Origin of the sequence: Streptomyces spinoverrucosus (genome assembly GCF_006539505.1) — a bacterium.
Classification (GTDB): Bacteria; Actinomycetota; Actinomycetes; order Streptomycetales; family Streptomycetaceae; genus Streptomyces; species Streptomyces spinoverrucosus.
The window spans coordinates 1-48248 of record NZ_BJND01000068.1 but is presented as its reverse complement, the minus strand read 5'-3'; the positions used below and the strand labels follow the sequence as shown (position 1 = coordinate 48248).

The 48248-nt window shown below is 70.1% G+C and carries 39 protein-coding genes and 1 pseudogene; 15 read left to right on the top strand and 25 right to left on the bottom strand.

The window, feature by feature from the left end:
• Nucleotides 1-195 precede the first annotated feature (195 nt).
• From SSP24_RS34770 to SSP24_RS34745, 6 genes are all read right to left on the bottom strand, one after another.
• Nucleotides 196-543, bottom strand: a complete 348-nt coding sequence (locus tag SSP24_RS34770; RefSeq protein ID WP_141313971.1) for a hypothetical protein — start codon at nt 541-543, stop codon at nt 196-198.
• Between the two features lie 27 nt (nt 544-570).
• Complete coding sequence (locus SSP24_RS34765; protein WP_141313970.1) at nt 571-1854, bottom strand: hypothetical protein; 1284 nt, start codon at nt 1852-1854, stop codon at nt 571-573.
• A 30-nt stretch (nt 1855-1884) separates the two neighbouring features.
• Nucleotides 1885-3369: a PepSY domain-containing protein gene (locus tag SSP24_RS34760; RefSeq protein ID WP_141313969.1), complete on the bottom strand. Its 1485-nt coding sequence runs from the start codon at nt 3367-3369 to the stop codon at nt 1885-1887.
• 141 nt (nt 3370-3510) lie between these two features.
• A complete protein-coding gene (locus SSP24_RS34755) occupies nt 3511-4632 on the bottom strand; it encodes an RNA polymerase sigma factor (RefSeq protein WP_141313968.1) in 1122 nt (373 codons plus the stop codon).
• Nucleotides 4633-4821: 189 nt separating this feature from the next.
• A complete protein-coding gene (locus SSP24_RS34750; RefSeq protein WP_141313967.1) occupies nt 4822-5271 on the bottom strand; it encodes a VOC family protein in 450 nt (149 codons plus the stop codon).
• The gene (locus SSP24_RS34745) at nt 5271-5795 is read right to left on the bottom strand and encodes a pyridoxamine 5'-phosphate oxidase family protein (RefSeq protein WP_141313966.1); all 525 of its coding nucleotides are present in this window, start codon (nt 5793-5795) and stop codon (nt 5271-5273) included. The genes SSP24_RS34750 and SSP24_RS34745 overlap by 1 nt, the downstream gene beginning before the upstream one ends.
• A 134-nt stretch (nt 5796-5929) precedes the next feature.
• Between SSP24_RS34745 and SSP24_RS34740 the strand changes: the two genes are divergently transcribed.
• On the top strand, nt 5930-8923 hold the full coding sequence (locus tag SSP24_RS34740; RefSeq protein ID WP_141313965.1) for a bifunctional [glutamine synthetase] adenylyltransferase/[glutamine synthetase]-adenylyl-L-tyrosine phosphorylase: 2994 nt from the start codon (nt 5930-5932) through the stop codon (nt 8921-8923).
• A 296-nt stretch (nt 8924-9219) separates the two neighbouring features.
• Here SSP24_RS34740 and SSP24_RS34735 read toward each other — a convergent pair whose 3' ends face one another.
• Nucleotides 9220-10278 carry a helix-turn-helix transcriptional regulator gene (locus SSP24_RS34735; protein ID WP_141313964.1) on the bottom strand — a complete coding sequence of 353 codons (1059 nt, stop codon included), beginning with the start codon at nt 10276-10278 and terminating at the stop codon, nt 9220-9222.
• A 235-nt stretch (nt 10279-10513) separates the two neighbouring features.
• Here SSP24_RS34735 and SSP24_RS34730 point away from each other — a divergent pair, with 235 nt between their 5' ends.
• Entirely contained in the window at nt 10514-14287 is a 3774-nt protein-coding gene (locus tag SSP24_RS34730) for a S8 family serine peptidase (protein ID WP_141313963.1), read from the top strand.
• Between the two features lie 63 nt (nt 14288-14350).
• Here SSP24_RS34730 and SSP24_RS34725 read toward each other — a convergent pair whose 3' ends face one another.
• Nucleotides 14351-15202: a phosphatase PAP2 family protein gene (locus SSP24_RS34725; RefSeq protein ID WP_141313962.1), complete on the bottom strand. Its 852-nt coding sequence runs from the start codon at nt 15200-15202 to the stop codon at nt 14351-14353.
• A gap of 142 nt (nt 15203-15344) precedes the next feature.
• On the bottom strand, nt 15345-16379 hold the full coding sequence (locus tag SSP24_RS34720) for a LacI family DNA-binding transcriptional regulator (RefSeq protein ID WP_268255071.1): 1035 nt from the start codon (nt 16377-16379) through the stop codon (nt 15345-15347).
• A 381-nt stretch (nt 16380-16760) separates the two neighbouring features.
• Here SSP24_RS34720 and SSP24_RS34715 point away from each other — a divergent pair, with 381 nt between their 5' ends.
• From SSP24_RS34715 to SSP24_RS34680, 8 genes are all read left to right on the top strand, one after another.
• Nucleotides 16761-18029, top strand: coding sequence for an extracellular solute-binding protein (locus SSP24_RS34715; protein ID WP_141313960.1), 1269 nt, complete (start codon nt 16761-16763; stop codon nt 18027-18029).
• 109 nt (nt 18030-18138) lie between these two features.
• On the top strand, nt 18139-19143 hold the full coding sequence (locus SSP24_RS34710; RefSeq protein ID WP_141313959.1) for a carbohydrate ABC transporter permease: 1005 nt from the start codon (nt 18139-18141) through the stop codon (nt 19141-19143).
• A 13-nt stretch (nt 19144-19156) separates the two neighbouring features.
• Nucleotides 19157-20065, top strand: a complete 909-nt coding sequence (locus SSP24_RS34705; protein WP_141313958.1) for a sugar ABC transporter permease — start codon at nt 19157-19159, stop codon at nt 20063-20065.
• 118 nt (nt 20066-20183) lie between these two features.
• Nucleotides 20184-21884, top strand: coding sequence for a glycoside hydrolase family 13 protein (locus SSP24_RS34700; RefSeq protein WP_373306651.1), 1701 nt, complete (start codon nt 20184-20186; stop codon nt 21882-21884).
• 134 nt (nt 21885-22018) lie between these two features.
• Nucleotides 22019-23389: an alpha-amylase gene (locus SSP24_RS34695; protein WP_141313957.1), complete on the top strand. Its 1371-nt coding sequence runs from the start codon at nt 22019-22021 to the stop codon at nt 23387-23389.
• Between the two features lie 80 nt (nt 23390-23469).
• On the top strand, nt 23470-24042 hold the full coding sequence (locus tag SSP24_RS34690) for a GNAT family N-acetyltransferase (protein ID WP_141313956.1): 573 nt from the start codon (nt 23470-23472) through the stop codon (nt 24040-24042).
• A gap of 202 nt (nt 24043-24244) precedes the next feature.
• Nucleotides 24245-29656: a pullulanase-type alpha-1,6-glucosidase gene (pulA, locus tag SSP24_RS34685; protein ID WP_141313955.1), complete on the top strand. Its 5412-nt coding sequence runs from the start codon at nt 24245-24247 to the stop codon at nt 29654-29656.
• Between the two features lie 119 nt (nt 29657-29775).
• Nucleotides 29776-30132 (top strand): 5-carboxymethyl-2-hydroxymuconate Delta-isomerase, encoded by a 357-nt coding sequence (locus SSP24_RS34680; protein ID WP_141313954.1) that lies wholly within the window; start codon nt 29776-29778, stop codon nt 30130-30132.
• Nucleotides 30133-30141: 9 nt separating this feature from the next.
• Here SSP24_RS34680 and SSP24_RS34675 read toward each other — a convergent pair whose 3' ends face one another.
• The 4 genes from SSP24_RS34675 to SSP24_RS34660 all read right to left on the bottom strand — a co-directional run bounded on the left by SSP24_RS34675 (nt 30142) and on the right by SSP24_RS34660 (nt 34854).
• Complete coding sequence (locus tag SSP24_RS34675) at nt 30142-30831, bottom strand: TetR/AcrR family transcriptional regulator (RefSeq protein ID WP_141313953.1); 690 nt, start codon at nt 30829-30831, stop codon at nt 30142-30144.
• Between the two features lie 69 nt (nt 30832-30900).
• Nucleotides 30901-31941, bottom strand: coding sequence for a PDR/VanB family oxidoreductase (locus tag SSP24_RS34670; protein ID WP_141313952.1), 1041 nt, complete (start codon nt 31939-31941; stop codon nt 30901-30903).
• Complete coding sequence (locus tag SSP24_RS34665) at nt 31941-32846, bottom strand: metal-dependent hydrolase (RefSeq protein ID WP_141313951.1); 906 nt, start codon at nt 32844-32846, stop codon at nt 31941-31943. The genes SSP24_RS34670 and SSP24_RS34665 overlap by 1 nt, the downstream gene beginning before the upstream one ends.
• 88 nt (nt 32847-32934) lie before the next feature.
• Nucleotides 32935-34854: a hypothetical protein gene (locus SSP24_RS34660; protein ID WP_141313950.1), complete on the bottom strand. Its 1920-nt coding sequence runs from the start codon at nt 34852-34854 to the stop codon at nt 32935-32937.
• 115 nt (nt 34855-34969) lie between these two features.
• Between SSP24_RS34660 and SSP24_RS34655 the strand changes: the two genes are divergently transcribed.
• A complete protein-coding gene (locus SSP24_RS34655) occupies nt 34970-35362 on the top strand; it encodes a hypothetical protein (protein ID WP_141313949.1) in 393 nt (130 codons plus the stop codon).
• Nucleotides 35363-35437: 75 nt separating this feature from the next.
• Here SSP24_RS34655 and SSP24_RS34650 read toward each other — a convergent pair whose 3' ends face one another.
• From SSP24_RS34650 to SSP24_RS34625, 7 genes and pseudogenes are all read right to left on the bottom strand, one after another.
• On the bottom strand, nt 35438-36976 hold the full coding sequence (locus SSP24_RS34650) for a DUF1996 domain-containing protein (RefSeq protein ID WP_141313948.1): 1539 nt from the start codon (nt 36974-36976) through the stop codon (nt 35438-35440).
• A gap of 223 nt (nt 36977-37199) precedes the next feature.
• Nucleotides 37200-37340 (bottom strand): annotated as a pseudogene (locus SSP24_RS34645) (DNA-binding response regulator); the annotation flags it as partial.
• On the bottom strand, nt 37319-37489 hold the full coding sequence (locus tag SSP24_RS43160) for a hypothetical protein (RefSeq protein ID WP_167529793.1): 171 nt from the start codon (nt 37487-37489) through the stop codon (nt 37319-37321). The gene SSP24_RS43160 and the pseudogene SSP24_RS34645, both read right to left, overlap by 22 nt.
• A 52-nt stretch (nt 37490-37541) precedes the next feature.
• Nucleotides 37542-38567, bottom strand: a complete 1026-nt coding sequence (locus SSP24_RS34640) for an SDR family oxidoreductase (protein ID WP_141313947.1) — start codon at nt 38565-38567, stop codon at nt 37542-37544.
• A gap of 135 nt (nt 38568-38702) precedes the next feature.
• Nucleotides 38703-39731, bottom strand: coding sequence for a glutamine synthetase (gene glnII / locus SSP24_RS34635; RefSeq protein ID WP_141313946.1), 1029 nt, complete (start codon nt 39729-39731; stop codon nt 38703-38705).
• 286 nt (nt 39732-40017) lie between these two features.
• Nucleotides 40018-40710 carry an SCO2207 family protein gene (locus SSP24_RS34630; protein ID WP_141313945.1) on the bottom strand — a complete coding sequence of 231 codons (693 nt, stop codon included), beginning with the start codon at nt 40708-40710 and terminating at the stop codon, nt 40018-40020.
• A 111-nt stretch (nt 40711-40821) separates the two neighbouring features.
• Nucleotides 40822-41181, bottom strand: a complete 360-nt coding sequence (locus SSP24_RS34625; protein ID WP_141313944.1) for an arsenate reductase family protein — start codon at nt 41179-41181, stop codon at nt 40822-40824.
• A gap of 178 nt (nt 41182-41359) precedes the next feature.
• On the opposite strand from SSP24_RS34625, the gene SSP24_RS34620 reads away from it, so the two are divergent.
• Entirely contained in the window at nt 41360-41674 is a 315-nt protein-coding gene (locus tag SSP24_RS34620) for a hypothetical protein (protein WP_141313943.1), read from the top strand.
• Nucleotides 41675-42026: 352 nt separating this feature from the next.
• Here SSP24_RS34620 and SSP24_RS34615 read toward each other — a convergent pair whose 3' ends face one another.
• Entirely contained in the window at nt 42027-43217 is a 1191-nt protein-coding gene (locus tag SSP24_RS34615) for a winged helix DNA-binding domain-containing protein (RefSeq protein WP_141313972.1), read from the bottom strand.
• A gap of 103 nt (nt 43218-43320) precedes the next feature.
• Between SSP24_RS34615 and SSP24_RS34610 the strand changes: the two genes are divergently transcribed.
• Nucleotides 43321-43602: a hypothetical protein gene (locus tag SSP24_RS34610; RefSeq protein ID WP_141313942.1), complete on the top strand. Its 282-nt coding sequence runs from the start codon at nt 43321-43323 to the stop codon at nt 43600-43602.
• A 33-nt stretch (nt 43603-43635) separates the two neighbouring features.
• Here the strand turns inward: SSP24_RS34610 and pspAB are convergent, their stop codons facing one another.
• From pspAB to SSP24_RS34595, 3 genes are all read right to left on the bottom strand, one after another.
• Nucleotides 43636-44220 (bottom strand): PspA-associated protein PspAB, encoded by a 585-nt coding sequence (pspAB, locus tag SSP24_RS34605; protein WP_141313941.1) that lies wholly within the window; start codon nt 44218-44220, stop codon nt 43636-43638.
• Between the two features lie 2 nt (nt 44221-44222).
• On the bottom strand, nt 44223-45137 hold the full coding sequence (gene htpX, locus SSP24_RS34600; RefSeq protein WP_141313940.1) for a zinc metalloprotease HtpX: 915 nt from the start codon (nt 45135-45137) through the stop codon (nt 44223-44225).
• Nucleotides 45138-45235: 98 nt separating this feature from the next.
• Nucleotides 45236-45496 carry an SCO2583/SCO2584 N-terminal domain-containing protein gene (locus tag SSP24_RS34595; protein WP_141313939.1) on the bottom strand — a complete coding sequence of 87 codons (261 nt, stop codon included), beginning with the start codon at nt 45494-45496 and terminating at the stop codon, nt 45236-45238.
• A 181-nt stretch (nt 45497-45677) separates the two neighbouring features.
• Here SSP24_RS34595 and SSP24_RS34590 point away from each other — a divergent pair, with 181 nt between their 5' ends.
• Entirely contained in the window at nt 45678-45935 is a 258-nt protein-coding gene (locus tag SSP24_RS34590) for a hypothetical protein (RefSeq protein WP_141313938.1), read from the top strand.
• A gap of 93 nt (nt 45936-46028) precedes the next feature.
• Here the strand turns inward: SSP24_RS34590 and glnA are convergent, their stop codons facing one another.
• Entirely contained in the window at nt 46029-47438 is a 1410-nt protein-coding gene (gene glnA / locus SSP24_RS34585) for a type I glutamate--ammonia ligase (RefSeq protein ID WP_141313937.1), read from the bottom strand.
• A gap of 208 nt (nt 47439-47646) precedes the next feature.
• Between glnA and SSP24_RS34580 the strand changes: the two genes are divergently transcribed.
• A complete protein-coding gene (locus SSP24_RS34580) occupies nt 47647-48114 on the top strand; it encodes an RDD family protein (protein ID WP_141313936.1) in 468 nt (155 codons plus the stop codon).
• The last annotated feature ends 134 nt before the right edge of the window (nt 48115-48248 follow it).

Below are 48248 nucleotides of genomic sequence, written 5' to 3'. Positions count from 1 at the left end.
ATGGTACGAGTACCGGTCCGAGGTGACGGCGTTCGAGCTGCGGAAGAATCTGCCGGTGCTGTAACGCGTTTCCAGGAGGAGGCGCAAGGTCGCGTGGCCACTGCGGGCCGGTGGGGGTTGTCGCGCCCACCGGCCCGGACGGGGCCCCGGGACGGGTGGCAAATCTCTTGCACCCGGGAAGACAGGGCCGGCGCGTCAGCGCGGACGTCGGGTCGCCAGCCAGAGGCAGATGCTGGGCGGTACGGCACCGGCGAGTCCCGCGATCAGTGCCGCGCCCGCGACCGGCTCGCTGAGCGTGGGCAGCAGGCCGGTGACCCGGCCCGCGGTGGTCGGAACCGTGACCTCGCAGCCCCGCTCGGTCATGGACGTGCCGCCGCCTTCGACAAGCAGCCCATGGCCGTCCTCCCTGCACTGCTTGGACCCGATGGCGTTGGCCCCGAGCCACAGCACCGCGGCCAGTACGGCGAGCAGAAGCGCACCCGCCAGGCCCGCTCTGCGAAGGAGGCGGCTGCGATCGGCGCCCGGGTGTTCGTGTGCGTTCATGCGCGCATCATCCTCGAAGGCCGGACGTCAGCGGTTGGCGGGGCAGTCGTAGGTGCCGTTCGCCTTGTAGGTGGGCGAGCCGCCCCGCACCCAGTCCGCGCAACTCGGCACGCGCCAGCCGCGGGACTTGCCCACCAGTGGCTCGGTGCCGGAACCCGGCCGGTCGTAGTTCAGGCCCGTGCAGGAGCTGCCCGGCTCCATGCCGAGGTCGTTGCAGTCGTTGCTGATCTTCTGGGCGCCCAGGTCGTACGGGGAGCTGGACTTGGTGCCCTTCTCGGCGGCGATCCAGAAGTTGTACGCCACCCCTGCGGTGAGCTTCTTCGGGTAGCCGATGCCGACGGAGAAGTCGAGCTTCTCGCAGGAGTCGGTGGTGTCGTCCCAGTCCCAGTAGGCCGCGGCGGCGCTCGGGAAGTTCCAGCCGTACTTCACGGCGTTCCACTTGAACCCGGTCGACCAGCCGGCCCAGAACTCCGTGTAGGCGCTGTCCGCGCAGTACGGACGGGTGAGGTCCCACAGATCGGTGTTGTAGAGCGACATGTTGTGCTCGTACGCGAAGTCGTCACCGAAGGCGGCGATGTTGCTTGCGGAGTACCAGCGGAGGTAGTGCCGGAACTTGCGCGGCATGTCCGTGGGGGACTCGTACGGATTGTTGTACGCCCGCATCGTCCCGTACCACGGAGCCCAGGCGTTCGAGATGTTCGCCGCAGTCGTCGGCTGCTCGGCGGAGGACGATGACGACGAGGGCGCGTCCTCGCGGCTTTCCTCGGCGGCCGCCTTCATGGCGTCGCTGCGGCCCAGCAGGGCCTCCCTGGCCCGGGTGGCGTCGGCTGCCTGTTCGAGGGTGCCGAGGGGCAGGCGGTCCACGGACTCCGAGTCCGAGTCGAAGGTCCTGGCCTCGGCGAGCACCGGGTCGAGCGCCGTGAGCTGGGCGGCGGGCACTTCGCCGTCCACGACGACCAGGAAGACGAGCGGCTCCACGCCGTACTGGCCGACGACGCTCTCGCGCATGCTTTCGATGGCCTGGTCGGCGGGGACGCCGGGCCCCGGCTGGTCGCCGCCGCCGATCTCGCCGGTGTAGCGCAGCAGGAGCGGCTGGAGCCCGGCGAGAGAGACCTTGAGCTCGTCGAGCGTCTGAGGTACGGCGAACAGCAGCCGGGTCACCTTCGGCTGGACCTGGGGGGCGGTCATCGTGACGGACGTCGGGGACGGTTCGTCGGTGGTCTGGGCGGTCGCCGCGGCGGAGGGCAGCAGGGTGAGGGTGAGGCAGCCGGCCGTGGCTGCGGCCCACATGGTCAGGGAACGAAGTCTCATGTGAGTGTCTGCTCCGGTGTGTCGGTGTCGTCAGCTCTTGGTGCGGGACAGCACGTCGCCGGTGCGGGCGTCGATCTCTAGACGCTCCACGTCCGGCATTTCGGCCCCGGGACGGCCGGCGAGGCCGCGGTCGACGGTGACCGTCCAGCGGTCGGCGTTCCAGGTGTCGGCCACGGCGGTGGCGGTGCCCCGGTCGTCGCCGATCGCGGCACGGGCCACGCGGATCGCCTCGTCGCGGTCGACCGGGAAGGCCGACGCCTTCCCGGCCGCCGCGCCCTGAGTGGTCGACAGGTAGGTGACGGCTCCGGTACGGCGGTCGATCTCGACCGTCACCTGGCGCGCGTCCGCGTGCCCGTCGTCCACGGGGCGCCACGTCAGGAGCGTCAGGGCGTCACCCTCCAGGTGACTGACCGGCTCTTCGGCCACCAGCTGCCAGCCGCCGTCCCATCCGGTGACATTGCGCTGGACGAACTCTTGCGCGGCAGCGCGGGTTTCGTCCGCGCCAAGCCGTACGTCACCGCTGGTCGTCGGGGTGCCCACGAGGTCGATCAGCGAGCCGTCGGCGGCCGATCGGTACTCGACTCCCTCTGCGGTTTCAACGGTCGTGAGGGGCTCCCCCGCCGGACCCTGCGTAGTGGTCGTACTGACCGGTGTCAGGGCGGCGGCGGTGGTGAACTTCGGGGTGGCGACGGGCCGGCTGTTCAACGGCTCGCCCTCGCCCGCCGGCTTGAGTTTGACCGAGCCGGGGGCGGCCGCGGCACCCCGGATCACATAACGGTCCCAGCCGTCCGCCGAACCTTCCTTGGCGAGGAGGTCGGTACGAGCCCGGGCGAGCGCGGTGGACACGGTGACGCCCGTGGTGGCGTGGTACGAGAACCGGCTCCAGAAGTAGTTGCCGGAGTAGTTCGTCGTGCTGGCCGCCGTGCCGTACGCGGTCGCCGGATACATGACCAGGCCGGAGAAGCTGATGGCCGAGTCGATACCGCGGGAGACCGCGACCTCGTTGAAGTTCCCGAGCTGCCCGGACTGGGCGGTGTAGCAGCCCGCGAGGATCAACAGCCGCATGTCGTCGACTTCGGCGTACGGCAGGTACTCGGTGAAGAACCGCAGGTTCGCGTAGAGAGGCACGAGATCCTGCGTCCTGCCGGCAGCCAGGATCGGGTCCTGGTCGTCCGACGGCCCCTCATCGGTCTGGAAGATGCCGCCGTTCGAGTGCCCGAACAGCGCGAAGACGCCCGAGTCCAGCCCGTCCATCCACGCGTCGTCCGCACTACGCCCGGCGGTGTGGCTGGTGCCCGTGTAGCCGGCGGAGCGGGCCGCGTCGCGAAACGCCGTAGCACTGAGTCGCGTGTCCAGACCGTCGTTGAACCGCATGCCGATGCTCGTCTCCACGACCGCCGCCGCATGGGCCGGCGGGGTGCCGACCGTCGCGGCACTCAGAGCGCAGACAAGCGCGACCGGTATCGCGAGCAGCCCACGGCGGCGCTGCCGCCGACCATGGCTTGTGTGTCCCATCAACTCTCCGCTTCTTCTGCCGCACCAGATGGTGCACTGGTGCTGTCACCTGCTCTACGGAGTCGGGTGGCAGCTCCCTCGCGAAGAAGCCGAAGTTCTTTCCACGCTTCGCGCACGTGGGCGCGAAGGGGACCGCCGGGATCAGTCCAGCGGCAGGAGTGGCGGATTCACCGACGACAGCGGGCCGGGCAGACCCGGTACGTCGACGTTCGGCCGTACGACCTGATCCGGCTCGACCGCCGGTACGGGAAGGGTCGGTACCGAGGGCAGGGACGGCACAGGGGGTACGACCGGTACCGCCGGTACGGGTGGCAGCGCCGGTACGGTCGGCAGCGTCGGCAGTTCGGCGGCGGGCATGCCGGGCACGCCGGGCAGCGGCCCCTGATCGGATGCGGAGCCGCCGCCTTCAACGGGCCCGTCGTCCCGGCCCGAGCCACCGGCCGGCCGGCTTGTTCTCTCTGCAACAGCACGCACACCAAGGCGCTCCTGGCCGGTGACCGCAGCCGGAGTGACTGAGGGCCGAGCGCCCGGCTCTTGCGGCGACGACACGAACACGACGTCCGACCGCCCGTCCCGATCGGGCCTGGAAGCGGGCTCTGCGTCGGCTCCCGGAGACAACATCAGGACGAGCCCCGCGAGCATCAGCGTCCCTGCGGACGCCAGGACGGCAGGAGACGCAGCCGTCGGCGTACCCCCGTTGATGCGTGGACGGCCCCGCCACAGCCCCACGGCGACGGCGGCAATCGTCGCCGCAAGTGCGGCCCGCAGCGTCCGCCGCGCCCGGCCCAGCAGCGACTCGGCGGCCTTGTAGGTCAGCCCCATCCGCTGCGCGACCTGCGCCACGTCCAGGTCCTGCGCCTTCAGCTGCAGCGCCACGCGCTGGCTCTCCGGCAGCGCGGTGCCCTGACGGGCGAGCCACCGCGCCTCCGCTTGGTCGCACACGATTTCCTCATGCGGTACGACGCTGGGCGCGCTCAGCATCGAGCCGGCACGCCGGCGTATCCCCGTGTCCCGACTCAGCTGCCGGTGCTGATCGACGCACAGCCGTACGGTCACCGCGGTCAGCCAAGCGCCGAGCCGGTTGCCGTCCAGGTGCGGGCGCTCCGCAGCCCTGGCCATGGCCTCGTGCACCGCGTCCTCGGCGTCCTGCGGGCTCATCGACCGGCGCCGCGCGACCCTCAACAGCTGCTCGCGGTGGCTCCAGATCTGCTGCCATCGGTCGACACGCGTATCGGGCAGCGCGGATTCAGGAATCTGACGCATACGACACCCTCGGCTCTCAACCCGGACCAGCTTGGGCGGCAATCTAACCCGGGACCGGTGCGACCTGACGTCCAGGGGCTCGGCCCCCGCCCGCTGACGAGGCCGCCTGGGTCAACGTCGATTGTGTGAGGCAACCTTTGGGCCGCACCGCTTCCTGCGGAAGAATCTGCCCCCGCGCCCCTGGGTTGGCTACCGCTGGCGGTCCGCCACATCCCTCAGCGCCTGGTGCAGCGGTTCCGTCGCCCGTCGTCGGTACTCCTGGATCGACCAGCCGTTGCCGTCCGGGTCCTTGAAGTACATGAACGTGGCGCCGTCGTCGGGGGCGTACTGGACGGGCTCCGAGATCTCCAGGCCCCGCTCGACCAGTTCCGCCCGGGCCGCCTTGATGTCGGCGACGCAGAGCTGGAGGCCCTGGTAGGAGCCGGGCTCCGGCTTGGTCTCGCCCTGGGCCATGTCCCAGATGCTGTCGCCCAGCGCGATCGAGCAGCCCGAGCCGGGAGGGGTCAGCTGGACGATGCGCATGCCCGGCATGACCTCCTGGTCGATGTCGACGTGGAAGCCGACCTTGTCCCGGTAGAAGTCGCGGGCCCGGTCGATGTCGCTCACCGGCAGTGGGATCACTTCGAGCGTGAAGTCCATCAGTGCTCCTCCAGATTGAAACGCCAACGGGTCTGGCTGAACGGCTCACCCTTACCGAAGCCGAAAACCGTGTGCGGCGCCACCGAAAACACAAACGCGCTTCCCGCGCCGTGGTGGAAGCAGCCGTTCCGCACCTCGAAGCGCCAGACGTCGCCGTACTTCGCCTCCCACGCCGCCGCCAGCTCGCGCAGCCGGTCGTCGTCGGTCACGCGGACTGCCTCGCCCTCCACCACCAGGTCGTATCCCTTGGTCCAGGAGTTGGTGCCGGTGGTCAGGGTGACGTGCGGGTTCCCGGCGAGGTTGCGGGCCTTGCGCTCCTCCGGGCCGGTGCAGAAATGCAGCGCGCCCGCCGACCAGACGGCGAGCAGCGGCGTCACATGCGGCCGCCCGTCCGGACGTACCGTCGAGATCCAGAACAGCTCGGCCTCGCTCAGCAGCGCCTCCGCCTCGGGCCAGGCCGTCGCCGTGGCCGTCTCGTCGCTGTAGCGCGGGTCGAGCAGGGTCTGGGGTCCTGTGCCGGTCATGAGTGCCTCCTCCTGCCACAGGTCTGCTCCCTCTCAGTACTGACCCCGTACGACGGCGGAAGTCATCGGCGCTTCCCACCGGCGGGCCGGTTAGGCTCGGCTCGTACCACGTTGATCCGGACGGGAGGGCGAGGATGACGCCGGGGCGCAGAAGCAGTACCTTCACGCGGCTGCTGCGGCACGGCTTCACCGACCCGTCCGCCGCCGAGCGGCTGCTGGAGAGCGCCGGGCTCGGCGCCGTCCGCGACGACCCGGTGCTGCTGGACGCGCTGGGCGCCACCGCCGACCCCGATCTCGCGCTGCACGGCCTGGTACGGCTGCTTGAGGCGCAGCCCGAACCGACCGCGCGCCGCGAGCTGCTCGACACCCTGACCGGCTCCAAGCCCCTGCGCGACCGGCTCCTCGGTGTGCTCGGCGCCTCCGCCGCCCTCGCCGACCACCTCGCCCGGCACTGCGGCGACTGGCGGGCGCTGGTCACGTACGAGCCGCAGGACCTGCATCCGGGGGTCGCGGAGTTCGAGCGGGGCCTCGCCGAGGCGACCGACCCCGTCTCGCTGCGCGTCGCCTACCGGCGCTGTCTGCTGTCCATCGCCGCCCGTGACGTGTGCGCCACGATCGACGTCGCCGAGACCGCCGCCGAGCTCGCCGACCTGGCCACCGCGACCCTGCGCCGCGCCCTCGCCCTGGCATCCGCCGCCGCCCCCGACGACGCCGCGCTGTGCCGGCTGGCGGTGATCGCGATGGGCAAGTGCGGGGGAAACGAGCTGAACTACGTGTCCGACGTGGATGTGATCTTCGTCGGGGAGGCCGCCGAGGGCGCCGACGAGGGCAAGGCGCTGCGGGCCGCCACCCGGCTCGCCTCGCACATGATGCGGATCTGCTCCGAGACCACCGTCGAGGGCTCCATCTGGCCCGTGGACGCCAACCTCCGCCCCGAGGGCAGAAACGGTCCTCTGGTGCGCACCCTCAGCAGCCACCTCGCCTACTACCAGCGCTGGGCGAAGACCTGGGAGTTCCAGGCCCTGCTCAAGGCCCGGCCGGTCGCCGGTGACCTCGAACTCGGCGCGGAGTACGTCGCCGCCGTCGGACCCCTGGTGTGGCAGGCCGCCGAACGCGAGAACTTCGTCGCCGATGTGCAGAAGATGCGGCGCCGGGTGGTCGAGAACATTCCGGTCGCCGAGATCGAGCGCGAACTGAAGCTGGGGCCGGGCGGTCTGCGGGACGTCGAATTCGCGGTGCAGTTGCTGCAGTTGGTGCATGGGCGGGCGGACGCCGCGCTGCGCAGCGGTTCCACCCTGGAGGCCCTGCGGGCGCTGGCCGCGGGCGGGTACGTCGGCCGGGCCGACGCCGCGCAACTGGAGGACGCGTACCGTTTCCTGCGCTCCATGGAACACCGCATCCAGCTCTACCGGCTGCGCCGCACCCACCTCGTGCCCGAGGGCGAGGCCGACCAGCGGCGCCTCGGCCGCTCGCTGGGCCTGCGCGCCGATCCGGTCGCCGAGCTGAACCGCGAGTGGAAGCGGCACGCCGCCGTCGTACGGCGCCTGCACGAGAAGCTCTTCTACCGGCCACTGCTCGACGCCGTCGCCCAACTCGCGCCGGGCGAGGCCCGGTTGAGCCCCGAGGCGGCACGCGAGCGGCTCGTCGCGCTCGGGTACGGCGATCCGGCGGCGGCGCTGCGGCATCTGGAGGCGCTGGCGTCCGGGATCACGCGCAAGGCGGCGATCCAGCGGACGCTGCTGCCGGTGCTGCTGGGCTGGTTCGCGGACTCCGCCGACCCGGACGCCGGGCTGCTCAACTTCCGCAAGGTGTCGGACGCGCTGGGCAAGACGCCCTGGTATCTGCGGCTGCTGCGGGACGAGGGCGCGGCGGCGGAGAACCTCGCCCGCGTGCTGTCCGCCGGGCGGCTCGCCCCCGACCTGCTGATGCGCGCCCCGGAGGCCGTGGCCCTGCTGGGCGACGGGGACGGCGGGGGACTGGAGCCACGCCCGCGGGTCCAGCTGGAGCAGGAGATCCTCGCGGCGGTCGGCCGCGCCGAGGGCGGCGAGCAGGCGGTCGCCGCGGCCCGTGGCGTACGCCGCCGGGAGCTGTTCCGTACGGCCGCCGCGGACATCGTCGGCTCCTACGGCACCGAGGCCCAGCCCGCCGAGGCGGACCAGGGCGCGCTGGTGGACCTGGTCGGCGGGGCCGTGTCCGACCTGACGGCGGCGACGCTGGCGGGGACCCTGCGGGCCGTGGTGCGGGACAGCTGGGGGGACACCCTGCCGACACGGTTCGCCGTGATCGCGATGGGGCGGTTCGGCGGGCACGAGCTGGGTTACGGCTCCGACGCGGACGTGCTGTTCGTGCACGAGCCGCAGGACGGGGCCGACGAGCGGGAGGCGGCCGACGCCGCGAACCGGGTCGTCGCCGAGATGCGCCGGCTGCTGCAACTGCCGAGCGCCGATCCGCCGCTGCTGATCGACGCCGATCTGCGGCCGGAGGGCAAGTCCGGACCGCTGGTGCGCACCCTCAAGTCGTACGAGGCGTACTACCGCCGCTGGTCCCTGGTCTGGGAGTCGCAGGCCCTGCTCCGGGCCGAACCGGTGGCCGGTGACGAGGGCCTGGGACGGCGTTTCGTCGAGCTGATCGATCCGCTGCGCTACCCGGAGCGGGGGCTCGGCGACGAGGCCGTACGGGAGATCCGGCGGCTGAAGGCCCGCATGGAGTCGGAGCGGCTGCCGCGGGGCGCCGACCCCAAGCTGCACACCAAGATCGGGCCGGGCGGCCTGTCCGACGTCGAGTGGACCGTGCAGCTGCTGCAACTGCGGCACGGCTGGGAGGTACCCGGGCTGCGCACCACCCGGACCCGCCAGGCCCTGGCGGCGGCCCGGGACGCCGGGCTGATCTCCACCGAGGACGCCGGGACCCTGGACGAGGCGTGGGTGCTCGCGACGCGCGTCCGCAACGCCGTGATGCTGGTGCGCGGCCGGGCCGGGGACACCTTCCCGTCACACGCGCGCGAGCTGGCGGCGGTGGGCCGCTACCTGGGGCACGGGCCCGGTCACGTCGGCGACATGCTCGACGCCTACCGACGCACGGCTCGGCGGGCCCGTGGTGTGGTGGAGTCCCTGTTCTACCAGGGCTGACACCGACTGAGCCGACCTCTTAGGGCCTGTCCGGCGGATCATGCCGGCGTCGCGGGGTCCGGCACGCCCTCCCCCAGAGGGGGTACCCCAGCCGCGTTTTCGTCGGTCGCCGACTCTCCCACGCTCGAATGCGCTCGCGCGGGGGGACCCCCATCGCGTCGACTCCCTTCTCCGCCTTGCAGCTGGACGCTCCCCCACGCTCGAACTTGCTCGCGCGGGGGCACCCCCATCGCCCCCGCTCACCTGCGCTGATGAAGCGCCGTTCCTTGCAGCCGACCTGATCCGCCGGACAGGCCCTAGTCGTTCGGGTTCGGTGCCTCCAGTGGAAGCCAGCCTCGTTCGGCTGCGCGGAGGGCGATCTGGAAGCGTGTTCTGGCGCCCAGCGCGGTGCCGGCCTCGCTCACGTGCTTCTGCACGGTGCGGCGGCTGACGTTGAGGACCCGGGCGATCGCGTCGTCCTTCATCCCGGTCGCCATGAGGTCGAGGATCGCCTGGGTTCGTTCGTCTATCCGCGTCGTCTGCCGGGTCCGGCGAGGGGCGGGCCAGTCCTGCCGGCTTTCCAGCGACACCGGCACCGCCTGCTTCCAGATGGCCTCGAACAGCGCGGCGAGCGCGGCGACGAGGCCAGGTGAGTGGACCACGAGTGATCCTGCCGAGGGACGGTCGTGGTGCAGGGGCAGGAGGGCGGCGGTGCGGTCGAACAGGGCCAGTTTGACGGGAAGTCGGGAACTGAGCCGGAACTCGCCGCCGCCGGCGCTGCCCCGCAGTGCCGTCTCCAGTGACACCGTGTCCGTGAAGCCCTCGGTGTCGTAGACCGACCGCAGCCGCAGTCCCTCGCGGAACTCCGGCGGTGCGACATCCCCTTGACCGGAGTCATCCCCCTCACTGGAGGCATCCGCGGGCCCGGTCACATAGGGCGGCTTGGCCAGGTGCAGTACTTCATGGGTGCTGCCCTTGAGGAGATGCGCATAGCGTGCGGTGACCTCCTCGTTGTCTTCCAGGACCTCCACCAGGTGCGGAGCCTGCGGGCGGGCCGCCACGTCGTAGATCTCGTGGAGTTGCTCCATGTACAGCTCGGCCTGGGCCAGTTCGGCGCGCCTGCGGGCCAGCAGGGAGCCCAGGGACGAGCGCGGCGGGCCGGCCTTCCACCGCGGGGGCGTGCCGGCGATGGGGATGACCAGGAGTACGTCCTCCAGAGACCGCAGTGCTGTCTCGACCTCTGCGCGCGACGCGCCGACCGCGGCCGCCACAGTGAGGGAAGAGGCGGAGGCGTGACCCACCAGGTACTCCAGGACTCGGCCGCTGAGCGCGTCCAGCCCGATGCCGGCCCAAGGGCCGTCCGACGTCACATCCATGCAGCCTGACGCTCCCGCTGTAGTGCGCATCGGTGTTGAACGTGTCGCTGCCGCATCTCCGCGCCACCGCTCGCGGGACCCAAGCGCATGTGGGCAATTGCGCGAAGCCGCGACAGCCGGATCTTGTCGCGCATGACGCGACACCGTCAAGGTGGGCACGCTCCCACCAGTCCCGAAGGCGCGACTGGCCCTGCGCATCAACTGCCAGTACATCCACTCAAGTCGAGGGAGTCCTTTGACACGCCACCCCTCCGGAAGACGGCGCCGCCTGCTTGTGGTCGCGGCTGCCCTCCTGGTCACCGCGGCGACCCCGCACGTGGCCTCCTCCGCAGACACCTCACCGGTGGACCGCTCGGCCGACGCCACCGCCGCTGACAACGTTGCCGCATCCGTCGTCACCCTGGTCACCGGCGACAAGGTCACCGTCGCCCCCGGTGCCGGCGACAGCCCCGGCACGCTCACCGTTCAGGGTCCCGACGGCGAGCCCACCGGCGCCCGCGTGCTGACCGTGGGCGGCGACACCTACGTCTATCCCGACTCCGCCCGCCCCTACCTGGCATCCGGCGCCCTGGACGACCAACTCTTCAACGTCTCCCGCCTCGTGGCCGACGGCTACGACGACGCGGCGCTCGAGCACCTGCCCCTCATCGTCACCTACGGCGGCAAGGAGGCGTCCGCCTCCACTCTGCGCCGCCGCGCCGACGCCATGCCGGGCGACGTCACGGACGTACGCCCCCTCACCAGCATCAACGGGGTGGCCCTCGCAGCGGACCGCGAGGACAGCGACGCCGTGTGGAGCGCGCTCACCGGCACCGAGTCCGGCTCCGGCTCCGGGTCCGGCTCCGCGAAGGCACCGGACACCGACGCGGCCTTCCACGGCGGCGTCGCCAAGGTCTGGCTCGACGGCAAGGCCGAGGCCACCCTCAGCGACTCGGTCGCCCAGATCGGCGCCCCCGAGGTCTGGGCGGGCGGCAACACCGGCGACGGTGTCGACGTGGCCGTCCTCGACACCGGCTACGACCCGGGCCACCCCGATCTGTTGGACGCGGTCGAGGACAGTGCCAGCTTCGTCCCCGACCAGGACGTCACCGACCGCAACGGCCACGGTACGCACGTCGCCTCCACCATCGCCGGCAGCGGCGCCGCCTCCGCCGGCAAGGAGAAGGGTGTCGCACCCGGCGTCGACCTGCATGTCGGCAAGGTCCTGGCCAACGAGGGCTACGGCTACGACTCCTGGATCCTGGCGGGCATGGAGTGGGCCGCCCGCGACGTCCACGCCCGGGTCATCAGCATGAGCCTGGGCAGCAGCGAGAACGCCGACGGCGACACCGTGCTCGCCCGGGCCGTGAACGAGCTGAGCGCCGAGACCGGCGCCCTGTTCACCATCGCCGCCGGCAACGACGGTCCCGGTGCCCAGACGGTCCGGTCGCCGGGCACCGCCGACGCGGCCCTGACCGTCGGCGCGGTCGACGCCTCCGACGCCCTCGCCGACTTCTCCAGCCGTGGCCCCCGCTACGGCGACGACGCCCTCAAGCCCGAGATCACCGCGCCCGGTGTCGGCATCCTGGCCGCCCGCTCGCAGTACACGGCCACCGGCAGCGGCTCGTACATGACCGCCAGCGGCACCTCCATGGCGACCCCGCACGTGGCCGGCGTGGCCGCGCTGGTCGCCGCCGCGCACCCCGACTGGACCGGCAGCCGCATCAAGGATGCCCTGGTCAGCACCGTCAAGCCCACGCCCGACATCAGTGCGGACGACGGCGGCAACGGCCGGGCGGACGCCGCCGCGGCGGCCACGGCGACGCTCACCGCCACCGGCAAGATCGACGCCGGCATTCACTCGCCCGGCACGGACAACGGCACGGTCCAGTCCACGGCGACCTGGACCAACACCGGTGACAAGGCCGTCACCGTGGACCTCGCCGTGGACGCCCCCGGCGTGCCCGACGGTGTCTTCACCGTCACCCCCAGCCGCGTCGAGGTGCCCGCGCACGGCACCGCGACCGCCACGGTCACCACCGACCTGGACAAGGCGGGCGACCTCCAGCGCCGGACCGGCCGGCTGACGGCGTCCGCCCAGGGCACCGCGCTGACCCGCACGCTGCTCGGCGTCAGCACCCGCCAGCAGCTGTTCCACGTCCGCACCAAGGTCACCGGCCGTTCCGGCGAGGCCACGGACGGCGTCCTCACCTTCTACCGCAAGGGCGACGAGTACGCGGGCACCTATCTCTACGGCGCCGGCCAGTCGGACGAACTGCTGCCGCCCGGCATCTACACCGTCTACGCCGACTTCCGGGTGGAGGGCACGCACGGCGCCGCCTCGGCCGGATACGCCCGCATGGTCATTCCCGAGGTGAAGGTGACCGGCACCACCGACCTCGTGCTGGACGGCGCGAAGCTCAAGGAGGTCAAGGCAGTCACGCCGAAGAAGGCCGAGAACTTCTCCCGGCGCCTGGACTACTACCGGGAGTTCAAGGACGGCTCCTCGGTCACCGACATGTCGCTGATCGGCGACGGCTACGACAGCGTCTGGACCGCGCCCACGGCCGCGCCCAGGGACGGCGAGCAGTACCTCACCGCCCGCTGGCGCAACCAGGAACCGCTGCTGTCGGTGACCGCCGGCGGGCAGGAGTTCGACGACCTGTGGATCATGCCCGGCTCGGCGAAGCTGCCCGAGGACGACTACACCCTCGATCTGATCCACCCGGGCGACGGTCTCGCGGAGGACTACGAGGGCGTCGACGCCGCCGGCAAGGCCGCCGTGGTGCGCTGGGACTCCCGCGATGAGGACACGGCGGACGACCGGATCAGGGCCGCGCAGGGCGCGGGAGTGAAGCTGCTGCTGTTCGTCAACGACCTCGACGGGCGACTGCGTGAGCCCATCATCAAGTCCTCCATCGAGGTGGTGGGCCTGTCCCGTACGAACGGCGACAGGCTCATAGCGAGCGTGGACGCGAGCGCGACGGGCAGCGTGCCTGTGCGGGCCGTCTCCCGCCCCGACACGGACTACCTGTACGACCTGGTCCGCACCTGGAAGGGCCGCATCCCCGCCAACCTCGTCTACGCGCCCACGACCGGGCAACTGGCCCGGGTCGAGACCTCCTTCCACAACCCCACCGGCCGCGAGGTGTACGAGAACCGCTACGACGTCCACCCCTGGACCATGTACCAGGTCGCCACCAACCGGCTGAGCACGGCCGGCGCGCACCGCACCGACTACGTCAGCACCGACGACACGTTCTCGTGGAGCGAGGAGGGCGAGCTTCAGTCCCTGTCCTACAGCGCGTCCGGAGCGGTCACCTATCCGGCGGGCCGTACCACGGACGTGGAGTGGTTCGGGCCCGTGGTGCGGCCCCGCATCAACGACAGCATCCAGCTGCCCGTGCGCACCGGCGATGAGGTGGACGTCCTCATCCCGTCCTGGGGCGACTCCGGCGGCGGCCACGCCAACTACGCCGCCTTCGGCAGCTCCGACACCACCCAGGAGACCTCGCTGTACCGGGGCGACACCCTCCTCGCCGAGGGCGGCGCCGGGGTGAGCGCGACCGTACCGGCCGCGAAGGGCACCTACCGTCTGGTGCACACGGCGACCCGTACCGCCACGGCCGCCTTCCCCTACTCCACCGACACGCGCACCGAGTGGACATTCACCTCCGCGGCGCCCAAGAACGCCGACGACAGCGAGCAACTCCCGCTCGTCCAGGTCGACTACACCCTGCCGACGTCCGACGCCGGCAGGGCAGCGGCCGACGCGACCCTGCTGGTCACTCCGCTGCACCTGCCAGGCGGCTCGAAGGCGGCGCTCAACACCCGCAAGGTGGAGCTGTCCTACGACGACGGCGCCACCTGGACGACGGCACGCCTCAGCGGCAGGGGCAACGGCAAGGTGAGCCTGTCGCTGCACGCGCCCGCCTCCGCGCAGTACCTCTCGCTGCGCGTCCAGGCCGGTGACAGCCGCGGCAACACCGTGACGCAGACCGTCGTACGCGCCGCGGGAATCGTCGGCTGACCTCGGCGCGACCGAAGCCGCCCGGCGCTCCCCGCACGACCGCCGGGCGGCACCTGTCCATGCCTACGCCTGTCTCGGCACCAGCGGCTTGCGCTTCGGGACCAGGCGCGGCAGTGCGTACGGCAGCGTTCCGTACCACACGCGTGCCACCCCGTAACCGAAGGAGAGGCACAGCATGCCGCCGAGCGCGTCCAGCCAGAAGTGGTTGGCCGTGGCGACGATCACGACGAGGGTGAGCGTCGGGTAGAGCAGGCCCAGCACCCGGACCCAGGGGACGGTCGCCAGCGCGAAGATCGTCAGGCCGCACCACAGGGACCAGCCGATGTGCATGGACGGCATCGCGGCGTACTGGTTGGACATGTTCTTCAGGTCGCCGGAGGCCATCGAACCCCAGGTCTGGTGGACCATGACCGTGTCGATGAAGTGGCCGCCGTTCATCAACCGGGGCGGGGCGAGCGGATACAGGTAGTAACCGACCAGCGCCACGCCCGTCGTCGCGAACAGCACCATGCGGGTCGCCGCGTAGCGGCCGGGATGGCCACGGTAGAGCCACACCAGGACACCGAGCGTGACCACGAAGTGCAGTGTCGCGTAGTAGTAGTTCATGCCGACGATGAGCCAAGTCACCGAGTTCACGGCATGGTTGACGGTCTGCTCGACGGCGATGCCGAGCTGTTGCTCGGCCTTCCAGATCCAGTCCGCGTTGCGCAGCGCCTCGGCCTTCTGCTCCGGAACCGCGTTGCGGATCAGTGAGTACGTCCAGTAACTCACCGCGATCAGCAGGATCTCGAACCACAGCCGCGGCCGACTCGGAGTACGCAGCCGATCCAGGAAATCCGCCCCCGTGTCGTCCGCGACGGGGTGTGGAACGGCCTCTTCCCGGCCTTCCAGTGTCGTCACGGTCGTGTCACCCATGGGCACAGAGTCTGCCAGAAAAGAATTCCCGCTCCGATCATCCCCTGGTGGCATTCAGCACGCACGTTCTACGGCAGCGGGAGGGCCCCGGGAGGCGTTCGCCTCGTACCCGCGTATCAGGGCGAAGCGACGATTCTCCGCCCTAGGGACGATGCCGGTCCCCAGGGGCCGAAGCGGTCGAACCGCGCACCACCAGCTCCGGCATGAACACGAACTCGCTGTGCGGCGCGGGCGTCCCGCCGATCTCCTCCAGCAGCGTGCGCACCGCCGCCTGACCCATCGCCGGGACCGGCTTGCGGACGGTGGTGAGCGGCGGGTCGGTGAAGGCGATCAGCGGGGAGTCGTCGAAGCCCACGACCGAGACGTCCGTCGGGACCTTCAGGCCCAGCTGCCGGGCCGCCCGTATCGCACCGAGGGCCATCATGTCGCTGGCGCACACCACCGCGGTGCAGTCCCGGCCGATGAGGGCCGTGGCGGCGGCCTGGCCGCCCTCCAGGGTGTACAGCGAGTGCTGGACGAGCTCCGACTCGACGGACTCCTGGCTCAGACCCAGCTGGTCCTGCATCGCCCGTACGAAACCCTCGATCTTGCGCTGCACGGGGACGAACCGTTTCGGGCCGAGGGCGAGGCCGATCCGGGTGTGGCCCAGCGAGACGAGGTGGGTGACCGCCAGCGTCATCGCCGCCCGGTCGTCGGGGGAGATGAAGGGCGCCTGCACCTTCGGGGAGAAACCGTCGACCAGCACGAACGGCACGCCCTGCGCGCGCAGCTGCTCGTAGCGCTGCATGTCGGCGGTGGTGTCGGCGTGCAGTCCGGAGACATAGATGATGCCGGCGACCCCGCGGTCGACCAGCATCTCGGTCAGCTCGTCCTCGGTGGAGCCGCCGGGGGTCTGGGTGGCGAGGACCGGGGTGTAGCCCTGCCGGGTCAGCGCCTGGCCGATGACCTGGGCCAGGGCCGGGAATATCGGGTTCTCCAGCTCCGGGGTGATCAGGCCGACCAGGCCCGCGCTGCGCTGCCGCAGCCGCACCGGACGCTCGTAGCCGAGGACGTCGAGCGCGGCCAGTACGGACTGGCGGGTGGTGGCGGCGACGCCCGGCTTCCCGTTGAGGACGCGGCTGACGGTCGCTTCGCTCACCCCCGCCTGAGCAGCGATGTCGGCAAGCCGTGTGGTCACGGCACTGGACTGTACCGGCCGTATGTCGCCTTGCACACCAATCGGACGCCGGGTGCGGGCGGTTGACCGGCGCGCTGCGGGTTGCTGCGGCATGGCGTCCCTTCGTGAAACGGATGGCAAGAGCTTGCAGAGTCTTGCACAACACGGTCCGTGCCCGCTCAACCCCGCAGAACAACGGTCTCACAGCGATCGACGACAGGTCACGTGCGGATAACTTCGGTGATGCCTTGCACTTTTTTTCTGCAAGGTCTTTCGCAACGCTTACATCGCTGTTACGTTCACGGTCGCCCGGCCGCCGCAACGGCGCAGTCGGCAAGTCGACAGGGGCGGTAGACGGGACCACCCCCTGCTAACTCGGGCTTTCACCCTCAAGGAGAACTCATGCGGCGTGGCATAGCGGCCACCGCGCTGGTGGCGTCCCTCGCCCTCACGGCGACGGCCTGCGGCGGAGACGACAGCGGCGACTCGGCCGGCGGTCCGGTCACGATCACCTGGTGGGACACCTCCAACGCCACCAACGAGGCGCCGACGTACCAGGCCTTGGTCAAGGAGTTCGAGGCCGCCAACAAGGACATCAAGGTCAAGTACGTCAACGTGCCCTTCGACCAGGCGCAGAACAAGTTCGACACGGCCGCCGGCTCCAAGGGCGCCCCTGACGTGCTGCGCTCCGAGGTCGGCTGGACCCCCGCCTTCGCCAAGAAGGGCTACTTCCTGCCGCTGGACGGCACCGAGGCCCTCACCGACGAGAGCAAGTTCCAGCCCAGCCTGATCGAGCAGGCCAAGTACGAGGGCAAGACGTACGGCGTGCCCTTCGTCACGGACACCCTGGCCCTCGTCTACAACAAGGACCTCTTCGAGAAGGCCGGCGTCGAGGCTCCCAAGACCTGGGACGACCTGAAGAAGGCCGCCGCCACGATCAAGGACAAGACCGGCGTCGACGGCTACTGGGGCTCCACCCAGGCCTACTACGCCCAGTCCTTCCTCTACGGCGAGGGCACCGACACCGTCGACGCCGACGCCAAGAAGATCACCGTCAAGTCGCCCGAGGCCAAGAAGGCCTACGAGACCTGGCTGAGCCTCTTCGACGGCAAGGGCCTGCACAAGGCCGACACCACCGCCGACGCCTACGCCCACATCCAGGACGCGTTCGTCAACGGCAAGGTCGCCGCGATCATCCAGGGCCCCTGGGAGATCACCAACTTCTACAAGGGCTCCGCGTTCAAGGACAAGGAGAACCTGGGCATCGCCACCGTCCCGGCCGGCTCCACCGGCAAGGCGGGCGCCCCGACCGGCGGCCACAACCTCTCCGTGTACGCCGGCTCCGACGAGGCCCACCAGCAGGCCGCGCTGAAGTTCGTCAACTTCATGACCTCGGCGAAGGCCCAGGAGACCATCGCCCTGAAGAACTCGACGCTGCCCACCCGCGACGACGCCTACACCGCCGAGGTCAAGGCCGACCCGGGCATCGCCGGCTACCAGGGCGTCCTCGCCGCCGCCCAGCCGCGCCCCGCGCTGCCCGAGTACAGCTCGCTGTGGGGTCCGCTCGACGACGAGCTGCTCGCTGTCGCCGGCGGCAAGAAGTCCCTGGACGAGGGGCTCGACAGCGCCGAGACCTCGATCACCAAGCTGGTCCCGGACTTCAGCAAGTGACCCCGACCGGCCGTCGGATCCTCCTGACTCATGGGGGGAAGGATCCGGCGGCCGTCGGCCTGTGCGCCGTACCCCCTGATCTGTAGATCCTCACAAAGGTTGTCGAACCATGACAGTCGCCATCGATCGAGCGACCGGAAAGCGACTCGGTGACCGCGGGCCCCGGCCCGGGCCACTCCAGCGCCTGAGGCGCAGCTACCAGAAGTACTGGTACGCCTACGCGATGATCGCCCCGGTGGTCCTCGTGCTCGGCGTCCTGGTGCTGTATCCGCTGGCGTACGGCTTCTACCTGACGCTCACCGACGCCAACAGCCTCAACACGGCCCGCACGATCGGCGTCAACGAGATCGAGGCCACCTACAAGTTCATCGGCTTCGACAACTACGCCGACATCCTGTGGGGCGAGACCGCCTACGACCGCTTCTGGTCGCACTTCATCTGGACGATCGTGTGGACGGCCGCCTGTGTCGCCCTGCACTACTCCATCGGTCTGGGCCTCGCTCTGCTGCTCAACCAGAAGCTGCGCGGCCGCACGTTCTACCGGCTGATCATGGTCCTGCCGTGGGCCGTGCCCACCTTCGTCACCGTCTTCGGCTGGCGTTTCATGCTCGCCGACGGTGGCATCATCAACTCCGCCCTGGAAACCCTGCACCTGCCGGCGCCGCAGTGGCTGGAGGACACCTTCTGGCAGCGGTTCGCCGCGATCATGGTCAACACCTGGTGCGGGGTGCCGTTCATGATGGTCTCGCTGCTCGGCGGTCTCCAGTCGATCGACCGCACGCTGTACGAGGCCGCCGAGATGGACGGCGCGAACGCCTGGCAGCGCTTCCGGTACGTCACCCTGCCGGGCCTGAGGTCGGTCAGCTCCACCGTCGTCCTGCTCGGCGTGATCTGGACCTTCAACCAGTTCGCGGTGATCTTCCTGCTGTTCGGCACCACTGCGCCGGATGCCCAGATCCTCGTCACCTGGGCGTACTACCTCGGCTTCGGGCAGCAGCCGCGCGACTTCGCACAGTCCGCCGCCTACGGCATCCTGCTGCTGGCCATCCTGATCGTCTTCACCTCCGTCTACCGCCGCTGGCTGAACCGCAATGACCAGCAGCTCGCGATCTGAGGCAGGAGTCCCCATGAGCACCACGACCGTTCAGAAGTCCGCCACCGCGGACCAGGCCCCCGCCCCCGCCCCGCCGCGCAGGACGCGCCGCCGCGGCGAGCAGGGCCTCGTCGGGACCCTCGCCGCGCACGGCACCCTGACCCTCGCCAGCCTGATCGCGCTGTTCCCGATCGCCTGGCTGGTCTACCTGTCCCTCGGCCCGGACAAGGACGACTACCTGCACCCCGGGCGCATCTGGGGGAAGATGACGTTCGACAACTACTCGTTCGTCCTGACGGAGACGAACTTCTTCGACTGGCTGAAGAGTTCGCTGGTCGTCTCGCTGGGCACCACGGCCATCGGCGTGATCATCGCCGCCACCACCGGCTACGCGGTGTCCCGGATGCGCTTCCCCGGCTACAAGAAGTTCATGTGGGTGCTGCTGGTCACCCAGATGTTCCCGATCGCCGTACTGATCGTGCCGATGTACCAGATCCTGTCGGAGCTCCAGCTCATCGACACCTACCTCGGCCTGATCCTCGTCTACTGCTCGACGGCCGTGCCGTACTGCGCCTGGCTGCTCAAGGGGTACTTCGACACCATCCCCTTCGAGATCGACGAGGCGGGACGCGTCGACGGACTCTCCCCGTTCGGCACCTTCCTGCGGCTGATCCTGCCGCTCGCCCGGCCGGGCCTCGCGGTGGCGGCGTTCTACAGCTTCATCACCGCGTTCGGCGAGGTCGCCTTCGCCACCACGTTCCTGCTGGACGACGAGAAGTACACGTTCGCGGTCGGTCTGCAGAGCTTCGTCAGCGAGCACGACGCCCAGCGCAACCTGATGGCCGCCACCGCCGTACTGATCGCGATACCGGTGTCCGCGTTCTTCTACCTCGTGCAGAAGAACCTGGTGACCGGCCTGACGGCGGGTGGCACCAAGGGCTGACCGCCCTTTCCGCCACGACTCCCGCGCGCTGTGCCGCGCGGGCGGCGGCCGCGGTGCCGATCCGACCCCGCTGTCACCGCGGCCGCCTCACCACCCGCCGCCGTACCCAGTAAGCCCCATGACCTCACCCCTGTTACGCATCAAGGACGCCATGAGCCAGTACTCCACCGACCCGGCCCCGACCTCCGCCGTCGCCACCGTCGCCCGCCGCCGCGACTGGTGGCGCGACGCGGTGATCTACCAGGTCTATCCGCGCAGCTTCGCCGACAGCAATGGCGACGGCATGGGCGACCTGGAGGGCGTACGATCCCGACTCCCGTACCTGCGCGACCTCGGCGTGGACGCCGTGTGGCTCAGCCCCTTCTACGCCTCCCCGCAGGCCGACGCCGGGTACGACGTCGCCGACTACCGTGCCGTCGACCCCATGTTCGGCTCCCTGCTGGACGCGGACGCGCTGATCCGCGACGCCCATGAGAACGGGCTGCGCATCATCGTCGACCTGGTCCCGAACCACTCCTCCGACCAGCACGAATGGTTCAAGCGGGCGGTCGCGGAAGGGCCGGGTTCCCCGCTCCGCGACCGCTACCACTTCCGTCCCGGCAAGGGCAGGAACGGCGAACTGCCGCCCAACGACTGGGAGTCCATCTTCGGCGGCCCGGCATGGACGAGGGTTCCGGACGGCGAGTGGTACCTCCACCTCTTCGCCCCCGAGCAGCCCGACTTCAACTGGGAACACCCGGCGGTGGGAGACGAGTTCCGCTCGATTCTCCGCTTCTGGCTGGACATGGGTGTCGACGGCTTCCGTATCGACGTGGCCCACGGCCTGGTGAAGGCGGAGGGCCTGCCCGACCTCGGCGCCCACGACCAACTCAAGCTGCTGGGCAACGATGTCATGCCGTTCTTCGACCAGGACGGCGTGCACGAGATCTACCGGCAGTGGCGGCGGATCCTCGACGAGTACGCGGGGGAGCGCATCTTCGTCGCGGAGGCGTGGACCCCGACCGTCGAGCGCACCGCCAACTACGTCCGCCCGGACGAGCTGCACCAGGCCTTCAACTTCCAGTACCTCAGCACGGATTGGGACGCCAAGGAGCTCCGTACGGTCATCGACCGCACCCTGGAGGCCATGCGCCCGGTCGGCGCCCCCGCCACCTGGGTGCTGTCCAACCACGACGTCACCCGGCACGCCACCCGCTTCGCCAACCCGCCCGGCCTCGGCACGCAGATCCGCGAGGCCGGTGACCGCGAGCTGGGCCTGAAACGGGCGCGGGCGGCCACCCTGCTGATGCTGGCGCTGCCCGGATCGGCGTACATCTACCAGGGCGAGGAGCTGGGCCTCCCGGACGTCGTCGACCTGCCGGACGAGGTGCGCCAGGACCCGGCGTACTTCCGCGGCGCGGGGCAGGACGGCTTCCGTGACGGCTGCCGGGTGCCGATCCCGTGGACGCGCACGGGGTCGTCGTACGGCTTCGGCAGCGGGGGCAGTTGGCTGCCGCAGCCGGAGGGGTGGGGCGAGCTGAGCGTTCAGGCGCAGGAGGGGGTGGCCGGTTCGACGCTGGAGCTGTACCGGGCCGCGCTCGCCGTGCGCCGTACGCAGCCCGACCTCGGGGCGGGGGAGGCCGTCGAGTGGCTGAAGGCGCCCGAGGGCGTGCTCGCCTTCCGGCGCGGGGAGTTCGTGTGCGTCGCGAACACCGGCGGGGAGTCGGTGACGACTCCGGGGTACGGCCGTCTGCTGCTCGCCAGTGGTGAGGTGACCGAGGCGGACGGCGAGGTGAAGGTGCCGGCCGACACGACGGTGTGGTGGGCCACGGGCTCCTGAAAGCCCCTCCGCAACTTTTTCATTGAAGTTCGTACGGCCCGCTGCCCTTTCGGGCGGCGGGCCTTTAACATCTCCGTCACCGCAAGTTGGCTGAAAGTTTTCAGCAAGAGCCTTCAACGGTGAAGGAACCCCACATGGCACGCAGAACCCTCCCCTGGGCGGCCGCCCTCGCAGCCGCCCTTGTCATGAACCCATCCCCTGCTGAGGCCTCCCCGCCCGGCACCAAGGACGTCACGGCCGTCCTGTTCGAGTGGAACTTCGCCTCGGTCGCCCGCGAGTGCACCACCACCCTCGGCCCCGCCGGTTACGGCTACGTGCAGGTCTCCCCGCCCGCCGAGCACATACAGGGCGCGCAGTGGTGGACGTCGTACCAGCCGGTGAGCTACAAGATCGCCGGGCGTCTCGGCGACCGCGCGGCGTTCCAGAACATGGTGAACACCTGCCACGCGGCCGGCGTGAAGGTGGTCGTGGACACGGTCATCAACCACATGTCGGCGGGCAGCGGCACCGGCACGGGCGGCTCGTCGTACACGAAGTACAACTACCCCGGCCTGTACTCCTCCTTCGACTTCGACGACTGCACGGCCCAGATCACCAACTACCAGGACCGCTGGAACGTCCAGCACTGCGAACTGGTGGGCCTGGCGGACCTGGACACGGGTGAGGACTACGTCCGTGGGGCCATCGCGGGCTACATGAACGACCTGCTCTCCCTCGGCGTGGACGGCTTCCGCATCGACGCGGCCAAGCACATGGACGCCGCCGACCTGGCCAGCATCAAGTCCCGGCTGAGCAATCCGTCGGCGTACTGGAAGCAGGAGGTCATCTACGGCAGCGGAGAGGCGGTCCAGCCGACGGAGTACACGGGCAACGGGGACGTCCAGGAGTTCCGGTACGCGTATGACCTCAAGCGGGTCTTCAACAACGAGAACCTGGCGTACTTGAAGAACTACGGCGAGGGCTGGGGCTACATGAGCAGTTCCGTCTCGGGCGTCTTCGTCGACAACCACGACACCGAGCGCAACGGCTCCACGCTGAGCTACAAGGACAACGCCAACTACACGCTGGCGAACGTCTTCATGCTGGCCTGGCCGTACGGGGCGCCGGACATCAACTCGGGTTACGAGTTCACCGACCATGACGCCGGACCGCCGAACGGCGGCCAGGTCAACGCCTGTTGGCAGAACGGCTGGAAGTGCCAGCACGCGTGGCCGGAGATCCAGCGCATGGTCGCCTTCCGCAACGCCACGCGGGGCGAGTCGGTGACGAACTGGTGGGACAACGGGGGCGACGCGATCGCCTTCGGGCGGGGCAGCAAGGGATTCGTGGCGATCAACCACGAGTCCGGTTCGCTGACCCGCACGTATCAGACATCCCTCCCGGCGGGGACGTACTGCAACGTCCAGAACAACACGACGGTGACGGTGAACGGTTCCGGCCAGTTCACGGCGACGCTGGGCAGCAACACGGCCCTGGTGATCTACGCGGGCAAGTCGAGCTGCTGAGCGGCGACCCGAGCGGACGCCGAGTCCATGCCCCGCGAGGTCCAGCGGCGTGCCCGGGCGCGCCGTGACATCGTGGGGCCATGGCCATCGATGTTCGCCCGGCGTCGGTCTTCGAGGACGTCGCTGCCGTGCTCGGCCCGAAGTCGGCCGGAGCCAGCGTCTGCTGGTGCCTGAGCTACCGGATCCCGTCCAAGCTCAACAACGAGCTGCGCGGCCCGGCCCGCGGTGAGTACGTCGCCCGGCTGTGCGGCATGGACCCCCCTCCTGGGGTGCTCGCCTACGACGGTGACGAGCCGGTCGGCTGGGCCGCCGTGGCGCCCCGCTCGGACACGTCCTTCGCTCGGAACCGCAAGATTCCGCACGTCGACGACCTGCCCGTCTGGTCGCTGTGGTGCATCCGGGTCCGCCCCGGCCACCGCAAGCAGGGCATCACGCACGCCCTCATCGCGGGCGCGGTCGAGTTCGCCCGCGCCCACGGCGCCCCGGTGATCGAGGCCTACCCCCTCGACAACGGTGACGCCAAGGTCGACCTGACCATGGCGTACGCCGGGCTCCGCAAGAACTTCGAGCGCGCGGGCTTCGTCCACGCCGCCGACACCACCTCCGTTCTGGCCGGTCATCCCCGGATCCTGATGCGGCTCGACCTGCGCTGAGCGTGAGCTGGTCCAGCTCGGCCGCCGGGAGGGCGCGGGCAAGACTGCCCCTGAAACTTCTTGCTAAGTGTTTCAACACTCTTGCTGTAAACCTTTCGTCAGCGATACCGTCGCGCCGGGCGCCCGGCGACGAGGCCGTGCCGCGGCGCAGGGGTCGGACTCAAGGACTCAGAAGAGCCGCAATCGCAAGGAGTTCACGCTCGTGATACCGAGATGGCCGGCGCCCCACACGCGCCGTACCGCCCATGTCAGACGGGTCGCGGCCGTCACCGTGGCCGCGCTCGCCGCAGCGCTCGTCCAACCCCTCGCCGCCGGAGCCGCCACCCCGCCCCCACCCCCGCCGCCGTCCGACGCCAAGCTCGCCGCCGAGCCCGCCCGGCACGACCTCACCCGCGAGCAGTTCTACTTCGTCCTGCCGGACCGCTTCGCCAACGGGGACAAGCGCAACGACCGCGGCGGCCTCACCGGTTCACGTCTCACCACAGGCTTCGACCCCACCGACAAGGGCTTCTACCAGGGTGGCGACCTCAAGGGCCTGACCCGCAAGCTCGACTACATCAAGGGCCTCGGCACCACCGCCATCTGGCTCGCCCCGATCTTCAAGAACCAGCCGGTGCAGGGGAAGGGCGACAACGCCTCCGCCGGTTACCACGGTTACTGGATCACCGACTTCACCCAGGTCGACCCGCACTTCGGCACCAACAAGGACCTCGAAACCCTCATCGACAAGGCGCACGCCAAGGGCATGAAGGTCTTCTTCGACGTCATCACCAACCACACCGCCGACGTCGTCGACTACGAGGAGAAGTCCTACGACTACCTCTCCAAGGGCGCCTTCCCGTACCTGACCAAGGACGGCGAGCCCTTCGACGACGCCGACTACGCGGACGGCACCCGCGACTTCCCCGAGGTCGACGAGGACTCCTTCCCGCGCACACCCGTCGTCCCCGGCGCCAAGCGGAACCTCAAGGTCCCCTCCTGGCTCAACGATCCGACGATGTACCACAACCGCGGCGACTCCACCTGGGCCGGTGAGTCGGCGACGTACGGCGACTTCGTCGGTCTCGACGATCTGTGGACCGAGCGTCCCGAGGTCGTCGAGGGCATGGAGAAGATCTACAAGAGGTGGGTCAGGGACTTCGACATCGACGGCTTCCGGATCGACACCGTCAAGCACGTCAACATGGAGTTCTGGACCCAGTGGGCCACCGCCCTCGACGCGTACGCCGCCAAGAAGGGCCGGGACGACTTCTTCATGTTCGGCGAGGTCTACTCCGCCGACACCAACGTCACCGCCCCGTACGTCACCCAGGGCCGCCTCGACTCCACCCTCGACTTCCCCTTCCAGGACGCGGCCCGCGCCTACGCATCCCAGGGCGGAAGCGCGAAGAAGCTCGCCTCCGTCTTCGGTGACGACTACAAGTACACGACCGGCACGGCCAACGCGTACGAGCAGGTCACCTTCCTCGGCAACCACGACATGGGCCGCATCGGGACCTTCCTCAAGCAGGACAATCCCGGCGCGACCGACGCCGAGCTGCTCAAGAAGGCCGGGCTGGCCAACGAGCTGATGTTCCTCAGCCGCGGCAACCCGGTGATCTACTACGGCGACGAGCAGGGCTTCACCGGCGCGGGCGGCGACAAGGACGCCCGGCAGACGATGTTCGGCTCCGAGGTCGCCGACTACCTCGACGACGACCAGCTCGGCACGGACCGTACGCACGCCGTCGACGCCTATGACACCCGAGCACCGCTCTACCGGCAGATCAGTGCGCTCGCCAAGCTGCGAAAGGCCCACCCCGCCCTCGCCGACGGAGTCCAGACCGAGCGGTACGCCGCCGACGGCCCCGGCGTCTACGCCGTCACCCGCACGGACGCGAAGACCGGCATCGAGTACGTCGTCGCCTTCAACAACGCGGGCGAGGCCAAGACGGCCACCTTCCCGACCGGCTCCGCCGACATGGGCTTCGACGCGCTCTACGGAACCGACCACAACCTGAAGTCCGACGCCGACCGGAAGGTGACCGTCACTGTCCCGGCCGGTTCCGCCGTCGTCTACAAGGCCACCGGAAAGCTCCCCGCCCCCGCCACCAAGCCGACCCTCACCTTGAAGGCCCCGGCCCCCGGCGCCACCGGCACGGTCGAGCTGACGGCCGACGTCGACGGCGGGCAGCTCAACCGCGTCGTCTTCGCCGCCCAGACCGGCACCGGCAAGTGGCGTACCCTCGGCTCCGCCGACCACGCCCCCTACAAGGTCACCCACACCATCGGCAAGGACGTCGAGCCCGGTACCGCCCTGCGCTACAAGGCCGTGGTGATCGACTCCAAGGGCCGTACGGCGAGCGCCACGGCCGCCTCCACCACCGGCACCCCGCCCACCGAGCAGCCGCCCACCGCCTCCTCCCGCGACTACGCGATCGTCCACTACAACCGCCCCGACGGGAACTACGCCGACTGGGGCCTGTACGCCTGGGGCGACCTCGCCGACGGCGAGTCGACGACCTGGCCCGACAGCCACCCCTTCATCGGCCGCGACGCCTACGGTGCCTTCGCCTACGTCAAGCTCAAGCCCGGCGCCTCGACCGTCGGTTTCCTGGTCATCGACAAGGACGGCAACAAGGACGTCGCCGCCGACCGCACGATCGATGTGACCAAGACCGGCGAGGTCTGGATCGAGCAGGGCAAGGAGACCGTCCGCACCGAGCGCCCGGAGTACCCGGCGCAGGACACGTCCAAGGCCGTACTGCACTACCACCGCGCCGACGGCGACTACGACGGCTGGGGCATCCACGTCTGGAGCGGCGCCGCGCAGCCCACCGACTGGTCGAAGCCGCTGATGCCGGTGAAGACTGATTCCTATGGCGCGGTCTTCGAGGTGCCGCTCACCGAGGGTGCCACCAGCCTCAGCTACATCATCCACAAGGGCGACGAGAAGGACCTGTCCGCCGACCAGGCCCTCGACCTCAAGGCCAACGGCCACGAGGTGTGGCTCTTGAGCGGCCAGGAGAAGTACCTGCTGCCGCAGCCGGCGGGCAGTGCCGCCGCGCTCGACCTGACGACCGCCAAGGCGATCTGGATCGACCGGAACACGGTGGCCTGGAACGGCTCCGACGCCGCCGCGTCCACTCAGCTGCTGTCCTCGCGCGACGGCTCGATCAAGGCCGAGAACGGCACGCTCACCGGCGACGACGCCCAGTGGCTCCGCCTGTCGAAGACCACCCTCACCGACGCCCAGAAGGCCCGGTTCCCGCATCTGAAGGACTACACCGCCTGGTCCGTCGACCCGCGCGACCGCGACCGGGTCCGCGAGGCCCTGCGCGGCCAGGTCGTCGCATCCCAGCGCGCCGCGAACGGGGCCGTGCTCGCCGCGACCGGCGTCCAGATCGCCGGCGTACTCGACGATCTGTACGACGCGACGAAGGCGGACCTCGGCGCGACCTTCCGCAAGGGCCGCCCCACCCTCTCCGTCTGGGCGCCGACGGCCCAGTCCGTCTCCCTTGAGCTGGACGGCTCGCTGAAGCGGATGCGGCGCGACGACAGCACCGGCGTCTGGTCCGCCACCGGCCCCGCGTCCTGGAAGAACAAGCCCTACCGGTACGTCGTGAAGGTCTGGGCCCCCAGCGTCCGCGAGGTCGTCACCAACAAGGTCACCGACCCGTACTCGCTCGCCCTCACCGCCGACTCCGAGCGCAGCCTCGTGGTCGATCTCGCCGACAAGTCGCTGAAGCCCAGCGGCTGGACGACCCTGAAGAAGCCCGAGGCCGTGCCGCTGAAGGACGCCCAGATCCAGGAGCTGCACATCCGGGACTTCTCCGTCGAGGACGGCACGGCCAAGCATCCCGGCACCTACCTCGCCTTCACCGACAAGGCGAGTGACGGCAGCAAGCACCTGCGCAGACTCGCCGACTCGGGGACCTCGTACGTCCATCTCCTCCCGGCCTTCGACATCGCCACCATCCCCGAGAAGAAGTCCGACCAGGCGACCGTCGGCTGTGACCTCGCCGCCTTCCCGGCGGACTCCGAGCGGCAGCAGGAGTGTGTGTCCGCGATCGCCGCCAAGGACGCCTACAACTGGGGCTACGACCCGTTCCACTACACGGTCCCGGAGGGCTCCTACGCCACCGACCCGGACGGTACGGCCCGTACCGTCGAGTTCCGCGAGATGGTCAAGGCGCTGAACGAGGACGGCCTGCGGGTCGTCATGGACGTCGTCTACAACCACACGGCGGCAAGCAGCCAGGCCCGGACCTCCGTGCTCGACCGGATCGTGCCCGGCTACTACCAGCGGCTCCTCGCGGACGGCACGGTCGCGAACAGCACCTGCTGCGCGAACACCGCCCCCGAGAACGCCATGATGGGCAAGCTCGTCGTCGACTCGATCGTCACCTGGGCCAAGCAGTACAAGGTGGACGGCTTCCGCTTCGACCTCATGGGCCACCACCCGAAGGCCAACATCCTCGCCGTCCGCAAGGCCCTCGACGCGCTGACCCCGGAGAAGGACGGCGTCGACGGCAAGAAGATCATCCTGTACGGCGAGGGCTGGAACTTCGGCGAGATCGCCGACGACGCCCGCTTCGAGCAGGCCACGCAGAAGAACATGGCCGGTACCGGGATCGCCACGTTCTCCGACCGCGCCCGGGACGCCGTCCGCGGCGGCGGCCCCTTCGACGAGGACCCCGGCATCCAGGGCTTCGCGTCCGGCCTCTACACCGAGCCCAACTCCTCGGCGAACAACGGCAGTCCGGCCGAGCAGAGGGCCCGCCTCCTGCACTACCAGGACCTCATCAAGGTCGGCCTCTCCGGAAACCTCGCCGGATACCGCTTCACCGACACCTCCGGCCGGCAGGTCAAGGGCTCCGAGGTCGACTACAACGGCCAGCCCGCCGGATACGCGGCGGCCCCCGGCGACGCCCTCGCCTACGCCGACGCCCACGACAACGAGTCGTTGTTCGACGCGCTCGCCTTCAAGCTGCCCGCCTCGACGAGCGCGGCCGACCGGGCCCGGATGCAGGTCCTCGCCATGGCCACGGCCACCCTCTCGCAGGGCCCGGCGCTCTCCCAGGCGGGAACCGACCTGTTGCGCTCCAAGTCCCTGGACCGCAATTCGTACGACAGCGGTGACTGGTTCAACGCCATCCACTGGAACTGCGCCGACGGCAACGGCTTCGGACGGGGGCTGCCGATGGCGGCCGACAACGAGTCCAAGTGGCCGTACGCCAAGCCGCTGCTCGGCTCGGTAGGGGTCGGGTGCGCCCAGATCGAGGGAGCCTCGGCCGCGTACCGGGACCTGCTGAAGATCCGTACGACGGAGAACGCCTTCTCCCTCGACACGGCCGAGCAGGTCCAGCAGCAGCTCTCCTTCCCCCTGTCCGGCAGTGACGAGACACCCGGCGTGATCACGATGCGGCTCGGTGACCTGGTCGTCGTGTTCAACGCGACGCCGGAACGCCAGGAGCAGCGGGTCGAGTCCCTCGCCGGGGCGGATTACCGACTGCACCCGGTCCAGGCGAGGGGCGCGGATCCCGTCGTGAAGGGCTCGGCGTACGCGGCGAACTCGGGCACATTCACCGTCCCGTCCCGCACGGTTGCCGTGTTCCTCAGGCCAGCGCCCTAAGGGGCGCGGGGAACTGTGCGACCAGCCACAACGCACCCGCACCCAAAAGACAACCCAATCCCGCACAACCCGCGGAGCGTAGGGTGCTCCTGTCCGCCGGAGAACAGGAGCACCCACCCATGCCGCAGATCACCGTCGACTATTCCGAGCAGCTCGCGGAGGGCTTCGACCGCCCGGGCTTCGCCCGGGCCCTGCACGCGGCCGTGGTCGACATCGCGGCCGCGAAGCCCCCGGCGTGCAAGACGCAGTTCCGCCGGACCGAGAACACCACGGTCGGCCCCGACGCCGAGGGGCACGCCGTGGTGCATGTGCACATCGGCCTCCTGACCGGGCGCACCGACGAGACCAAGGCGCGGCTCACCGAGGCCGTACTGGAGCTGCTGCGGCAGTACGTGAAGCCCGCCGAGGGCCTCGACCTGCACGCGTCGGCCGAGGTACGCGAACTCGACCCGTCGTACCGGAAGTTCGAAGCCTGAGTTCGGCGCCTAGGACGCCAGGGAGATCAACCGACCGACCAGATCGCTGAACGGCCCGTCGGTCGGCTCGTCCTTGAGGACCTGGCGCATCAGCATCGCCATCTCCTCGTCGTGGGCCGCGCTGACGGCCGCAAGTGCCGCGAAGTCGTGCACGAGCTGGTACTCCAGCTCGGCACGCGGGATGCGCCGGCCGTCCAGCCAGATCAACGCCGTCGACTCGGCGAGCGAGATCCACGACCGCACGACCAGTTCCAGTCGCGCGGGCGGATTCTCGACGCCGAGATGCGCAAGGATCTGGTCATACGCGGCCTGCCGTACGGCATCGATGAGCGCGTTCGTCGTCGAGGAGCCAACTGCAGGGCCGCCCCGCATCAACGCCGAGAAACCTGGGCCGTGCTCGTCGACGAAGTCGAAGAACCGGCGCATCACGCGCAGCAGCCGAGCCCCCAGCGGCCCCTCGTGGGGCTCCACGAACCGGCCCGCCAGATCGTCCGCCGCCCGCTGCAACGCGGCCTCGTACAGGCTGAGTTTGCCGGGGAAGTAGTGGTATACCAGCGGGCGTGAGATACCCGCGGCGGACGCTATCTCGTCGATGGAGACCTCGTCGGGGGAGCGGCGGCTGAACAGTTCGAGGGCGACGCCGATCAACTGCTGCCGCCGCTCCTCGACACCCATTCTGCGGCGAACCCCGGTAGACATACGAACACCTTACCGATCGGATCCAGCCTTCAACGGACAGGCCCGATCCGGGGTGTTCGCCGGAACCGCTCACATATCCAGCACGAGCCGTTCGCTTCGCGCCCGTGACACGCAGATCAGCATCGAGTCGGCCCGTTCCCCGTCGGTCAGCAACTCGTCCCGGTGGTCGACCTCACCCTCCAGCACCCGCTGCTGACAGGTCCCGCAGAAACCCTGCTCACAGGAGTACGCGGTGTTCGGCAGCTCGGCCCGCACCGCGGCGAGCACGGTGCTGTCGGCGGGCACGGTCAACGTCCGTCCGCTGCGCCGAAGTTCGACCTCGAAGGCAGCGTTTCCGTCGACCGACGTCCGGGGCGCGAACCGCTCCAGGCGCACCTCGGGAAACCGCTCCTCGACCGCCGCCATCAACCCCTCCGGCCCACAGCAGTACACGGTGGCGTTCCCCGGGACATCCGCGAACAGCGCGTCCAGGTCCGGCAGTCCGACCTCGTCCTCGGCCACGACGGTCACCCGGTCGCCGCCGAGCTTCACGACCTCCTCCAGAAACGGCATCGACGCCCGCGTCCGGCCCCCGTAGAGCAGCCGCCACTCCACGCCCTCCGGCAGCGCCCGCAGCATCGGCAGGACCGGCGTGATCCCGATGCCCCCCGCGACGAAGACGTACGAGTCCGAGGCAACAAGCGGGAAGCGGTTACGAGGCCCGCGCACCTCGATCTCCATCCCCTCCCGCACCTGTTCGTGCACCTCCCGCGAACCGCCCCGCCCGTCCGGCACCAGCCGGGTGGCGACCGTGTACGACGAGGTGTCCTCCGGGTCGCCGCACAGCGAGTACTGCCGCACCAGCCCCGACGGCAGCACCAGATCCAGATGCGCCCCGGGCTCCCAGCACGGCAAGTCGTGTCCTTCAAGGCGGAGTTGGACGACCCCCTCTGCGATCGTCTCCCGCGAGGCGACCAGAAGCCTGAGCGCCCGCGACCGCGGCCGCCCGGAGACCGGCTCGTCCAGGGCGGGCATCGGCCACAGCGGCGAGGCCTGGATCCGGCGCCGCATCGCGCGCCGGGCCAGCAGCGCGGCCCCCGCGACGACCACCGCGGTACGCAGCCTCGGCATCACGCGCCCCCCTTCTCGGCGGCGAGCGCCGCGGGCGAGGATGCGAGATAGGCGACCGCCTGCTCGGTGGAACCTTCCTGCGACGGGTGATACGTGCGGCTGAGATAGCGCGGAATCGACCTCACCATGGCACCGGTCGTCGGCAGCACACCCCGCCTGCCACGCACGTGGAAGTCCTTGAAGGTGGCCTTTCCGTCGAGCAGCGTGGGGTCGTTCGCCATGAAGAAGCGCGCCCCGCGTTGCCACAGGAACACCAACGCCGAGAAGGCGGTCGCCCAGGTGCGGACGCGGCGCGCGTAGCCGCCGTCGACGTGCATGAAGAGGTCGAAGGCGACGGACCGGTGCTCGACCTCCTCGGCGCCGTGCCAGCGCAGCAGGTCCAGCATGGTCGGATCGGCCCCGCGCCGGTCCAGTTCCTCGGCGTTCAGCACCCAGTCGCCGAGGAAGGCGGTGTAGTGCTCGATCGCCGCGATCAGCGCGACCCGCTCCATCAGCCACCACCGGCGCGCCCGGCCCGGCGGCAGGGTCCGGTCCCCGAGTAGCTTCTCGAAGAGCCAGTCGACCTGCGCGGTGTACGGCGTCGGATCGAGTCCCTGCTCCTTCAGATGCGGCAGCACCTCGTCGTGGGCCTGGGAGTGCATCGCCTCCTGCCCGATGAACCCGATGACGTCCTCGCGCAGCCGGTCGTCCCGTATGTACGGCAGCACCTGCTTGTACACATGCACGAACCACCGCTCACCGGCGGGCAGCAGCAGATGCAGCACGTTGATGGTGTGCGTGGTGAACGGATCACCCGGCACCCAGTGCAGCGGTGTGTCCTCCCAGGAGAAGGACACCTTCCGCGGCTTGAGCGGGATGCGCTCGGACTCTACGGGGCGGGGCGCCCGGGCGTGCGTGTTAGACATGGCGTCAATGTACTGACGGGTAAGTCGCCGCGGAACCCTCGTGCGGCGACTTGTTGACGCCCGTGTCAGCTAGCGCAGGCCGTGTCGCCTAGCCAAGGCCGTTGATCGACCGCCCGTCCGTCAGTGTCCCCTTCAGCTCGGCCTTGACGCCCTGCTTCGTCTTCGCGGCCAGCACGTTGCCCTGCGCGGTCCGTTCCACCCCGCCCGTCGTGCTGATCGACGCGGTGTCCCGGCTGCCCGCCGCCAGCAGATACCAGGGGCCCGCCTCGGACTTCCACAGCACCCCGGCCAGCACATGAGGATCGCGTGGCCCGCAGGCCGCCACGTTCTCGGCCTTCGCGGCCACCGCCCCGTACTTGCCGCCCGGCGTGTGGAACTGCGCCAGCACCCGCTCGCCGCCGCCCCGCCAGGTCTCCGCGCGCGTGCACACCCATGCCGCCGTGCCGCTCGCGTCGGGCAGTGGCTGGGCGGCGTACTGCCAGGCGTTCACCGACCGCACGCCGTGCCCGCGCAGATCGGCCAGCGAGCAGCCGTACGGCGCCCAGGTGCGCAGTGCCTCCGCCCCGGCCGCGTCATGCGTCTTGCCCGGGCGGCCGGTGGTGAGGCGGGCCGGGACGAGTTCACCGAGGTCGGCCATCAGCCGCGTACCGGAGTCGTCGGTGATCTGCAGGACGTTCCAGGAGGCGCAGGCGCCGGTCTGGGCGACGGGGCTGGCCAGCGGTGCGGTGATGCCGTCGGTGAGGGCGAGGTTCATCGCGCCGGAGCCCGGCTTCAGCAGGTCCCGCTCGGCCGTCTTCTTCACCCACGGCGCGGTCAGATAGCGGACGTTGCCGTCGGTCCGGTTCAGCAGCACCGCGCTCGCCTCGATACGGGTCGCGCCGTCGGCGCGGGAGAAGTCGAGGGCGGCGCCGGCCGTGCCGTCCTTCGGCTCGGCGTAGCGGGCGATGCGCAGACCGTCGTAGAAGACCACCACGCGCGCGTTGTCGACGTTTCCGGCGAAGAGCAGTTGGGGCGGGCCGGCCGGGCCGCCGGACGGGGTGCCGCGGGTCGCCGAGACCCGGACCGTCTCGCCGGGGCGCGCCCAGACGGCGAGGGCGCGGCGCAGCAATGCACTGTCGGTGGTGAGGTCGCCGCGCGCGGGCCACACGGAGAAGTCGGTGCGGGTGGCGGACCGCCAGGCGGCGGGGGAGACCTTCACCAGCCTGCTGGGGTCGAGGGCCGCCTGGGCGGCCGGGTTCTGCGCGTACGGCGGGGCCGCGGCGCCGTCGGGGCCCCAGCCGTCGCCGGGGAGGGCGAGCAGCGCCCCGCACACGGCGAGGGCCGCGGCGGCGGCGAGCGCGGCCTTCAGGTGCTGGCGGCGGCGCATCAGGTCGGTGGGCCGGGCCTGCAGCGAGCAGGGGTCGAACTCGGGGGAGTCGAGCAGCGCGTACTGCGCGGGGACGCCGTCGGCCTCCTGGAGCGCGGCGTCCGGGTCGTCGACACCGGCGGTGCGCAGGACATGGTGGACGTCGCTGTCGGGGAGCCGCTCCAGGCCGCGCAGGACGTAGGCGGCGCGGGCGGGGGCGGAGAGCGCGGACAGGCGCTGGTCCAGCGCGAGTTCCTCGGCGCCGCCCGAGCGCGGGAACAGGCGCAGGCCCCACACCTGGGGGAGCAGCGGCGGCAGCTGGGACCGCTTGGGCCACGCCTTGCGCCGCAGCGGCAGGCCCGCCTCCAGTGCCGTACGCAGCACCTGGAGGCGGACGAAGGCGTAGCCCGGGTCGCCGTCGCGGCCGGTGGACTGGGCCGGGATCACCGACGCCGCGGCGCGGCCGCGGGGCAGCGCGCGCTGGGTGAGCGCGTGCGCGGTCAGAACACGCCGGTTGCGGCCCAGACCGGGCGGCAGCACCAAGTAGGCGAGGCGGACCAGCCGCGGGTAGTGCTCGACGAGCGCGGCCTCGACCTGCTCGACGTCGACGACCGGGGCGGAAGCGGAAGACGTGGGGCGCGGGGCGACATCCTGTGACTGCACGTTCAGCAGAACGAGCGAATCAGCGTGAGGTCACCGGATTGAGCACCGAACGAGCTCCAGCCGTATCGAACGGGGGGCACAGGTGTGTGCCCTCCCTGACCGACCGGAGGAACAGATGAGGTTGACCCGTCCGATGCTCGCCGTGAGCGGTGCGGTTGCGGTGCTGGCGCTCGCGGGCTGCGGCTCCAGCGGTGACCAGGCGGCCGAGACGGCGACCGGCAGCCTGGAACAGCTGGCCGCCGAGGTGAAGTGCACGCCGAACATCCAGATCGACGCCGACGAGCTGCGCCAGGCCCTCTGCAAGGAGGGCGACGAGAAGTACATCCTCGCCACCTTCGCCACCGACCGCGGTCAGCGCGAGTGGATCAACGAGTCCAAGCGCATGGGGGGCTTCTTCCTCGTCGGCCGCAAGTGGGTCGCCGTCGGCCACAAGGACGTCGTGACGGACCTGGGCGGGGAACTCGGGGGGACGCTGGAGATCGGGGCCGACCATTCCGGCCACCACTGAAAACGCTCGGGCAGACGAGAAGGCCGGCGGTGGGGGATCCCACCGCCGGCCTTCTCATGGTCACCGGCTACCGCGTCACTGGCAGTCCTGACCGCTGTTGATGCAGTCGACCACCTGGTTCATCAGGTCCTCGTCCATGACGTTGATGAAGTCGTTGTGGTCGGTGATCGGCTTGTGCAGCTCCTCCGGGAAGCCGTCCACCGCGAACGGGGTTTGCACCTGTCCGTTCTCGATCACCGGGGCCGGCACGTCGTACACCAGACGGATCTGCAGCTGGGGGATGGCCTGGAAGCCGTTCGCGCAAGAGCCGTCCGCCTCGACGAAGTCGACGTGGGTGCGGTGGTTGGCGCTGTCGATGTTCTGGCCGTCCCAGCAGCTCTGGAAGTTGGCCGTGCGGACCACCTTGCTGCCCTCGGGGCAGATCGGGTACTTGTCCGTCAGCTGCCGGTCCTCGAAGCCGGTGCAGCTCCACGAGGCGTTGGCGTTCGCGTCGCCGCCGGTGAAGGCGTTGGCGGCGCCGGTGATGATCCGCAGGAACTTCGGCATCGCGACGACGTCGCTCTGCTTGTTGCCGACGAACTTGATCTCGGCCGTCTCGGCCTTCAGGATCCGGCCGAGGTTGCCCTCGGCGCCACCGCCCAGCTCGTTCTGGTCGAACTCCTCGGTGCCGTCCTGGAGGCGCAGCACCGGCCAGTAGTACGTGGACTTGTCGTCCTGGTTCTGGCAGCTGGTATCGGCGCCCGCGAGATCCTGGTCGCTGGCGAAGGCGTTGTTGCCCTGGTTGCCGACGTAGTCGTGCGTGTGGCGCGCGCCGTTGTCGACGCCGGGGGCGACGATCAGGTTGTCGGTGTTGAAGTTGTTGTTCTCATTGACACCGCAGACGGTGGTGAAGCTGCCCGTCGAACCGGTGTCCCCGTTCGCCTTGAGCCCGTTGCCGTTCGACGGCGGCGTGTTCGGCTGGACGGTGGTGATGTCGACGAAGTCGTCGGCGACCGGACCGGCGGCACCGTTGCCGTTGTCCTGTCCGTTGCCGTTGTCCTGGCCGTTGTCCTGACCCTGGCCGTTGTCCTGGCCCTGGTCCTGGCCGTTGTCCTGACCGCCGTCGTTCTGGTCGCCGTTGCCGTCGTTGGGCTGCGGTTGCTCGGCCGGCACGCCCTTGCACTGCGCGAACTTCTCCAGGCCCTTCGGAGCGGTGCCGCCCACCCGCCGGATGTTGATCCCGATCCGGTCGATGGCCGCGACGCGCTTGGACTGCAGGGGCCCGAGAATCGCGTTCTGGACGAATCCGGGGTCGCCCGCCTGCGCCTGCCGAGTGGAGGCGAGACGGGTGTACGCGTCGGTGATCTGCTTGTCCAGGTTGGCGAGCTCCTTGGCGACGCCGTAGCGCGCCTTTCGCGGCACGTTCCTGAGTTTCAGGCCGACGTCGGGGCAGGAGATCGTGGCGATCTGGGCCCCTGCCGACCTCGTCTGGTTCGACCCCCAGCGGTTCTCCTCGTGTGCCGAGGCATAGAAATTCGCCCAGATCAGCCCGCCCCCACCGAGCGCTAGGGCCGCCGATGCGGCAATGGCCTTGGTGGCCAGCGGCGTACGGCGTTTTCGTGTATTGCGTCCCATGGAACTCCTCTGACTTCCTTGCGGGGCAGCACCGAGGCGCCCGACAGGAGTGAAGCGGCGCCCTCCCATACGGAGCCCGTCCCACGCGTGTTCAGCCGTCGCGGAAATTGATGAGAAGTTCGTGAGGGCACTGTGGAACCAACAGCCCCTGGAACACCGGGAGTTGTTGATCGTCCACGGCGAGTGAGTGAGCGGGGGTGTTTTCGGTGACCGTGGTCGAATATCAGCGACCGTGGTCGAGATACGCGAGAACCGCCAGGACGCGACGGTTGTCGTCGTCCGACACCTCCAGGCCCAATTTGGCGAAGATGTTGGAGGTGTGTTTGGCGATCGCCCGTTCCGTCACCACCAGATGCGTGGCGATCGAATGAGCGCGATCGACACGGCGGAGAAGGTGAGGCACAGGACGGCCGGCGGCAGTGAGACGACGGCCAGCACGAGCCCCCGCCCGGCGGCGCGCAGCATGCCCCGTGCCCTCGAACTCGCGCCGCCGTTCTTCGTGTTGGTGTTCATGGGCCCAGTCTCGCCGACCCCTCGGGGCCGGTCACTGGACCGAAGCCCCCGGTCAGGGGGTGGTGCCAGGTACACCCCCGCCGCCCGCGAGCAGCTTCGCCTCCACCTCCGGATCCAGGCCCACCGGCGGCCGGTCCGGCCGCTGCGGGGCCGTCCCGCCGATCTCCCGCAGCCAGCGCCAGGTGTCGGCGACGGTCTCGCCGGCCGGCCGGCAGCGCAGCCCGGCGGCGAGCGCGCGGGAGACGTCCGCGCCGTGCAGGGCGTCGTGCAGCTCGCTGCCCGGCGGCACCCACACCGGCAACTGGCTCCACGGCTCGATGCCCGCCCCCAGCACCACCTCGGGCGCGGTCCAGCGCAGCTCGGCAACCGCGCCGGTCACCCGCACGCACTCGTCCAGCAGCTCGCCCATGGTGGTGTGCCCACGGGGACCGATCAGGTTGTACGGCCCGCTGCGCTCCTGCTCCACCGCGTCCAGGATCCACTCGGCGAGATCGCGAACGTCGACGAACTGCACCGGCAGCTCGCGCGGACCCGGCGCCAGTACCGGGCCGCCGCGGGCGATGCGGGCCAGCCACCAGGGCAGGCGGCCGATGTTCTCGTACGGCCCGAGCAGCAGCCCGGCCCGCACCAGCAGCGAGCGCTCGGTGCCGAAGGCCTCGACGGCGGCCAGCTCACCGCCCCGCTTGTCGCGGGCGTAGTCGGTGTGGTCCGCGTCGGCCTCGGCGCCCTCGACCAGCGGCGCGTCCTCGGTGTACCCGGCGGGCGGGGCCCAGGCGTACACCGAGCAGCTCGACACGTACGCATACCGCCCGGCGCGGTCCCGCAGCAGCCGCGCCGCGTCCCGCACCGCCCGGGGCGCTGCCGACCAGGTGTCGACGACGGCGTCCCAGTCGCCCTCCGCCTCCGTGAGGGCGGCTAGCCCGTCGGGCGCGGTGCGGTCGCCCAGCACCTCCCGTACCCCGGGCGGGGCCGCGTGCCGTCCCCGGTGGAACACGGTCACGTCCCAACCACGCCCGAGCGCCGCCTCCACTACCGCACGTCCCGCGAACTCGGTCCCACCCAGCATCAGCAGTCTCATGCCGGTGACTCTCCCCGGAGGAACGGCGGGAGGGAACCGGGTTCTGCCGACAGCAGACGATCAGGTGTGTCCGCAGACCGAAAGGGGGCGGCCACCGTGACGGTGGACGCCCCCTTTCGGGCAGAGCGCAGTGGATCAGACCTGGCCGGCCTTCTCCAGGGCGGAGCAGCAGGTGTCGACCAGGAGGCGGGTCACCACGTACGGGTCGACGTTGGCGTTCGGGCGGCGGTCCTCGATGTAGCCCTTGCCGTCCTTCTCGACCTGCCACGGGATACGGACCGAGGCACCGCGGTTGGAGACGCCATAGGAGAACTTGTCCCAGGGGGCGGTCTCGTGCAGGCCGGTCAGGCGGTCGTCGATGCCGGCGCCGTAGTTCTTGACGTGGTCCAGCGGCTTGGAGCCCTCACCGAGCGACTCGCAGGCGGTGATGATCGCGTCGTAGCCCTCGCGCATCGCCTTGGTGGAGAAGTTGGTGTGCGCGCCGGCGCCGTTCCAGTCGCCCTTGACCGGCTTGGGGTCGAGGGTGGCGGAGATGCCGAAGTCCTCGGCGGTGCGGTAGAGCAGCCAGCGGGCCACCCACAGCTGGTCGGAGACCTCCAGCGGGGACAGCGGGCCGACCTGGAACTCCCACTGGCCGGGCATGACCTCGGCGTTGATGCCGGACAGGCCCAGGCCCGCCTTCAGGCAGTTCTCCAGGTGGGCCTCGACGATCTCACGGCCGAAGATCTCGTCGGCGCCGACACCGCAGTAGTAGCCGCCCTGCGGGGCCGGGAAGCCGCCCTCGGGGAAGCCGAGCGGGCGGGAGCCGTCGAAGAAGGTGTACTCCTGCTCGATGCCGAAGATCGGCTCCTGCGCGGCGAACTTCTCGGCGACCTCGACCAGCGCGGCGCGCGTGTTGGACGGGTGCGGGGTCATGTCCGTGTTGAGGACCTCGCACAGCACCAGGATGTCGTCACCGCCGCGGATCGGGTCCGGGCAGGAGAAGACCGGCTTGAGCACGCAGTCCGAGGCGTGGCCCTCGGCCTGGTTCGTGGAGGACCCGTCGAAGCCCCAGATCGGCAGCTCGGCACCCTTGGCGTCGTCGGCCATGATCTTCGTCTTGGAACGAAGCTTGGCCGTCGGTTCGGTGCCGTCGATCCAGATGTACTCAGCCTTGAAGGTCACGGGCCTCATCCTTCGGGGGTGGGTCTGGGCGCGCTTGCGGGTGCGGTGGCGCTGCGACGCTGGGACGCCGCCTTCTGCCCGGCAGCCTGTCAACAGGCGATTTCCCGATCATTGCCCGTTTGTGAACCCCGTGTTACTGGGTGACGGTGTCGCCCACCTCACGCTGTGAGGCCCCGGCGCGTGCGCGGGGCGGCTCGTATGCGATGGGGTTGGAGTGAGGGGCGGGAACGTGCCGGTCCTGCTGCTCGCGGCCACGAGCAGCAGGACCCCGCCCAGAACCCCTACCTCACCCCACCTTCTCGATCACGGCTCGGCGGATCAGGAACTTGCCGGGCTCCCGGACCTGTTCGAAGGCCGCGTTGTTGAGCAGGACACAGCTGCCCGAGACCGAAGTGACCTCCACCGTCGTGGACTTGTTGTTGTCCAGGTTGGTGACCTTCAGCTGCGTACCCGCCGGGAACTGGTTGCTCGACGCGGCCGGGGCGCCGCCCTCGCCGGAGAGCGTGACGGTGGAGCCGTTGCAGACCTGCTCCCCGGAGGCGGCGGCGCCACCGCCGTCGCCCGGGGCGGCGGGCTCGGAGGGCGGCGCGGCCTGCTCACCGGCGCCCCCCGCCTGCTCACCGGTGCCCTGACCGGCGTCCTCGCCCTGCTGGCCGGGCTGCGCGGCCTGGGAGCCCTGAGCCGACTCCCCAACCTCGCACCCGGACGCTTCCTGCTGACGCTGGATCTGGGCGATGACGGCCTCGCGGTTGGCGATCCGCGCCGCGGACTGCGCGTCCGGGTTGGCCCGCTGGCCCTCGATGAACCGCTGGTTGTTGCCGAGGGCGGTGGCGAGGCCCTGGCAGACCGTCGAGTCCGCCGCGGACTGGGCGGCGTTCGAGGTGCTCGCCATGACGAACGCACCACCGCCCGCCACCGACGCCGCGCTGACCAGCAGGGCCAGCTTCTTCTTCGTGCTGAGAGTTCTCCTACGCGACATGCGCGCCTCCTGAGAGGTCGGGGAGCGTACGCCGCTATGTACGAGATCCCGAACGAGGTTACTCAGTGGTTACAGGAGTACGTTGAAGTGTCGTGCGTCACAGGGGAGTTGCTAGCGGGACAGCGCGTCCCGTACGGCCTCGTCGCTGCGGGCGACGACCGCGGTGCCGTCGTCCGCGGTGATGATGGGCCGTTGGATGAGCTTGGGGTGCTCGGCGAGGGCGGTCACCCAGCGATCGCGAGCGGCGGCGTCGCGCGGCCACTCCTTCAGGCCGAGCTCCTTGGCCACGGCCTCCTGGGTCCGCGTGATCTCCCAGGGCTCCAGGCCCAGACGGTCGAGTACGTCGCGGATCTCGTCCTCGGTCGGTACGTCCTCCAGATAACGGCGGACGGTGTAGTCGGCGCCCTCGGCGTCGAGCAGTTTCACGGCGCTGCGGCACTTGGAGCAGGCGGGGTTGATCCAGATTTCCATGCGGCCACGGTACGCCGTCGGCCGGCCCCGAAAACCCGTCTTCCACGTGTGTCACTGCACCCCCGAACGCCCTTGTGGCCAGGGGCTTTTGTCAGTGGGGGCCAGTAGAATAGAAGCAGTGTTCGAGGGTGTCGCCGGAGTGTCCGGTCGGCGCCCTGACCGCGACAGGAGGATGCCTGTGCCCGCTGCCGCACTGAAGCCGAAGCCGTTGCCGACCCAGTCCACCGCGAAGCGCCCCGTCCTGCTCGACCTTCCCTACGCACCCGTGGAGAAGCGGCCGTTGCCGCCGGGGCGTCCGCGTGAGTGGTACATCTCGCACAACCGCCGGCTCAAGGCCATGCGCCTTGCGATCGCGCTGCTCGACTCGGGGGTGTACGTGCCGAACCAGGCACGCAACGAGACGATCCGCGACACCGCGGAAGTCATCGGCGTCCACCCGCCGTCCGACACGACGTGCCACATGGTGCGGGCGCTGCTGCGCTACACACGGTGAGCCGGTCGCCGGGCGCCGCACGGTCGTCGGCGGCGCCCGGCGCACATCTCGGCCCGCCTGGCCTCGTACCACCCGACGCAGGCTCTCGCCCCGCTCGTTTCCAGCGGTACGGGGCGCGCTCGCCCACTCAAGTCCGCTCGCGGTGCACCGCGCATCCGCTCATCGCGCTCGGTCCTGTGCCGCGGGGTGTGTCGGCTCACGCTGTCGGTATGTCGCGCGGTGCGTCCGCCCCGCTCACGCGGTTCGCTCGTCGCGCCGGGTGCGAACGGTTCGCGGCGGCACCCGGCGCACCTGTCGGCCCGCGCGGTCCGGCGTCGTCCGGCGCACCTCTGTGATGCCCGGCGGCTCCCCCTCACCCCACCGCCAACTCCCGCTCCAACGGCGTCCGGAACCGCGGCGTGATCCTGGTCGCCCCCACCCACTGCCGCAGCCGCTCCACCTCCCCCTCGATCGCCGTGAGCGCATCCCGGCCCACGCCCTTCTCCTCCAGCACCCGCCACACGATCTCCCCGTCGGCCCGCTGGGCCCAGCCGCCCACGACCCGTCCGTCCCACCACACCGTCGGCCCGACGTTGCCGCTGCGGTCGAACAGGGCGGGCCGCAGCTCGGGCGCGAGGAACCAGTCGCGGTGCTGCCGGGCCATCGCCGTGGGGTCGAGGGCCGGCAGCAGCGCGGCCCACGGCTCGACCGGCCCCGCCACCGGCTCGACGTCGCCCTCGACGACGTACCCCGTGCCCTCGTCCAGCCGCACCTCCTGCGCCCCGATCGCGGCCAGCGCTCTACGGACCTCGGTCACCCGCCACCCCGTCCACCACTTGAGGTCGGCCTCGGTCGCCGGCCCGCACGCCGTCAGCCAGCGGCGCAGCAGCGCGGCCTGCGCCTCGGCGATGTCCAGCTCCGGATGCTCGGGCGCCAGCGCCCAGCGGAACTGACTCGACGTCCACGAGCCGAGCGGCCGCCCCCGTACGACCTTCCCCTCCAGGCCCAGCACCCGCAGCAGCCGGGTCGACACGGTGTGGACGCCCTCGTAGCTCTTCCCGGCGGCATACGCGAACTGCTCCCGCAACCGCGGCTCCTCCCCGGCGAGTTCGGCCGCCGTGGCCTCCCCGCGCCGCCCGAGCACGGCCAGCGTCGACTCCTCGACCTCCTTCAGCCAGGCCGCGTCCGGCGCCCCCGCCTTGGCCATGTCCTTGACCAACGAGGCCCGCTCCCGCGCGGCCACCGCGAGCCCCGTCGAGGCGTGCACCACGGCGGTCAGCTCGGTCGGAAACACGAACACGGTGTGCCGCATGCCGTGCATCCGCACCAGCGTCCGCTCCCCGTACAACGCCCGCCCGGTCTCCGCCACGGTCCCCGCGGCCTCCGCCAGCCGCGCCCCCACCGCCAGATGCACGGTCGCGGGATCCGTACCGTGCAGCGCGACCAGCGCGTCGGCGACCTCCTCGGGCCGTCCGGCCCGCGCCCCCACCGCCAGCCGATGCCGCACCGCCACCCGAGCCCGCCGCTCCACCACCCCGACGTACGGCAACCCCGCAACACCCATCCCGGCCTCCACTCGTAACCTCACGAAAAAGAAGATGCGGCCCCCCATATCCCCGGCGCTACTCTCGGTGCACCGAAGAACACACCTCCCAGGGAGTCCCGTCATGGGCACCATCATCATCTCCGGGACGGTCGTCCTGGTCGTCCTGGGATTCGGAAACCACCTCTACTGGCTCGCCGCCGTCGCCCTGCTCTTCCTCTACGTGCAGTACGGGCGCGACGCGTCCTCGACATCGTCGACCTCGACCCCCTCGTCGCCCGGGCCCGCGCCCACGACCTACAAGGCATACCGCGACCGCCGCGACCAGCAGGCCAAGTGGGAGCGCCGCTACCGCCGCGAGCGGCCGCTGGAGTCCCGCCGTCAGGAGCGGGAGCGGAGCAAGTAGGACGGGCAAGTGGGGCGGGGCAAGTAGGTCGGCTCAGAGCCCCGGCGCACCCCACACGGGAAACCACCGTCCCAGATCCTGTTCGATCCGCAGATCACCCGCCAGCGCGGCCTTCACCTGAAGCTCCAGCGCGTTGTCGCGCCGCTGCCCCGTACCGGGCAGCGGCGCGAACGGGTAGAAGGTGCCGCGTTTGTAGAGATAGACCAGCGCGAGCGATCGCCCCGCATCGTCCCGGAAACCGGCCAGCGAGCACAGCAGCTGCGGCCCGAAACCGTTGATCTCCATGGAGCTGTTCACCGCGTGCAGATCGTTGACGAGCAGCGACAGCTCGTCGGGGGCCCGGCGGGACACCAGCCAGGAGTACCCGTACGCGTCCCGCTCCAGCTCCACCGGCGGCCCGGTCCGCTCGGTGTCCGCGTCCAGCAGCGCCCGCACCTCCCGGTGCGTCTGGTCGAACGCGGCCCCCTCGACCGTCGCGAAGCACACCGCGCCGTGCCCGGTCGGCGTGAAGGACGCCGCCGCCTCCAGCGTCACCGCCGCCGAGGGCAGCGCGAACAGCTGATCGAGATCGGGTACGACCGGCTTCGTACGACCGAGCAGGATGTCCAGCAATCCCATGCTCACGCCTTTCCGGGAGTCGCCTCGCCCAACTCGGCGGAGATCCGGCCCAGTTGTTCGAGCCGCTGCTCCAGGCTCGGGTGGGTGGAGAACAGCCGTGCGACATCCGAACCACGGCCAAACGCCGGCGTGAAGTAGAAGGCGTTGAAAGCCTGCGCGGTCCGCAGGTCCTTCGTCGGGATCCGCGCGATGTCCCCGGTCACCTTGGTGAGCGCCGACGCCAGCATCGACGGCCGTCCGGTCAGCAGCGCCGCCGCCCGGTCGGCCGCCAGCTCCCGGTACCGCGACAGCGCCCTGATCAGCAGGAAGCTGATCGCGTAGACGGCGGCGGAGACGCCCATGACCCCCATGAAGATCACAGCGGTGTTCTGGTCGCGCCGCCCGCCGCCGAAGAGCTGCGAGTAGAAGGCGAACCGCACGATCAGCCCCGCGATCACGCCGAGGAACGAGGCGATCGTGATCACGGCGACGTCCTTGTGCGCCACGTGCGACAGCTCGTGCGCGAGCACCCCCTCCAGCTCCGCCGGCTCCAGCCGCCGCAGCAGGCCGGTGGTCACGCAGACCACGGCGTTGTCGGGGTTCCGGCCGGTCGCGAACGCGTTCGGCATGTCCATATCGGAGACGGCGACCACCGGCTTGGGCATGTCCGCCACCGCACACAACCGGTCGACCACGCCGTGCAGCTCCGGATACTCCTCCCGCTCCACGACCCGGCCACGCATCGCGTAGAGCGCGATCCGGTCGGAGAACCAGTACTGCGCGCCCAGCAGCGCCGCCGCGATCACCACGACCAGCACCCAGGACTTCAGCAACACGATCAACGCGGCTACGAACGCCACGTACAACAATCCGAGCAGAAAGAGCGTGACCGTCATCCGCGCGGTCAGCTTCGGGTCACTCCGGAAGCGGCTGTGCATGGAACACCATCCTGCGCTCAGGCACTCGTCCCACTGCCCAGTGTGCACCCGCCCCACCCCATGAAGCGGTCGTGATCAGTCCCAGGACCGGCAAAGGATCAGTAGGGCGCCCGGAAGTTGATGTAGCCGATCAATACGATCAACGCGGCCACACACCCCAGCACCACGGCCGTCGATATCCACGACGACCGCCGCGGCGCCCGCTGCCCTTCCGGTTCCGCCCGGAACGGCACCGGCCCGGGCGGATTGTGCTTCCAGCGCGCCGCGAGCATCCGGGCCCGGGCGGAGGGCTCCTTGTGCTCGGCGTTGTCCGCCCACTTGAGGTCGAACTCTCTCTCGGCGTCGTCCCGTTCGGGCATCCCCGTTACCTCTCTCGAACAACAGTTTCCGGGTCGATCATCCCCCGTGCGCGGGACTCCTGGGAAGCCCGTTCAGGATGCCGAATGATCGGTGGCGGGCTTAGCCTTTTTCAGTAAGCCGCATCCGCGGCCATCCGTCCGGCTCGTGCCCCGCACGCTGGGATGGAAGGAAGGTTTCTTCATGAAAGCACCACGCGCTCGGCGTCTCTTCGCGATGTCCGCCATCGCCGTACTGATGGCCAGTGGCGCCGCGATCGGCACAGCCGGCACGGCATCGGCAGCCACCACCACGACCAACGTTCCCGCGAACTGGGGCGATGACGACTGGTGGGGCCACGACCGGCACCGGTTCGGCTACGGGGGTTTCTTCGGCGGCTACGGGTTCTACAACCCCTTCAACCACTTCGGCAACGTTCCCGTCGTGATCGTGGTCCGCTGAAGGCAGTAGCGACTCCACGGGACCGGGGGCGAAAGCCCGAGGGCCGCCACCCGAAGTACCAGGTGGCGGCCCTCATCGCATCTCAGGCGTCGATCACACGTCGAAGTAGAGCTCGAACTCGTGCGGGTGCGGACGCAGCTGCAGCGGGGCGATCTCGTTCGTGCGCTTGTAGTCGATCCACGTCTCGATCAGGTCCGGCGTGAAGACGTCGCCCTGGAGGAGGAACTCGTGGTCGGCCTCCAGGGAGTCGAGGACGGCCGGGAGGGAGGTCGGGACCTGCGGGACGCCCGCGTGCTCCTCGGGGGCGAGCTCGTAGAGGTCCTTGTCGATCGGCTCGGCCGGCTCGATCTTGTTCTTGATGCCGTCCAGACCCGCGAGGAGCAGGGCGGAGAACGCCAGGTACGGGTTGCCGGAGGAGTCCGGGGCGCGGAACTCGACGCGCTTGGCCTTCGGGTTGGAGCCCGTGATCGGGATACGCATCGCGGCGGAGCGGTTGCGCTGCGAGTACACCAGGTTGACCGGCGCCTCGAAGCCCGGGACCAGGCGGTGGTACGAGTTCACCGTCGGGTTGGTGAAGGCGAGCAGTGACGGAGCGTGCCGGAGGATGCCGCCGATGTAGTAGCGGGCGGTGTCCGACAGGCCGGCGTAGCCCTGCTCGTCGTAGAACAGCGGGTCGCCGTTGCTCCACAGCGACTGGTGGACGTGCATGCCCGAGCCGTTGTCACCGAAGATCGGCTTCGGCATGAACGTCGCGGTCTTGCCGTTGCGCCAGGCGACGTTCTTCACGATGTACTTGAAGAGCTGCAGGTCGTCGGCGGCGGCGAGCAGCGTGTTGAACTTGTAGTTGATCTCGGCCTGGCCGGCGGTGCCCACCTCGTGGTGCTGGCGCTCGACCTTGAGGCCGGCGCGGTTCAGCTCCAGGGAGATCTCGGCGCGCAGGTCGGCGAAGTGGTCGACCGGCGGGACCGGGAAGTAACCGCCCTTGTAGCGGACCTTGTAACCGCGGTTGTCCTCCAGCGCACCGGTGTTCCAGGCGCCCGCCTCGGAGTCGATGTGGTAGAAGGACTCGTTCTCGGACGTCTTGAAGCGGACGCTGTCGAAGACGTAGAACTCGGCCTCCGGGCCGAAGTACGCGGTGTCGGCGATCCCGGTGGAGGCCAGGTACGCCTCGGCCTTCTTCGCCACGTTGCGCGGGTCACGGCTGTACTGCTCGCCCGTGATCGGGTCGTGGATGAAGAAGTTGATGTTGAGCGTCTTGTCGCGGCGGAACGGGTCCACGCGGGCGGTCGACAGGTCGGCGCGCAGGGCCATGTCGGACTCGTGAATGGCCTGGAAGCCGCGGATCGAGGATCCGTCGAAGGCGAGCTCGTCGTCCGGGTCGAACGCCTCGACGGGCACCGTGAAGTGCTGCATGACGCCCGGCAGGTCGCAGAAGCGGACGTCGATGAACTTGACGTCCTCGTCCGCGATGAACTTCTTGGCCTCGTCGGCGTTCTGGAACATCCAGCTCCTCCTACTCCCGACCGTCCCGCCGGGGTGGTAGTTCGTTCGTGCGGCCAGTGCGGTGGCACACGCTGACCTCGACCCTAGGGACGCGTCATTTCTCGGGCGTGACCCATTTGTTTCGCAGAAGTTAACCGGCTCCGTTCCACCGTAACGCGGACCGACCCCGGCGTACCCCGGTCAAATCCGGGCGCAGTACCTTTGTCGGGTGGACAAGAGGCAAGCAATCGGATCATGGCTCTCCGGCCCCCGCGCGGCCATGGAGGACGCCGGTGCGGACTTCGGCTACCGGGGCGAGCAGCTCGGTCTGCCCGAGGAGGGGCCGGGCTCGATCGCCCGCCCCGGTCGGCGGCTCGGCGCGCTGGCCGTGGACTGGGGGCTGTGCCTCATGATCGCATACAGCTTGATCACGGACGGCTACGGCCAGACGACCGGCAACTGGGCCCTGCTGATCTTCTTCGTGATGAGCGTCCTGACCGTCGGCACGATCGGCGTCACCCCCGGTAAGCGCCTCTTCGGTCTGCGCGTGGTCGCCCTCGGCACCGGTACCGTCCACCCGGGCCGCGCCCTGCTCCGCACGGTCCTGCTCTGCCTCGCCGTCCCCGCCCTGATCTGGGACCGGGACGGCCGCGGCCTGCACGACCGGATCGCGCAGACGGTCGAAGTACGGATCTGACGGCCGCAAGCCCCCGAACACGGCGAAGGCCACCCGCACGGCCCGGTGCGGGTGGCCTTCGACTCGTCAGCCGTCGGATCTCGCCGGATTCAGCGGCGGTGCAGGACCGCCGTCAGGACCTGCCGCAGCTCGGC

Bases quoted from the DNA above. Each gene is read 5' to 3' on its own strand.
- SSP24_RS34770 (WP_141313971.1), bottom strand. From the start codon at position 543: ATGAACGCACACGAACACCCGGGCGCCGATCGCAGCCGCCTCCTTCGC.
- SSP24_RS34765 (WP_141313970.1), bottom strand. From the start codon at position 1,854: ATGAGACTTCGTTCCCTGACCATGTGGGCCGCAGCCACGGCCGGCTGC.
- SSP24_RS34760 (WP_141313969.1), bottom strand. From the start codon at position 3,369: ATGGGACACACAAGCCATGGTCGGCGGCAGCGCCGCCGTGGGCTGCTC.
- SSP24_RS34755 (WP_141313968.1), bottom strand. From the start codon at position 4,632: ATGCGTCAGATTCCTGAATCCGCGCTGCCCGATACGCGTGTCGACCGA.
- SSP24_RS34750 (WP_141313967.1), bottom strand. From the start codon at position 5,271: ATGGACTTCACGCTCGAAGTGATCCCACTGCCGGTGAGCGACATCGAC.
- SSP24_RS34745 (WP_141313966.1), bottom strand. From the start codon at position 5,795: ATGACCGGCACAGGACCCCAGACCCTGCTCGACCCGCGCTACAGCGAC.
- SSP24_RS34740 (WP_141313965.1), top strand. From the start codon at position 5,930: ATGACGCCGGGGCGCAGAAGCAGTACCTTCACGCGGCTGCTGCGGCAC.
- SSP24_RS34735 (WP_141313964.1), bottom strand. From the start codon at position 10,278: ATGGATGTGACGTCGGACGGCCCTTGGGCCGGCATCGGGCTGGACGCG.
- SSP24_RS34725 (WP_141313962.1), bottom strand. From the start codon at position 15,202: ATGGGTGACACGACCGTGACGACACTGGAAGGCCGGGAAGAGGCCGTT.
- SSP24_RS34715 (WP_141313960.1), top strand. From the start codon at position 16,761: ATGCGGCGTGGCATAGCGGCCACCGCGCTGGTGGCGTCCCTCGCCCTC.
- SSP24_RS34710 (WP_141313959.1), top strand. From the start codon at position 18,139: ATGACAGTCGCCATCGATCGAGCGACCGGAAAGCGACTCGGTGACCGC.
- SSP24_RS34705 (WP_141313958.1), top strand. From the start codon at position 19,157: ATGAGCACCACGACCGTTCAGAAGTCCGCCACCGCGGACCAGGCCCCC.
- SSP24_RS34700 (WP_373306651.1), top strand. From the start codon at position 20,184: ATGACCTCACCCCTGTTACGCATCAAGGACGCCATGAGCCAGTACTCC.
- SSP24_RS34695 (WP_141313957.1), top strand. From the start codon at position 22,019: ATGGCACGCAGAACCCTCCCCTGGGCGGCCGCCCTCGCAGCCGCCCTT.
- SSP24_RS34690 (WP_141313956.1), top strand. From the start codon at position 23,470: ATGGCCATCGATGTTCGCCCGGCGTCGGTCTTCGAGGACGTCGCTGCC.
- SSP24_RS34680 (WP_141313954.1), top strand. From the start codon at position 29,776: ATGCCGCAGATCACCGTCGACTATTCCGAGCAGCTCGCGGAGGGCTTC.
- SSP24_RS34675 (WP_141313953.1), bottom strand. From the start codon at position 30,831: ATGTCTACCGGGGTTCGCCGCAGAATGGGTGTCGAGGAGCGGCGGCAG.
- SSP24_RS34670 (WP_141313952.1), bottom strand. From the start codon at position 31,941: ATGCCGAGGCTGCGTACCGCGGTGGTCGTCGCGGGGGCCGCGCTGCTG.
- SSP24_RS34665 (WP_141313951.1), bottom strand. From the start codon at position 32,846: ATGTCTAACACGCACGCCCGGGCGCCCCGCCCCGTAGAGTCCGAGCGC.
- SSP24_RS34655 (WP_141313949.1), top strand. From the start codon at position 34,970: ATGAGGTTGACCCGTCCGATGCTCGCCGTGAGCGGTGCGGTTGCGGTG.
- SSP24_RS34650 (WP_141313948.1), bottom strand. From the start codon at position 36,976: ATGGGACGCAATACACGAAAACGCCGTACGCCGCTGGCCACCAAGGCC.
- SSP24_RS43160 (WP_167529793.1), bottom strand. From the start codon at position 37,489: ATGAACACCAACACGAAGAACGGCGGCGCGAGTTCGAGGGCACGGGGC.
- SSP24_RS34640 (WP_141313947.1), bottom strand. From the start codon at position 38,567: ATGAGACTGCTGATGCTGGGTGGGACCGAGTTCGCGGGACGTGCGGTA.
- SSP24_RS34630 (WP_141313945.1), bottom strand. From the start codon at position 40,710: ATGTCGCGTAGGAGAACTCTCAGCACGAAGAAGAAGCTGGCCCTGCTG.
- SSP24_RS34625 (WP_141313944.1), bottom strand. From the start codon at position 41,181: ATGGAAATCTGGATCAACCCCGCCTGCTCCAAGTGCCGCAGCGCCGTG.
- SSP24_RS34615 (WP_141313972.1), bottom strand. From the start codon at position 43,217: ATGGGTGTTGCGGGGTTGCCGTACGTCGGGGTGGTGGAGCGGCGGGCT.
- SSP24_RS34610 (WP_141313942.1), top strand. From the start codon at position 43,321: ATGGGCACCATCATCATCTCCGGGACGGTCGTCCTGGTCGTCCTGGGA.
- pspAB (WP_141313941.1), bottom strand. From the start codon at position 44,220: ATGGGATTGCTGGACATCCTGCTCGGTCGTACGAAGCCGGTCGTACCC.
- htpX (WP_141313940.1), bottom strand. From the start codon at position 45,137: ATGCACAGCCGCTTCCGGAGTGACCCGAAGCTGACCGCGCGGATGACG.
- SSP24_RS34595 (WP_141313939.1), bottom strand. From the start codon at position 45,496: ATGCCCGAACGGGACGACGCCGAGAGAGAGTTCGACCTCAAGTGGGCG.
- SSP24_RS34590 (WP_141313938.1), top strand. From the start codon at position 45,678: ATGAAAGCACCACGCGCTCGGCGTCTCTTCGCGATGTCCGCCATCGCC.
- glnA (WP_141313937.1), bottom strand. From the start codon at position 47,438: ATGTTCCAGAACGCCGACGAGGCCAAGAAGTTCATCGCGGACGAGGAC.